Origin of the sequence: Brevundimonas sp. (genome assembly GCF_032017145.1) — a bacterium.
Lineage (GTDB): Bacteria > Pseudomonadota > Alphaproteobacteria > Caulobacterales > Caulobacteraceae > Brevundimonas.
This window is the reverse complement of record NZ_DALZQC010000014.1, coordinates 1-46,795: the sequence shown is the minus strand read 5'-3', so window position 1 is coordinate 46,795 and position 46,795 is coordinate 1. Positions and strand designations below refer to the sequence as shown.

Annotated in this window: 53 protein-coding genes and 1 pseudogene; 34 read left to right on the top strand and 20 right to left on the bottom strand. The window is 67.6% G+C overall.

Annotated elements, in window-relative coordinates; all coding sequences use genetic code 11:
- Both RTU05_RS04355 and lpxC read left to right on the top strand, forming a co-directional pair.
- Nucleotides 1–445, top strand: a pseudogene (locus RTU05_RS04355) (cell division protein FtsZ); the annotation flags it as partial.
- A 211-nt stretch (nt 446–656) separates the two neighbouring features.
- Nucleotides 657–1,556, top strand: coding sequence for a UDP-3-O-acyl-N-acetylglucosamine deacetylase (lpxC, locus tag RTU05_RS04350; protein ID WP_312596052.1), 900 nt, complete (start codon nt 657–659; stop codon nt 1,554–1,556).
- Here lpxC and pgeF read toward each other — a convergent pair.
- Genes pgeF through lgt form a run of 3 tightly spaced genes read right to left on the bottom strand, consistent with a single transcriptional unit; the run spans nt 1,553 to nt 4,294 of the window.
- Nucleotides 1,553–2,323 (bottom strand): peptidoglycan editing factor PgeF, encoded by a 771-nt coding sequence (pgeF, locus tag RTU05_RS04345; protein ID WP_312596050.1) that lies wholly within the window; start codon nt 2,321–2,323, stop codon nt 1,553–1,555. The two genes, lpxC and pgeF, sit on opposite strands and share 4 nt — an antisense overlap.
- A gap of 13 nt (nt 2,324–2,336) precedes the next feature.
- Nucleotides 2,337–3,422: an SAM-dependent methyltransferase gene (locus RTU05_RS04340; RefSeq protein ID WP_312596047.1), complete on the bottom strand. Its 1,086-nt coding sequence runs from the start codon at nt 3,420–3,422 to the stop codon at nt 2,337–2,339.
- On the bottom strand, nt 3,419–4,294 hold the full coding sequence (gene lgt, locus RTU05_RS04335; protein ID WP_312596045.1) for a prolipoprotein diacylglyceryl transferase: 876 nt from the start codon (nt 4,292–4,294) through the stop codon (nt 3,419–3,421). The genes RTU05_RS04340 and lgt overlap by 4 nt, the downstream gene beginning before the upstream one ends.
- Before the next feature lie 174 nt (nt 4,295–4,468).
- On the opposite strand from lgt, the gene RTU05_RS04330 reads away from it, so the two are divergent.
- The 3 genes from RTU05_RS04330 to RTU05_RS04320 all read left to right on the top strand — a co-directional run bounded on the left by RTU05_RS04330 (nt 4,469) and on the right by RTU05_RS04320 (nt 6,133).
- Nucleotides 4,469–4,756 (top strand): accessory factor UbiK family protein, encoded by a 288-nt coding sequence (locus RTU05_RS04330; RefSeq protein ID WP_312596043.1) that lies wholly within the window; start codon nt 4,469–4,471, stop codon nt 4,754–4,756.
- A 76-nt stretch (nt 4,757–4,832) separates the two neighbouring features.
- Nucleotides 4,833–5,336, top strand: a complete 504-nt coding sequence (locus RTU05_RS04325) for a YbjN domain-containing protein (RefSeq protein WP_087119719.1) — start codon at nt 4,833–4,835, stop codon at nt 5,334–5,336.
- Complete coding sequence (locus RTU05_RS04320; protein WP_312596041.1) at nt 5,336–6,133, top strand: pyrroline-5-carboxylate reductase dimerization domain-containing protein; 798 nt, start codon at nt 5,336–5,338, stop codon at nt 6,131–6,133. Before RTU05_RS04325 ends, RTU05_RS04320 begins: the two co-directional genes overlap by 1 nt.
- A gap of 9 nt (nt 6,134–6,142) precedes the next feature.
- Here RTU05_RS04320 and RTU05_RS04315 read toward each other — a convergent pair whose 3' ends face one another.
- The 3 genes from RTU05_RS04315 to RTU05_RS04305 form a co-directional block, all read right to left on the bottom strand.
- The gene (locus RTU05_RS04315) at nt 6,143–6,625 is read right to left on the bottom strand and encodes a hypothetical protein (RefSeq protein ID WP_312596039.1); all 483 of its coding nucleotides are present in this window, start codon (nt 6,623–6,625) and stop codon (nt 6,143–6,145) included.
- Nucleotides 6,626–6,710: 85 nt separating this feature from the next.
- Complete coding sequence (locus RTU05_RS04310) at nt 6,711–8,078, bottom strand: ATP-binding protein (protein ID WP_312596037.1); 1,368 nt, start codon at nt 8,076–8,078, stop codon at nt 6,711–6,713.
- Nucleotides 8,079–8,094: 16 nt separating this feature from the next.
- Entirely contained in the window at nt 8,095–8,832 is a 738-nt protein-coding gene (locus RTU05_RS04305) for a response regulator transcription factor (RefSeq protein ID WP_312596035.1), read from the bottom strand.
- An 82-nt stretch (nt 8,833–8,914) separates the two neighbouring features.
- On the opposite strand from RTU05_RS04305, the gene RTU05_RS04300 reads away from it, so the two are divergent.
- From RTU05_RS04300 to RTU05_RS04285, 4 genes are all read left to right on the top strand, one after another.
- The gene (locus tag RTU05_RS04300) at nt 8,915–9,793 is read left to right on the top strand and encodes a branched-chain amino acid aminotransferase (protein ID WP_312596033.1); all 879 of its coding nucleotides are present in this window, start codon (nt 8,915–8,917) and stop codon (nt 9,791–9,793) included.
- Nucleotides 9,794–9,927: 134 nt separating this feature from the next.
- Entirely contained in the window at nt 9,928–11,202 is a 1,275-nt protein-coding gene (locus RTU05_RS04295) for a nucleoside transporter C-terminal domain-containing protein (RefSeq protein ID WP_312596031.1), read from the top strand.
- Between the two features lie 38 nt (nt 11,203–11,240).
- Nucleotides 11,241–11,861, top strand: a complete 621-nt coding sequence (locus RTU05_RS04290; RefSeq protein WP_312596029.1) for a glutathione S-transferase — start codon at nt 11,241–11,243, stop codon at nt 11,859–11,861.
- A gap of 7 nt (nt 11,862–11,868) precedes the next feature.
- Nucleotides 11,869–12,507 carry a YoaK family protein gene (locus RTU05_RS04285; protein ID WP_312596027.1) on the top strand — a complete coding sequence of 213 codons (639 nt, stop codon included), beginning with the start codon at nt 11,869–11,871 and terminating at the stop codon, nt 12,505–12,507.
- Here RTU05_RS04285 and RTU05_RS04280 read toward each other — a convergent pair.
- The gene (locus tag RTU05_RS04280) at nt 12,491–12,925 is read right to left on the bottom strand and encodes a PaaI family thioesterase (protein ID WP_087119729.1); all 435 of its coding nucleotides are present in this window, start codon (nt 12,923–12,925) and stop codon (nt 12,491–12,493) included. The two genes, RTU05_RS04285 and RTU05_RS04280, sit on opposite strands and share 17 nt — an antisense overlap.
- A 47-nt stretch (nt 12,926–12,972) precedes the next feature.
- On the opposite strand from RTU05_RS04280, the gene RTU05_RS04275 reads away from it, so the two are divergent.
- The 15 genes from RTU05_RS04275 (at nt 12,973) to RTU05_RS04205 (ending at nt 26,930) form a co-directional block, all read left to right on the top strand.
- Complete coding sequence (locus RTU05_RS04275; RefSeq protein ID WP_312596025.1) at nt 12,973–13,278, top strand: DUF3253 domain-containing protein; 306 nt, start codon at nt 12,973–12,975, stop codon at nt 13,276–13,278.
- Nucleotides 13,268–13,894 (top strand): uracil-DNA glycosylase family protein, encoded by a 627-nt coding sequence (locus tag RTU05_RS04270; RefSeq protein WP_312596023.1) that lies wholly within the window; start codon nt 13,268–13,270, stop codon nt 13,892–13,894. The genes RTU05_RS04275 and RTU05_RS04270 overlap by 11 nt, the downstream gene beginning before the upstream one ends.
- 17 nt (nt 13,895–13,911) lie before the next feature.
- Nucleotides 13,912–14,949 (top strand): alpha/beta fold hydrolase, encoded by a 1,038-nt coding sequence (locus RTU05_RS04265; protein ID WP_312596021.1) that lies wholly within the window; start codon nt 13,912–13,914, stop codon nt 14,947–14,949.
- 77 nt (nt 14,950–15,026) lie between these two features.
- Complete coding sequence (gene fliF / locus RTU05_RS04260; protein WP_312596020.1) at nt 15,027–16,661, top strand: flagellar basal-body MS-ring/collar protein FliF; 1,635 nt, start codon at nt 15,027–15,029, stop codon at nt 16,659–16,661.
- A complete protein-coding gene (gene fliG, locus RTU05_RS04255) occupies nt 16,661–17,695 on the top strand; it encodes a flagellar motor switch protein FliG (RefSeq protein WP_248118746.1) in 1,035 nt (344 codons plus the stop codon). The genes fliF and fliG overlap by 1 nt, the downstream gene beginning before the upstream one ends.
- 1 nt (nt 17,696) lies before the next feature.
- The gene (locus RTU05_RS04250) at nt 17,697–18,359 is read left to right on the top strand and encodes a flagellar assembly protein FlbE (RefSeq protein WP_312596018.1); all 663 of its coding nucleotides are present in this window, start codon (nt 17,697–17,699) and stop codon (nt 18,357–18,359) included.
- The gene (gene fliN / locus RTU05_RS04245; RefSeq protein WP_248118748.1) at nt 18,359–18,691 is read left to right on the top strand and encodes a flagellar motor switch protein FliN; all 333 of its coding nucleotides are present in this window, start codon (nt 18,359–18,361) and stop codon (nt 18,689–18,691) included. Before RTU05_RS04250 ends, fliN begins: the two co-directional genes overlap by 1 nt.
- Before the next feature lie 40 nt (nt 18,692–18,731).
- On the top strand, nt 18,732–20,144 hold the full coding sequence (locus tag RTU05_RS04240) for a sigma-54 dependent transcriptional regulator (RefSeq protein WP_312596015.1): 1,413 nt from the start codon (nt 18,732–18,734) through the stop codon (nt 20,142–20,144).
- Between the two features lie 51 nt (nt 20,145–20,195).
- On the top strand, nt 20,196–21,044 hold the full coding sequence (bla, locus tag RTU05_RS04235) for a class A beta-lactamase (protein WP_312596013.1): 849 nt from the start codon (nt 20,196–20,198) through the stop codon (nt 21,042–21,044).
- Nucleotides 21,045–21,054: 10 nt separating this feature from the next.
- Entirely contained in the window at nt 21,055–23,154 is a 2,100-nt protein-coding gene (flhA, locus tag RTU05_RS04230; RefSeq protein WP_312596054.1) for a flagellar biosynthesis protein FlhA, read from the top strand.
- A gap of 149 nt (nt 23,155–23,303) precedes the next feature.
- Entirely contained in the window at nt 23,304–24,749 is a 1,446-nt protein-coding gene (locus RTU05_RS04225) for a CHASE3 domain-containing protein (protein WP_312596011.1), read from the top strand.
- A gap of 20 nt (nt 24,750–24,769) precedes the next feature.
- A complete protein-coding gene (locus RTU05_RS04220; protein ID WP_282438890.1) occupies nt 24,770–25,171 on the top strand; it encodes a response regulator in 402 nt (133 codons plus the stop codon).
- Complete coding sequence (locus RTU05_RS04215) at nt 25,168–26,208, top strand: histidine kinase dimerization/phosphoacceptor domain -containing protein (protein ID WP_312596009.1); 1,041 nt, start codon at nt 25,168–25,170, stop codon at nt 26,206–26,208. The genes RTU05_RS04220 and RTU05_RS04215 overlap by 4 nt, the downstream gene beginning before the upstream one ends.
- 14 nt (nt 26,209–26,222) lie before the next feature.
- Nucleotides 26,223–26,666 (top strand): NUDIX domain-containing protein, encoded by a 444-nt coding sequence (locus RTU05_RS04210; protein WP_312596008.1) that lies wholly within the window; start codon nt 26,223–26,225, stop codon nt 26,664–26,666.
- 84 nt (nt 26,667–26,750) lie between these two features.
- Nucleotides 26,751–26,930 (top strand): CsbD family protein, encoded by a 180-nt coding sequence (locus tag RTU05_RS04205; RefSeq protein ID WP_312596006.1) that lies wholly within the window; start codon nt 26,751–26,753, stop codon nt 26,928–26,930.
- Nucleotides 26,931–26,997: 67 nt separating this feature from the next.
- Here RTU05_RS04205 and RTU05_RS04200 read toward each other — a convergent pair whose 3' ends face one another.
- From RTU05_RS04200 to RTU05_RS04175, 6 genes are all read right to left on the bottom strand, one after another.
- Nucleotides 26,998–27,504: a hypothetical protein gene (locus RTU05_RS04200; protein WP_312596004.1), complete on the bottom strand. Its 507-nt coding sequence runs from the start codon at nt 27,502–27,504 to the stop codon at nt 26,998–27,000.
- Nucleotides 27,505–27,554: 50 nt separating this feature from the next.
- Nucleotides 27,555–28,733 (bottom strand): VWA domain-containing protein, encoded by a 1,179-nt coding sequence (locus tag RTU05_RS04195; RefSeq protein WP_312596002.1) that lies wholly within the window; start codon nt 28,731–28,733, stop codon nt 27,555–27,557.
- A gap of 61 nt (nt 28,734–28,794) precedes the next feature.
- Nucleotides 28,795–29,010 (bottom strand): HepT-like ribonuclease domain-containing protein, encoded by a 216-nt coding sequence (locus RTU05_RS04190; RefSeq protein ID WP_312596000.1) that lies wholly within the window; start codon nt 29,008–29,010, stop codon nt 28,795–28,797.
- Nucleotides 29,011–29,041: 31 nt separating this feature from the next.
- Complete coding sequence (locus tag RTU05_RS04185; protein WP_312595998.1) at nt 29,042–29,332, bottom strand: nucleotidyltransferase domain-containing protein; 291 nt, start codon at nt 29,330–29,332, stop codon at nt 29,042–29,044.
- 14 nt (nt 29,333–29,346) lie between these two features.
- Complete coding sequence (locus RTU05_RS04180) at nt 29,347–29,874, bottom strand: GNAT family N-acetyltransferase (RefSeq protein ID WP_312595996.1); 528 nt, start codon at nt 29,872–29,874, stop codon at nt 29,347–29,349.
- 23 nt (nt 29,875–29,897) lie between these two features.
- Nucleotides 29,898–30,932 (bottom strand): zinc-binding alcohol dehydrogenase family protein, encoded by a 1,035-nt coding sequence (locus RTU05_RS04175; protein ID WP_312595994.1) that lies wholly within the window; start codon nt 30,930–30,932, stop codon nt 29,898–29,900.
- Between the two features lie 243 nt (nt 30,933–31,175).
- On the opposite strand from RTU05_RS04175, the gene RTU05_RS04170 reads away from it, so the two are divergent.
- From RTU05_RS04170 to dxs, 5 genes are read left to right on the top strand one after another with little or no spacing between them, the layout of a single operon-like run.
- A complete protein-coding gene (locus tag RTU05_RS04170) occupies nt 31,176–31,835 on the top strand; it encodes a histidine phosphatase family protein (RefSeq protein ID WP_312595992.1) in 660 nt (219 codons plus the stop codon).
- A gap of 48 nt (nt 31,836–31,883) precedes the next feature.
- Nucleotides 31,884–32,135: an exodeoxyribonuclease VII small subunit gene (locus RTU05_RS04165; RefSeq protein WP_312595990.1), complete on the top strand. Its 252-nt coding sequence runs from the start codon at nt 31,884–31,886 to the stop codon at nt 32,133–32,135.
- Entirely contained in the window at nt 32,132–32,482 is a 351-nt protein-coding gene (locus tag RTU05_RS04160) for a tRNA-binding protein (protein ID WP_312595988.1), read from the top strand. The genes RTU05_RS04165 and RTU05_RS04160 overlap by 4 nt, the downstream gene beginning before the upstream one ends.
- 5 nt (nt 32,483–32,487) lie before the next feature.
- Nucleotides 32,488–33,393, top strand: a complete 906-nt coding sequence (locus RTU05_RS04155) for a farnesyl diphosphate synthase (protein ID WP_312595984.1) — start codon at nt 32,488–32,490, stop codon at nt 33,391–33,393.
- A gap of 57 nt (nt 33,394–33,450) precedes the next feature.
- The gene (gene dxs / locus RTU05_RS04150; RefSeq protein ID WP_312595982.1) at nt 33,451–35,361 is read left to right on the top strand and encodes a 1-deoxy-D-xylulose-5-phosphate synthase; all 1,911 of its coding nucleotides are present in this window, start codon (nt 33,451–33,453) and stop codon (nt 35,359–35,361) included.
- Nucleotides 35,362–35,368: 7 nt separating this feature from the next.
- Here the strand turns inward: dxs and RTU05_RS04145 are convergent, their stop codons facing one another.
- On the bottom strand, nt 35,369–36,103 hold the full coding sequence (locus tag RTU05_RS04145) for an NYN domain-containing protein (protein WP_312595980.1): 735 nt from the start codon (nt 36,101–36,103) through the stop codon (nt 35,369–35,371).
- 18 nt (nt 36,104–36,121) lie between these two features.
- Nucleotides 36,122–37,051: a transcriptional regulator GcvA gene (gcvA, locus tag RTU05_RS04140; RefSeq protein WP_312595979.1), complete on the bottom strand. Its 930-nt coding sequence runs from the start codon at nt 37,049–37,051 to the stop codon at nt 36,122–36,124.
- Between the two features lie 135 nt (nt 37,052–37,186).
- Between gcvA and cysG the strand changes: the two genes are divergently transcribed.
- From cysG to RTU05_RS04115, 5 genes are read left to right on the top strand one after another with little or no spacing between them, the layout of a single operon-like run.
- A complete protein-coding gene (cysG, locus tag RTU05_RS04135) occupies nt 37,187–38,569 on the top strand; it encodes a siroheme synthase CysG (RefSeq protein ID WP_312595977.1) in 1,383 nt (460 codons plus the stop codon).
- Nucleotides 38,566–38,841, top strand: a complete 276-nt coding sequence (locus RTU05_RS04130) for a DUF2849 domain-containing protein (protein ID WP_312595975.1) — start codon at nt 38,566–38,568, stop codon at nt 38,839–38,841. The genes cysG and RTU05_RS04130 overlap by 4 nt, the downstream gene beginning before the upstream one ends.
- Complete coding sequence (locus tag RTU05_RS04125) at nt 38,841–40,511, top strand: nitrite/sulfite reductase (RefSeq protein ID WP_312595973.1); 1,671 nt, start codon at nt 38,841–38,843, stop codon at nt 40,509–40,511. The genes RTU05_RS04130 and RTU05_RS04125 overlap by 1 nt, the downstream gene beginning before the upstream one ends.
- Nucleotides 40,495–41,574, top strand: coding sequence for a phosphoadenylyl-sulfate reductase (locus tag RTU05_RS04120; RefSeq protein ID WP_312595971.1), 1,080 nt, complete (start codon nt 40,495–40,497; stop codon nt 41,572–41,574). Before RTU05_RS04125 ends, RTU05_RS04120 begins: the two co-directional genes overlap by 17 nt.
- A gap of 36 nt (nt 41,575–41,610) precedes the next feature.
- A complete protein-coding gene (locus RTU05_RS04115) occupies nt 41,611–42,609 on the top strand; it encodes a cysteine synthase A (protein WP_312595969.1) in 999 nt (332 codons plus the stop codon).
- A gap of 162 nt (nt 42,610–42,771) precedes the next feature.
- On the opposite strand, the gene RTU05_RS04110 is transcribed toward RTU05_RS04115, so the two are convergent.
- The 5 genes from RTU05_RS04110 to RTU05_RS04090 form a co-directional block, all read right to left on the bottom strand.
- Entirely contained in the window at nt 42,772–44,556 is a 1,785-nt protein-coding gene (locus RTU05_RS04110) for a DUF885 family protein (RefSeq protein WP_312595967.1), read from the bottom strand.
- Between the two features lie 51 nt (nt 44,557–44,607).
- Nucleotides 44,608–45,117: a hypothetical protein gene (locus RTU05_RS04105; protein WP_312595965.1), complete on the bottom strand. Its 510-nt coding sequence runs from the start codon at nt 45,115–45,117 to the stop codon at nt 44,608–44,610.
- A 12-nt stretch (nt 45,118–45,129) separates the two neighbouring features.
- Nucleotides 45,130–45,558: a hypothetical protein gene (locus tag RTU05_RS04100; RefSeq protein WP_312595963.1), complete on the bottom strand. Its 429-nt coding sequence runs from the start codon at nt 45,556–45,558 to the stop codon at nt 45,130–45,132.
- A gap of 157 nt (nt 45,559–45,715) precedes the next feature.
- A complete protein-coding gene (gene flgH, locus RTU05_RS04095) occupies nt 45,716–46,435 on the bottom strand; it encodes a flagellar basal body L-ring protein FlgH (RefSeq protein WP_312595961.1) in 720 nt (239 codons plus the stop codon).
- 12 nt (nt 46,436–46,447) lie between these two features.
- A partial coding sequence (locus RTU05_RS04090; RefSeq protein WP_312595959.1) for a flagella basal body P-ring formation protein FlgA occupies nt 46,448–46,795 on the bottom strand: 348 nt, incomplete at its 5' end.

Here is a 46,795-nt window from a genome sequence, read left to right as displayed (position 1 = left end):
CGAGCCGGCGCCGGTCGTGCCGACCTTTCAGGCCCCGCCCGCCCGTGAGCCGGAGCCGCGCCCCGAGCCGGTGATCCGCGTCGCCGAGCCGCAACCGCGCACCCTGGACCCCATCGTCGATCCGTGGGTCGAGGAATACGAAACCCGCGCCCCCGCCGCGACCCGCGCGCCGCAGGGCGACCTGTATGGCGAGCGCGCCGCGTCTCAACCGCAGCAGCAGCCGCAGGCCGACGACGGCTATGACGACCGCGACCACCGCCGCAGCGGTTGGAGCCTGTTCGGCCGGGGCAAGCGCACCCAGCCCCAGACCGACATGGGCTATGCGCCCCAGCACGGTCATCAGACGCGCGGTTCGGCCCAGGCCGCGCATCAGCCGGAACCGGAGGCGGGACAGGCCGATGACGACCTGGAAATCCCATCCTTTCTCCGCCGGTTGGCGAACTAAGACACCGCGATCCTGAGCCCAGGATCGATCAGGACGCCCCGGGGCCGCAAGCCTCGGGGCGTTCGACGTTTCAGACAGGGCTATCGGTGTTTCAGAGCGAAACAATCCGAAACCGGACTTTGGTTTTGTCGTTGCGGCGCGGCCGCTACACGGAAGGCGGGGCGTAGTCCGCACGATGTGCGGGACGCATTGAAAGAAGCGAGTTTTCGGTTTGTCGGTCAGGAACGACCATCACGAACGCACCATCGTCGCGCCGGCCATCATCGCCGGCGTGGGGGTGCACACCGGCCGCCGGGTGCGGCTGGCGGTTCGCCCCGCGCCTTCGGGCACGGGAATCGTCTTCGTGCGCACGGACATCACCGACCGCGACAACCGCATTCCGGTCTCGGGCGAGGCCGTGGTGGATGCGCGCCTGAACACCATGATCGCCAATGGCGACGACGTGCGCCTGTCGACCATCGAGCATCTGATGGCGGCCTTCTCGGCCCTGGGCGTGTCCAACGCCGTGGTCGAGGTGGACGGGCCTGAACTGCCGATCCTGGACGGTTCGGCGCTGGAGTTCGTCAATCTGCTGGATCGCGCGGGCTTTCGCCCGCAGCCGCAGCCGCAGCGCTATATCGAAATCCTGGAAACGGTCCATGTGGTCGAGGGCGACAAGCACGCCGCCCTGATGCCCTGCGACCGTTTCGAGATGCGGTTCGAGATCGATTTCCTGTCCAAGGTCATCGGCAATCAGGTCATCGACTTCGTCGTGGACGAGGCGACCTTCAGGCGCGAGATCATGGCGTGCCGCACCTTCGGTTTCGCTCACGAGGTCGAGGCGTTGCGCAAGGCCGGCCTGGCGCGTGGCGGTTCGCTGGAGAACGCCGTGGTGATCGACGGCGACGACATCCTGAACCCCGGCGGCCTGCGGATGGAGCGCGAGTTCGTGCGACACAAGGCGCTGGACGCCATCGGCGATCTGTATGTGCTGGGCGCGCCGCTGCTGGGCCGTTACGAGGGCTACAAGGCCGGGCACGCCCTGAACAACAAGCTGGTTCGCGCGCTTCTGGCCGCGCCCCACGCCTGGCGCGAAGTGACGCGCGTGCCGGAACTGGCGCGGGCCGGCTAGGCCCCGATCACCGAAATCAACCGGCCGAAATCCGGCTGACGCTGCTGGAAGGCGCGACGGTTGGAGAAGAACCGTTCGGCGTCCGCAAAGGTGTCGTGGCCGGTCCAGACCGCCTGGCCGACGCCGGCCTGCTGCAGCCGCCAGAGGACGAAGCCGGGCAGGTCGAACTGGCGCTTGTCGTCTGTCTCGCCGGGCTGGAAGAAGCGGTCGCTGCCGGGATCGTGGTGGATGAACCGGTCCTCGAAATCGGAGCCGACTTCATAGCTGGCCTGGCCGATGCATGGGCCGACCACGGCCAGGATGCGGCGCGGTTCGGCGCCCAGGGCCTGCATGGCCGCGACGGCGGAATGAACCACCCCGCCCAGGGCGCCCTTCCAACCGGCGTGGACGGCGGCGACGATGCGGGTCTCGGGATCGGCCATAAGGATCGGCGCGCAGTCGGCGGTCAGGACCGAACAGAGCAGGCCCGGCTCGGCCGAGACGACGGCGTCGCCCTCTGGCCGGTCGCCGTTCCAGGGCCCTTCCGCCACGCGGACGACGGCGGAATGGATCTGATAGCAGCCGTTCAGATGGTCGGGCTCTGCGCCGAAATGGGCGGCGACGCGGCGGCGGTTTTCCGCCACGGCGGCGGAATCGTCCTTGGAGCCCACGCCGGCGTTCAGCCCTTTGTAGATGCCGGTCGAGACGCCGCCCGCGCGGGTGAAGAAGCCGTGGGCCACGCCGGCGGCGGTCAGCAGCGGATGGGTGATGGGGGCCAGGTCGGTCATGTCCGCCCTTCTATCAGACGTCCCAGCCGGGCACGGTCAGGGTGTGGGGCGCAAAGATGGCGGCGGCCTTGAACAGGACGCCCATCTGGTCGTCGGCGGTCAGGCGATGAAGCTGGCGCTCGATCACCGGCGCGGCGGCGGGACGGGCGGTCTTCAAGGCTTCTGCGCGAGCGTGGACGCCCAGGCGGCGCAGGAACTCGCCCTGAGGCAGGCAGCCGGTCACGTCGGCTCCGGTGTGGACGGCGGCCTCCAGCACGGCGGGAAAGTCGGCCCATTGCGTCAGGTCCGCCGCGCCGGGATCGGCCAGGGGATCGACCTTTTGATGACGATAGAGGGCCTGGAGCGTATCGCCCGCCTCGGGCCGGGCGCGGCCATAGTCGATCAGCAGGGCGGCGCCGGATGCGGCTTTCACCAGCAGGCCCAGGTCGCGGCCGAAAATCGCCTGCTGATCCGAAATCTCGACCACGCCGCCGGGCGGCACGTCGAAGGCGGGCTTGCTGAAGCCGCCGGTGATGGCGGTCAGGCCGAAAATCAGCTCGCCCCGGTCGTCCACGCCGATGCAACGCTCTGCCCAGCCGTCCTCGGTGCGTACGAACTGGCGGGCGGGCAGGCAGTCCAGCACCTCGTTGGCGATCAGGATGACGGGGGCGTCGGTGTCGATCCGCGTCAGATCCTTCACCCAGCGCGGCGACAGGTCGGCGCCGGCCAAGGCTTTGGCTTGCAGGTCGCGCAGAGGGGCGCTGGGTTCGATCAGGATCAGGTCGCAGGCTTCCAGAAAGCCGGGGGCCAGACGGGCGGCTCGCAGCGCGTCGCTCATCAGCGTGCCGTCGCCGGGACCGACCTCCACCAGGCGGAACCGCTCGGGCGCACCCAGCCGGTTCCAGGTCTCGACCGCCCACAATCCGATCAGTTCGCCGAACATCTGACTGACCAGAGGCGCGGTGATGAAGTCGCCGCCTTCCCCCAGGGCCGGGCGCGAAGCGTAGTAGCCGCCCTTGGGATCATGCAGGCAGCGGGTGACGTAGTCGGCGACCGTCATCGGCCCCGTCAGGGCGATCTCGCGCGCCAGGCGGACCTTCAGGGTTTCGGCCTGGCTCATGCCTCGGCGGCGGCCGGTGGACGCTTCCAGGCGCGCCAGATCAGCCAGCCGCCGACCAGGATCATCGGGATCGACAGCATCATCCCCATGGTCAGACCCAGCGGGAAGTTCGGCATGCCGATATCCGGCTCGCGCACATTCTCCAGCGCCGCACGGCAGACGCCATAGCCCACCAGGAACAGGCCGGTGATGTAGCCGGGCTTCTTCAGCAGATCGAATTTCCAGATGCCGATGGACAGGATGGAGAACAGGACCACGCCCTCCAGCCCCGCCTCGTATAGCTGGCTGGGATGACGCGGCGCGGTTCCGGCGGGGCAGAAGCCGTACATCTGTTCGATGCGCGCATTGCAGAAACGGATGGCCCAGGGGACGGTCGTCTCGCGGCCCCACAGCTCGCCGTTTATGAAGTTGGCCAGACGGCCGAACATCAGGCCGATCGGCACGACGGGCGCGACCAGATCACCCAGGCGCAGCATGTCGATCTTCTGGCTGCGGGCGTAGAGGACGATGGCCAGGCAGACGCCCAGGAAGCCGCCGTGGAAGCTCATGCCGCCGGTCCACAGCTGGAACAGCTCGAACCGTTCGCCCAGCGTCTGGCCGGTGAACAGCTGGCCGTACATGACCGGCTTGTAGAACAGGGCGTAGCCCAATCGTCCGCCCAGGATGATGCCCAGCACGATCCACAGCACCAGGTCGTCCAGCTGGTTGGAGGTGATCGGCGCCTTGCCGGGCGCCCACAGCCGCTGCGTCTTGGCCAGGCGCGCCGCATACCACCAACCCAGCACGATGCCGGCCACATAGGCCAGGGCGTACCAGCGGATCGGCAGCGGCCCGAGGTGGATCAGGACGGGATCGAATTCGGGAAAGGGCAAGGGGCGTTCCTGTGGAGGGCGGTCTCTGAAGGCGGTTTAGCAAGCGGCGCTGCGTCCGTCGCCTGTGAAGACGCATCACGACGCCTTGATGGCGGACCCGAAGCAGCAGAAAGAAAGGTTTCGTTCACCATAGTCGGTGAACCTTCGTTAACGACGTCGAGGTCGGAGGCCGCCATGCAGACCCGCAATCCCATCCTGGACGAGTTCGCCAAGCTGACGACCGGCGCCATGGGCCTAGCCCAGGCGGCGGGCGAAGAGGCCAAGACCGCTTGGCGCGCCCAGGCCGACCGGATCGCCGCCGAGATGGACCTGGTCCGGCGCGACGAGTTCGATGTGCTGAAGGACGAGATCGCCGCCCTGCGCGCCGAGATCGCGGCGCTGAAAGCCGCGAAGACGCCGGCGACGAAGCCTGTGGGGGGAACGTCCACAGATGGAACTCAACCCGGGGACGCAGCCGGTTGAGCCGAATCTGCGAACAGGCTTACCGTTCTGTTAACGCCCGCGATTCTCGCGGATGCAGCTCGAATCGAGACTTTTGATGGATATCGCCCGGCCAGAGGAAATGGACGTGCCGTTCGACCCGCTTGAGGTCGTCGAGCATGTCCTGACGGCCGAGAACCTGCCGTTCGACCGCACCGACGACGGCGACCTGGCCTTCGCCCTGGCCGGCGACTGGAAGGACTATGAGCTGTGGTTCGCCTGGCGGCCCGAGGGCGACTGCCTTCAGCTGTGCTGCGCCCTGGACCTGAAGGTGGCCAAGAGCCGCAAGACGGCGGCCTATGAACTGGTCGGCCTGATCAACCAGCGCACCTGGATGGGCCATTTCGAAGTCTGGGCCGAGGACGGCGAGATCGTCTTCCGTCATTCCCTGGCCCTGCCGATGGGCGAACGCCCGACCCTGGCCCAGGCGGCGTCCATGATCGACGCGGCCATCGAGGCGTCGGACCGCTATTATCCGGCGTTCGACTTCATGGTTCGCGGGAACAAGAAGCCGCAGGAGGCCATCGACGCCTGCCTGTTCGAGACCGTCGGCACCGCCTGATGACCGTTCCGGGGCCTGTCGTTCTGGTCGGGTGCGGCCGGTTGGGATCGGCCATTCTGGAAGGCTGGCTGTCGACCGAAACGGTCGCGGCCGAGGACCTGATCATTCTCAGCCCGTCGGAGAAGCCAGCCGCCGAGGCCGCGCGGGCCAGGGGGGCGCGGATCAATCCGCCGCTGGAAGCCCTGACCGAGGCGGCGGTGATCGTTCTGGCGGTGAAGCCGGCGATCTGGCGCGCGGTGGTCGCTCCGCTGGCGCCCTTCCTGAACGATCAGGCGGTGATCCTTTCGGTGATGGCGGGCGTCACGGCGCCCAGTCTGGCGGAAGGAATCGGCGGTTGGCCCATCGTGCGGGTCATGCCGACGACGGGCGTATCGCGCGGGCGCGGCGTGGCCTCGGTCTGGTCGGCCGACCCGCGCGCCCAGGACATCGGGGGGGGCTTGTTCGAACCGATGGCCGAGACCGTCGTCCTGGCCGACGAGGCCCTGATGGACGCGGCGACGGCGGTGGCCGGATCGGGCGCGGCCTATTTCTACGCCTTCACCGAGGCCCTGGCGCGGGCGGGGGAGGCGGCCGGGCTGGACGCAACGACCGCCGACGTCCTGGCGCGGGCCACCCTGCGCTCGGCGGCGGACTCGATGGGCGACGATGTGCTGGACGCCTTGATCGTCCGTATCGCCTCGCCCGGCGGTTCGACCCGTGCGGGCCTGGACGCCCTGGATCGGGACGGTCGGCTGCAGACGATGCTGGACGACACGGTTGCGGCGGCGGTCCGCCGCAACCGCGAGATGGGCGCCTAGATCAGGGCTCTAGAAGCGGCCGCGCTCGATCTGGTCGCCGAACCGCTCGAAGGCGCGGTCGGCGTCGCGCCAGACGCTGTAGCCCCAGACATCGCGCAGATCGGGCGTGAAGTAGGAATAGTCGACCGGCCGGGTCTGACCGTCCGCCAGGACGATTTCGCCCTTGATCGTAGCCCCGCCGATGGAGACGCTGCGGATCGGGTCGAGGCCCGGGGTGCGGCGAACCTGTTCGATGGTCGGGCGGTTAGGCTTCAGATCGACCAGCACCAGATTGGCCGTCGCGCCGGGATAGCGCTGAGCCAGGGCCTTGCCGACCTCGGTTTGCAGACCGGCGATCTGCTGGCTGACGTCGCGGTCGCCCAGCTTTTCGACCTCACGCCGGAGTTCGGGGCCGACCGTGACGTTGACGGTCGGGGCGGGGGCTTGCGCCTGGGCGATGGCGGCGGCTGCGAGGGTGGCCGCCAGCGGCGCGAAGAAGGCGAGTTTACGCATCACTATGATCTCCTGGCCCTGTCGCACCTAAGATGACCCCGAACCCCCGGTTTCGCTAGGGGCGGCGCACAGGATTCGGCGCGACCTACAGGTTTTCGACGATGGACACCGCGCCGGGCACACGCACGGTCGCCTTCAAGCCCCCCAGGTCGCTGCGGTCCAGGGTGACGTCGCCGCCGTGGGCGCGCGCCACGTCGCGGGCGATGGCCAGGCCCAGGCCGACGCCCTTGCGGTTTTGATTGCGCGACTCGTCCAGTCGCGAGAAGGGGCGGAACGCCTCGTCGTACATGGCTTCGGGGATGCCGGGGCCGTCGTCCTCGACCACAACCTCCAGCCCGCCCGAGGTCAAGGCGCGCCCCGACAGCCGCACGTGTTCGCCATGCGAGGCGGCGTTGCCGGCCAGGTTCACCACCGCCCGCTTGAACGCCAGGGGGCGCAGCGAGGCGGTCATGCCTTCGGGCACGGACACCTCGACCACGGCGCCGGCCCGTCGCGCGTCCTCGGCCGCGGCCTTCAGCAGATCGGAGATGGAGACGGCTTTGGGCGGCTCGCCCGCCTCGCCGCGCGCGAAGTCGAGATATTCGTCGATCATATGCTCCATCTCGTCCAGGTCGCCGCGCATGGCGGCCTGACGCTTGAACGGGGGGGCCAGCGCCAGTTCGAGACGCAGACGGGTCAGGGGCGTTCTCAGGTCGTGGCTGACGGAGGCGAGCAGGGCTGTGCGCTGATCGATGTGGCGCTGGATGCGGTCGCGCATGGCCATGAAGGCGACGGCGGCGGCGCGGACCTCTCGCGCGCCGTGCGGCTTGAAGCGGGGCACGGTCTCGCCGCGCCCGAAGGCCTCGGCCGCATCGGCCAGCCGCTCGATGGCCCGGACCTGATTACGGATGAACAGGATGGCCACCCCCATCAGCAGAACCGTCGCGATGGTCAGCCACAGCACGAAGATATGGGCCTGGGTCGCCACCGCCCGCTCACGCGGCGCGATGATGCGAAGCACGCCCTGCGGCTCCTGCACCTGAATATCGACATAGGCGGGGTAACGGGTGGTGTCGAACCAGTAGGGGCGGTCCAGCCGCGCATCCAGCGCCCGGTCCAGCACCCGGTCCACCACGCCGATGGCGCCGCGCCGCGTCTCGGTCGGCAGGGTGCGGCCTTCCTGCAGCACGATGGACAGGGACATGGAGCGTTCGGCCCGGTCAGCCAACTTGTCCAGATTGGCCTGGGTGGGGTCGTCCTCATAGCTCTGGACCGCCCAGGCGATATCGCCGGCCAGACCCTCGGACAGGCGCGCGGTCACGGTCTGCCAGTGGGCGTCGAAGAAGATCCACGTCACCGCCATCTGCATGACCAGCACCGGCAGGACGATGATCAGCAGCGACCGGCCCCACAGCGAGGTCGGCAGGCGCCGCTTCAGGAAACGCGGCCACAGATAGGCAGGCAGAAGCCGCATGGCGTGGCGTCGCGCTTCAGTCGGGGGCCAGCATATAGCCGACGCCGCGCACGGTCTGCAGATAGCGCGGGTTCTTGGGGTCGACCTCCAACTTGCGGCGCAGGCGCGTGACCTGCACGTCCACGGCCCGGCCGGTGATGTCGGCGGTGTCGGGCGACAGGCTCATCCGCTCGACCGGGGCGTGGGCGTGAAGGGCCAGGGTCTTGAGCAGTTGCGCCTCGGCCTCGGTCAGGCGCTGCGGCGCGCCGTCGCGCGTCAGTTCCAGCCGCTCCATGTCGAAGACGGCGGCGCCCAGTTTGATCTCCTTGGGGCCGATGGGCTTGCCGCCCGTGCGACGCAGGATGGCGTCGATGCGAAGCACAAGTTCGCGCGGCTCGAACGGCTTGGACATATAGTCGTCGGCCCCGCGCGACAGACCCTCGATCCGGTCTTCCGCGTCGCCCTTGGCGGTCAGCAGCAGGACCGGCGTCTTGGACAGTTCGGCCTTGTTGCGGACCCATGACGTCAGGTCCAGGCCGCTTTCGCCCGGCATCATGACGTCCAGCACGACCAGGTCGAACTCGATCAACTCCATCATCCGCTTGGCGGCGGCGGCGTGGGCGGCGCCGGTGACGCGATAGCCCTCGCGCGCCAGGAACTCCTTCAGAAGTTCGCGGATGCGGTCGTCGTCGTCGACGATCAGCAGATGGCGGCCGACGCCGGGACCGGCGATGGGGCCTGAACGGCCATAAGGGCGCGATTCCGTCAGGCTCATGCGACGTTTCCCCCGCCCTGGGCGTTGACCTGAACGATTCGTGAGGCTCTAAGACCGTCAGTTTCGCGGGAGACGTATTTCAATGGCCTTCGTTCCTTTCGACGATCGTGACGGCTGGATTTGGGTGAATGGCGATTTCGTTCCCTGGAGGGAAGCGAAAACGCACGTTCTGACCCACGCTCTGCACTATGGCTCGTCGGTATTCGAGGGTGAGCGTATGTATGGCGGCGAAATCTTCAAGCTCACCCAGCATTCGGAGCGCCTGAAGCGGTCCGCCAACCTGCTCGATTTCGAGATACCCTACAGCGTCGCCGAAATCGACGCCCTGTGTAACGAAACCTGCGCCAAGAACGGTCTGACCGACTGCTACGTGCGTCCGGTCGCCTATCTGGGGCCGGAGCAGACCAGCGTCTCGGCCCTGAACAACAAGGTCCATCTGGCCATCGCCGTATGGGACTGGCCCAGCTATTTCGACCCCGAGGTCAAGGCGCGCGGGCTGAAGCTGGAATGGTCCAAATGGCGTCGCCCCGACCCGGCGACGGCCCCGACGACGGCCAAGGCGGCGGGTCTGTACATGATCTGCACCATGTCCAAAAACTCGGCAGAGCGGCGTGGGTTCGCCGACGCCCTGATGCTGGACTGGCGCGGCTATGTCGCCGAGGCGACCGGCGCCAACGTGTTCTTCGTCAAGGACGGCGTCATCCACACGCCCAAGGTCGATCACATCCTGGACGGCATCACCCGCCAGACCGTCATCGAGATCGCCCGCTCCAAGGGCATCGAGGTGGTGGTGCGCGACATCCTGCCGGAAGAACTGTCCGACTTCTCGGAATGCTTCCTGACCGGCACGGCCGTCGAGGTCACGCCGGTCGCCGAGGTGGGCGACTATCGCTTCACCCCCGGCGCCCTGTCGCTGGACCTGATGGACCACTACGGCAAGCTGGTGCGCGGCCAGCTGTAAAACGGACGCGCGATGGCATGATGCGGGCGGTCCCTTAAGGGGCCGCCCTTTTTCGTTTCGCTTGCCAGCCGCGTCACTTTGTCCTTGAAGCGGAGAAAGACCGGCGGGTGCGCCGGATACGGGGATCGTCTTTCATGTTCAGCCTTCTGAACCTCCAGAGCCTGCTGGGTCTGGTCGTCATCGTCGCGGTCTGCTGGGCGATCTCGGAGAACCGGCGCGCCTTTCCCTGGCGGCTGACGCTCGGGGCCATCGCGGTGCAGGCCGGGCTGGTGCTGGCGCTGTTCGCCATTCCCGGTTCGCAGGGCGTGCTGGCGGCGGTGACCGGGGCGGTGGACGGCCTGGCGGTCGCGACGACCGAAGGCACCAAGTTCGTGTTCGGCTATTTGGCGGGGGGCGACCAACCCTATGCGGTGCAGAACCAGGGCGCCCTGTTCACCTTCGCCTTCCAGGTCCTGCCGCTGATCCTGGTGATCTCGGCCCTGTCGGCGCTGTTGTGGCACTGGAAGATCCTGAAGTGGATCACTCTGGGCTTCGGCTTCCTGTTCCAGAAGACGATGGGATTAGGCGGCGCCTCCGCCCTGGCCGTCGCGGCCAACATCTTCCTGGGCATGATCGAAAGCCCGATCGTCATCCGCGCCTATCTGGACAAGCTGACCCGGTCGGAAATCTTCCTGATGATGGTGGTGGGCCTGGCCACCGTCGCCGGTTCGACCATGGTGGCCTATGCGACCATCCTGTCGCCGGTCCTGACCAATGCGGCGGGCCATGTTCTGGTCGCCTCCATCGTCTCGGCTCCGGCCGGTGTGCTGCTGGCGCGGATCATCATTCCCGAGAAAGAGGGCATGGGCGGCGCGGTCGCCGACTACGATTCCGCGCTGAAGTACGACAGCGCCATCGACGCCATCGTGAAGGGCACGTCGGACGGCCTGATGGTGGTGCTGAACATCTCGGCGGTGCTGATCGTGTTCGTGGCCCTGGTCGCCCTGGTCAATGTCATGCTGGGCGGCTTCGTGGTGTTCGATGCGCCGCTGACGGTCGAGCGGATGCTGGGCTGGATCTTCGCCCCTGTCGCCTGGCTGATCGGGGTGGAATGGAAGGACGCCGACGTCGCCGGCTGGCTGCTGGGCGTCAAACTGACCCTGACCGAGTTCGTCGCCTTCATCGACCTGGGCAAGGTGCCGGCGGGCGAGATGACGGAGCGGACGCGGATGCTGATGACTTACGCCCTGTGCGGTTTCGCCAACATCGGTTCGGTCGGCATCACGGTGACCGGCCTGTCGGTTCTGATGCCCGAGCGGCGCGAAGAGGTTCTGGGCATGATCTGGAAGGGGCTGTTCGCCGGCTTCCTGGCCACCTTGATGACCGCCGCCATCGTGGGCGCCTTGCCCGCCGCGGTGTTCGGAAGCTAGCCTTTCGCTCCATCGTCTTCGACCAAGAGGGTCGCGCCATGAAGTTGTACACCTCCAATCGCGCGCCCAACCCGCGCCGGGTCCGTTGGGTGATGGCCGAGAAGGGCGTCGCCGACGTCGAGATGGTCGAGATCGACATCATGGCGGGCGAGCACAAGAAGCCCGCCTTCCGCGATCGCGTCGGCGTGCCCCACCTGCCGGCGCTGGAGCTGGACGACGGGACGATCCTGTCGGAATCCATCGCCATCTGCCGCTATCTGGAGGCGCTGCACCCCGAGCCGAACCTGTTCGGGCGAGATCCGTTGGACCAGGCCGAGGTCGAGATGTGGACGCGGCGGTGCGAATTCTATCTGGCCACGCCGATCATGCTGAACGTGCGCCACACCCACCCGGCCCTGGCGGCCCTCGAGGCGACGCAAACGCCTCAGATCGCCGAATACAACCGTCTGTCCGCCGAGCGGTTCATGAAGACGCTGGACGCCCATCTGGCGACGCGCACCTTCCTGGCGCTGGACCGGTTCACCATCGCCGACATCGTGGGCGTGGTGGGTCTGGATTTCGCGCGACTGGTCAAATACAGCCCCCCGGCCGAGTTCGAGCATCTGGCGCGCTGGCTGGAGACCTGCCGCGCGCGCCCGGCGGCCAAGGCCGGGGTCTGAGGCGACCATGCGCGCCCTGGCCCCGTCGCATCAGGCGTTGGCCATGTCGCTGGCGGTGCTGGCCGGCTACGTCGACAGTCTGGGCTTCCTGCAACTGGGCGGGGTGTTCGTCTCCTTCATGAGCGGCAACTCCACCCGTCTGGCGGCCAGCCTGGCCGAGGGGCGTTGGGCGGCGGCGGGTGGGCTGGCGGGCGTTCTGATCCTGTTCGTCATGGGATCGTTCTGCGGCGCCCTGATCGCGCGCGGGCAGGAGGAGCGATCACGCAGCCGCGTTCTGGCGTTCGAGGGCGCGCTGCTGACACTGGCGGCTCTGGCGGCCGGCCTGGGATACAAACCTGTCGCCATAGGGCTGATGGTCATGGCCATGGCCGCCGAGAACTCGGTCTTTCTGCGAAACGGCGAGGCGGCCGTCAGCCTGACCTATATGACCGGAACCCTGGTCAAGCTGGGCCAGAGCCTGGCCGCCGCCGTGACGGGCGGCCAGCGGTGGGCGTTCGCGCCCTATCTGGTCCTGTGGGCCGGGCTGACCGGCGGGGCGGTCGTCGGCGCCCTGACGTTCGGGCGGCTGGGGCTGGCGGCGCTGTGGCCGGCGGCGGCCTTCGCCTTCGCCCTGGCCGTCGCGACCCGGTTCAGCCGCGCGGCGTGAATTTTCGGATCACGCCGGAGAAGGTCATCAGCAGCCGCTCGCCCGTGTTGATCTGGCCCCGCACGAAGATCAGGCTCTTGCCCGCCTTGGTCACCTGGCCCGTCGCCTCGATCAGTTCGCCGACATAGCCGCCGTCGATGAAGGTCGAATCCAGCTGCACCGTCACGCCCGAGGCGCCTTCCATCTCCTGATAGGCGATCTGGAACATGGCGATGTCGGCGAAGGTCATCAGACAGCCGCCGTGCATCCGCCCGCCGGCGTTCATGTGCTTCTGCTCGGCGCGGAAGGCGCAGCGCATGTGTCCGTCGGGGTCGGGTCGGCCATAGAAGGGGCCGACCACGGTGTCGAAGGTGTCGTGCAGATCATAGGTCTGCCACCCGGCGAACTCGCCTTCGGTGATGGTGATTTTCTTCGGCATGCAGACTCGGCCTTACTTCTGGGCGTGCGGTGCAGCATATAGGCGCAATGAGCGATCCGATCGAAACCGCAATCCTGAATAAAATCGCCTCCCTCGAGCCGGGCAAGAGCATCGAGCCCGCCGAAGTGGCCAAGACGCTACAGCCCGAACAGTGGCAGCGGATGCTGCCCAAGGTGCGCGCCGCGGCGCTTGGCCTGATGCGTGAGGGCAAGCTGACCATCACCAAGAAGGGCAAGGCCGTCGATCCCGACGACTTCAAGGGGGTCACGCGCCTGCGTCAGGCCACGCCGGAAGAGGCCGCCCTGGCGCTGAGCCGCCGTCCGCCGGTCGTCGACCAGGACGATGACGACTGATCTCGACGAGGTCCTGGCCGACATCCGCGCCTGTCGCGCCTGCGCCGGCGTGCTGCCGCACACGCCGCGTCCGGTGGTGCGGGTGTTTCCCGAGACGCGGCTGCTGATCTGCGGCCAGGCGCCGGGGCGGCGGGTGCATGAAAGCGGCCTGCCGTTCACAGATCCGTCCGGCGACCGGCTGCGCGACTGGATGGGCGTGGATTACGAGACCTTCTACGCCGACCGCCGCATCGGCGTGGCGGCCCAGGCCTTCTGCTATCCCGGAACCGCGCCGAAAGGCGGCGACTATCCGCCGCCGAGGCGGTGCGCGGACCTGTGGCGGGCGCAGCTGATGGACGCCTTGCCGCGCATGGAGCTGACCCTGCTGGTCGGAGGCTATGCCCAGGCCTGGGCGCTGGGCGAGCGGGCCGGGCGCAACATGACCGAGACGGTGCGGGCGTGGCGCGACTATGCGCCGGACCTCTTGGTTCTGCCGCATCCGTCGTGGCGCAATACGGCCTGGCTGAGGAAGAATCCGTGGTTCGAGGATGAGGTCGTGCCCTATCTGCGGGAACGGGTGCGCGGCATTCTGACTTTCGCTGATCCAGCGAACACCGGGGAGCCGGGGCTTTCATGAAGCGAAGGGTATGGCGAATGGCGTCGAGGGTTTCCGGGCTGATCCCGCTGGCGGCCGCCCTGGCGTTGTCGGCTTGCGCCACGCCCCACATCCAGCCGCCGCTGACGCCGCCGCCGGGGTTCGTCGGGCCGCACGTCGAGGACAAGGCCCTGGTCATGTCCGACGGCGCCAGCCTGCCGCTTCTGCAATGGGGACCCAAGGATCGGAACCCCTGGGCGGTGATCGTGGCGCTGCACGGCATGAACGATCATGGGGCCAGCTTCCGCCTGGCCGGGCCGTGGTGGGCCGAGCAGGGGATCGAGACCTGGGCCTTCGACCAGCGCGGCTTCGGCGGCGCGCCGGGACGCGGCGTCTGGGCCGGTCAGCAGCGTATGACCGACGACGTGCGCGAGGCCGTGGCCATGGCGCGCGCCCGCTATCCCGACGCCGTCATCGCCGTGGTGGGCGAAAGCATGGGCGGCTCGGTCGCGGCGGCCGCCTTCGCCTCCGACAATCCGCCGGATGCGGACCGGGTGGTTCTGCTGTCGCCCGGCGTCTGGGGCTGGTCGTCGCAGGGGCCGTTCAACAGCGCGGCGATCACCCTGGCGGCGCGGGCGCTGGGCGATGTGGCGCTGGAGCCGCCGTCCTTCATCACCCGGGGCATTCACGCCTCGTCCAACACGCTGGAGCTGGTGCGGAACGGGCGCGATCCCCGCAGCATACTGGCGACGCGGTTCGACACCATCTACGGCCTGGTCGATCTGATGGAGACTTCGGCGCAGAACCTGGGCCGCATTCGCGGCGACGCCCTATTGATGTACGGCGCCAACGACGAGGTGGTGAAGCGCGATCAGATGCGCGCGGCCCTGCGGCGCGCCCAGGCGGAGGGCGGGACGCTGCAGACCGCCTGGTATCCGCACAGCTGGCATCTGCTGGACCGCGATCTGGATGCGGAGATCGTCTACCGTGACGTGGCCGCCTGGCTGCGCGACCCCAGGGCGCCGCTTCCATCCGGCGCACCTGAGGTTCTGCCCCAGTTGGAGGCCCAGCCCGGCCGCCTCGGCCGCCACTCTTAACGCGACGTTTACCATCCAGGCGGCATTTTCTGCCTAGCGGGGCGTAGGCATCTCCCGCGAGTTTGGGGCGGGATCGCGTGGGCGGCTTTACGGCGGCGTTGCAGAAGTTCGGGATCGGCCGTCTGGCGGCGGTCCTCGGCGTCGCCGCCGGCGTGGCCGCCGTGCTGGTCGCCGTCATGCTGCGTATGGGCCAGGCGCCCGACGCGCTGCTGTATTCCAACCTGGACCTGCGCGAGGCCGGCGAGATCACCGCCGCCCTGGACCAGGCCAACATCAAATATTCGTCCAAGGGCGACGGCTCGACCATCATGGTCAACCGCGACGAGGTCGGCACGGCCCGGATGCTGGTCGCCGGCAAGGGATTGGTGACGTCGGGCTCGGTCGGTTACGAGCTGTTCGACAACCAGTCGGTCCTGGGCCAGACCGAGTTCCAGCAGCAGTTGAACGAACAGCGCGCCCTGCAGGGCGAGCTGTCGCGCACCATCATGTCGATGCGCGGCATCACCGCCGCCCGCGTCCACATCACCTTGCCGCGCCGCGAAATGTTCACCTCCGCCGCCGGAGAGCCGACCGCCGCCGTCCTGGTGGGCGTGGGGGGGCGTGATCTGAGCGGCGATCAGGTGCGGGCGATCCGCAATCTGGTGGCCTCTTCCGTGCCGAACCTGAAGCCCGACCGCGTGACCGTCGCCGATCAGAACAACCGCACCTTGGCGGCGGGCGGCGAGGACGGCTTCACCTCCGCCTCGGCCGAGGAGGCCAAGGGCAATACCGAGGCCCAGCTTCAGTCCCGCATCAAGGACATCGTGGAAGGCGTCGTCGGCGTCGGCGCCGCCCGCGTTCAGGTCACGGCCGACATCGACCACAGCCGCTCCACCACCCAGGAGCAGAAGTTCGATCCCGACGGTCAGGTGGTGCGTTCGACCACCACTAACGGCTCCCAGTCCAGCGACACGACGGGCCAGCCGGACGGCGGGGTGACGGCGACCAACAACATCCCCGGCGGCGCGGCGCCTGCTGCGACCCCGGCCGGTTCGACCAACGCCCAGAACGCCGAGACCACCAACTACGAAATCTCCAACACCACCACGACCACGACCAAGGAGCCGGGCGAGGTCAGGAAACTGGCCGTCGCCGTCGCCGTGGACGGCAAGTGGACGCCCGCCAAGGACGGCAAGGGCGAGGCGACCTACGCCCCCCGCTCGGCCGAGGAGATCAACCAGATCAAGTCCCTGGTCGCCGCCGCCGCCGGCATCGACGAGAGCCGGGGCGACAAGATCGAGGTGATCAACGTCCGCTTCAACCACGACACCGGCATCCCCGGCGGCCTAGAAGGCGCCTCCTCGATGTTCGACTTCTCCAAGGACGACATCATGCGGGGCGTCGAGCTGCTGGTCCTGCTGATCACCGGCGTGCTGCTGATCTTCTTCGTCCTGCGGCCGCTGCTGAAGACGGCGGCGGGCGGAACGAACCTGCCGGCGGCGGCGTCCCCGGCCGGTTTGCCGGTGACGGCGGTGACGACGACGGTGATCGGCCCGGACGGTCAGCCGCAGCTGGTCCAGCTGCCTTCGCCCAGCGAGATGGAGCAGAAGATCGACATCGCCCGCATCGAGGGCCAGGTGAAGGCGTCCTCGGTCAAGAAGGTCGCCGACTTCGTTCAGTCGCATCCTGACGATGCGGCCGGCATCCTGCGGTCCTGGGTGGCCGAAGGCTGATGGCGAAGCTGGTCAACAAGAAGGCGTCCATCGAAGACGCCAACAAGCTGTCGGGCCCTGAAAAGGCGGCCGTCATCCTGCTGGCCCTGGGCGAGGAGCACACCGCCCTGTGGGAGCGGCTGGACGACGACGAGGTCAAGGAAATCTCCCAGGCCATGGCGACCCTGGGCAATGTCACGGCCGAGGCGGTCGAGGCGCTGTTGATCGAGTTCGTGTCGGGCCTGTCCGGCTCCGGCTCGGTGATGGGCAGCTATGAACAGACCCAGCGACTGCTCAGCGCCTTCCTGCCCAAGGAGCGCGTCGACGGGCTGATGGAGGAGATCCGCGGTCCGGCGGGTCGCACCATGTGGGACAAGCTGGGCAATGTGAACGAGGCGGTGCTCGCCAACTATCTGAAGAACGAATACCCCCAGACCGTGGCGGTCATCCTGTCAAAGGTCCGCACCGATCACGCCGCCCGCGTCCTGACCAGCCTACCCGAAGATTTCGCCCTGGAATGCGTGCAGCGGATGCTTCGCATGGAGCCGGTGCAGCGCGAAATCCTAGACAAGATCGAGGCCACCCTGCGCACCGAGTTCATGTCCAACCTGGCGCGCACCTCCAAGCGCGACAGCCATGAGATGATGGCCGACATCTTCAACAGCTTCGACCGCCAGACCGAGGCCCGCTTCATCGGCGCGCTGGAGGAGCGCAACCGCGAATCCGCCGAACGCATCCGCGCCCTGATGTTCGTGTTCGAGGACCTGTCCAAGCTGGACCCCGGCGGGGTGCAGACCCTGTTGCGCAGCGTGGACAAGGATTCGCTGGGTCTGGCGCTGAAAGGCGCTTCGGAAGGGCTGCGCGAGATGTTCTTCTCCAACATGTCCGAGCGCGCCTCCAAGATCATGCGCGAGGACATGGAATCCATGGGGCCCGTGCGTTTGAAGGACGTGGACACCGCCCAGATGGCCATGGTCCAGGTCGCCAAGGATCTGGCCGCCAAGGGCGACATCATGCTGGCCGGTCAGGGCGCCGACGACGAGTTGATCTACTGACATGACCGCCTCCGCCCAAGATCGCCGCCCCTTCGTCTTCGACACCGAGTTCGACGCGGACGGCTCCGTCGTGCGTCCCAGCGCCTGGACGCCGACCAAGCGCGCCTATCTGCCCGCCGAGGTGGACGCCCTGGTGGCGCAGGCGCGGCTGGAGGCCCGCCAGCAGGCGTTGAACGAGATCGAGAACATCCGCGCCCTGGCCCTGACCAACATCGCCCAGGCGGCCGCCTCGGCCATGCCGACCCTGCGGGCCGCGGCCCAGGCGCATCGCGAACAGTCGGCCGACCTGGCTCTTGCCGCCGCCCGCGCCATCGCCGGCGCCGCGCTGGATCGGTTTCCCCAGGCGCCGTTGAAGGCTGCGCTGGAGATGCTGGCGCAGGAGATCGACGCCTCGCCCCGTCTGGTGGTCCGCGCCTCGGGCCTGGACGAGACGGCGCGCGGACTGATCGAACAGGCCTGCGCCGACAGCGGCTTCACCGGGGCGGTCGCCTTCCGCGACGAGCCGGGCCTGCACGCCGCCGCCTTCCAGCTGGAATGGGCGGACGGTCGCGCCGACCATGATCCGCAGATGTCCGCCCAACGCGTCGCCGAGGCCCTGGCCGCCGCCCTGGCGGCCGAGGCCGGACACGCCGAAACCCTTTCCGTCGATAGGAGCATGTTCTGATGGCGTCCGACGACCTGGCCCTTGAGGAATTCTCCGCCCTGTCCGATCTGCCGCCGGTGGAGGACGCGGGCGAGAAGACCGCCGCCGATCTGGCCACCGTCTTCGACGTGCCGGTCAATATTTCGGCCGTGTTGGGCAAGTCGCACATGTCGGTGGCCCAGTTGCTGAAGCTGAACAAGGGGTCGGTGCTGGAGCTGGACCGCAAGGTCGGCGAGGCCATCGACATCTTCGTCAACAACCGCCTGATCGCGCGCGGCGAGGTCGTCGTCGTCGACGACCGGCTGGGCGTGACCATGACGGAAATCATCAAGAGCGAGGACAGCGGCGCCTGATCGGCGACGCGCTCGAAACAGGAATTAGAGGAGAAGAACGATGCGTCTTCTGGTGGTAGGCAGACTGAGCGGCCAGCTGGCTTCGGCGGTCAAGATGGCCATGGCGCACGGCGCCAAGGTCAATCACGTCGAACGCGCCGATCAGGCGACCGAGCAGCTTCGGCGCGGGCAGGGCGCGGATCTGCTGATGGTCGACTATCAGCTCGACATCGCCGCCCTGATCGCCGCCAACGAGGCCGAGCGGATCACCATTCCGGTGGTGGCCTTCGGCGTCGATGCCGATGCGCGTGAGGCCGCCGCCGCCATCAAGGCCGGGGCCAAGGAGTTCATCCCGCTTCCGCCCGACGCCGAACTGATCGCCGCCGTCCTGTCGGCGGTGGCGGACGACGAAAAGCCGATGATCTCGGCCGATCCGTCGATGAAGGCGGTGCTGCAACTGGCCGATCAGGTCGCCCGGTCGGAAGCCTCGATCCTGGTCACCGGCGAAAGCGGCGTCGGCAAGGAGGTGATGGCCCGTTACCTGCACGAAAACTCGCGCCGCAAGGAACGCCCGTTCATCAGCGTCAACTGCGCCGCCATTCCCGACAATCTGCTGGAATCCGAACTGTTCGGCCATGAGAAGGGCGCCTTCACCGGCGCCGTCGCGCGCCGGATCGGCAAGTTCGAGGAGGCCGACGGCGGCACCCTGCTGCTGGACGAAATCTCGGAGATGGACGCCCGGCTGCAGGCCAAGCTTCTGCGCGCGATCCAGGAGCGGGTCATCGACCGCGTGGGCGGCTCCAAACCCGTGCCGGTCAACATCCGCATCATCGCCACCTCGAACCGCGACCTGTCCAAGGCCGTGGCGGAGGGCGTGTTCCGCGAAGACCTGCTGTATCGGCTGAACGTCGTGAACCTGCGACTGCCGTCCCTGCGCGAACGGCCCGGCGACATCGGCGTGCTGGCCGATCACTTCATCAAGAAATACGCCGACGCCAACGGCGTGCCGGTGCGCCCCATGTCGGCCGCCGCGCGCCAGGCCATCGTCGCCCATCGCTGGCCCGGCAACGTTCGCGAGCTGGAAAACGCCATGCACCGGGCGGTGCTGCTGGCGGTCGGGCCCGAGATCGACGTGGACGCCATCCGCCTGCCGGACGGTCAGCCCTTGGGCGGGATGGGCGCCGCCATGATGGCGGGACAGGCCTATGAGGCGCCGCTTGGCGGGGTCGCCGCACGCGCCGCCCAGGCCGCCGACGCCGTGACCCGCAGCTTCGTCGGACAGACGGTGGCGGCGATGGAGAAGACCCTGATCCTGGACACCCTGACCCACTGTCTGGGCAACCGCACCCATGCGGCCAACATCCTGGGCATCTCCATCCGCACTCTGCGCAACAAGCTGAACGAATACGCCGACGAGGGCGCGGCCATCCCGGCGCCCCAGAGCGGGGTGTCCGCCTCGGGCTATGCGGCCTGACGGATGGGCCGGGGCTTTGATCGCAGGACGTTGATCGGCGGCGCGGGCGCGATGACGCTCGTCGGCTGCTATCCGAAGCGCGAGGAGCCGAAAGCCGAGGACGACCGGCCCGAGTTCCTGCTGGCCGATCTGGAAGCGCGTCACGGCGGTCGGCTGGGCGTGGCGGCGCTCGACGTCGGCAGCCAGCGCCGCGTGTCCTGGCGCGGGCAGGAGCGGTTCCCCTTCTGCTCGACCTTCAAGGCGTTCCTGGCCGCCGCCGTTCTGGAGCGGGTGCAGCGCGACGAAGAGCGATTGGATCGCGCCGTGCCGGTCGTTCGCGCCGACATGATCCCCCATGCGCCGGTGACCGAAAAGGCCATCGGCCGCACCCTGACCATTCGTGAACTGATGCAGGCCGCCGTGGAGGTCAGCGACAATCCGGCCGCCAATATCCTGATCCGTGAAATGGGCGGAATCGCCGTATGGCGTTCGTGGTGGCCGACGTTCGGCGACACCACCACCCTGATCTCGCGCCTGGAGCCGGACCTGAACACCGCCCTGCCCAATGATCCGCGCGACACCTGCCTGCCGGACCAGAGCATCGCCAATATTCGCGAGCTGGCCTTCGGCAACCGGCTGACGCCGCCGCACGACCAGATGATCCAGGGCTGGATGACGGCCTCGCCGACCGGCCCGAACCGCATCAAGGCCGGCGCGCCGCAGGGCTGGACCGTCGCGCACAAGACCGGCACGGGCGCGAATGGAACCGCCAACGACGTCGGCGTGGCCTTCCCCCTGTCTGGCGCGCCGGTGATCCTGGCGACCTATTTCACCGGCGCGACGCAGGCGAGCGACGATCAGCGCGATGCCGTGATCGCAGAGGCGACCCGTCGCGTCTTCAGGGCGTTGGGCCGTGACTGATACGCCCGTGATGATGAAGGACGGCATGGCGCGCCCCACCGGGCGTGACGTCCTGGGCTGGGTCAACCGCGGCGAGGTGCTGATGGCGGTCGGCGTGATCGGCGTGATCATGCTGCTGATCCTGCCGGTCCCGAAGATGCTGCTGGACCTGTTGCTGGCGATCTCGCTGGTCTCGTCCGTGCTGATCCTGATGACGGCCGTGATGATGAAACGGCCGCTGGACTTCGCCATCTTCCCGACGGTGCTGCTGGTTTCGACCCTGTTCCGCCTGGGGCTGAACCTGGCCTCGACGCGACTGATCCTGACCCACGGCCAGGAGGGCCACGACGCGGCCGGCCAGGTCATCAACGCCTTCGGTCAGCTGATGATGGGCGGCAACTTCATCATCGGGGTGATCATCTTCGCCATCATCCTGGTGGTGAACTTCGTGGTCATCACCAAGGGATCGACGCGGATCGCCGAAGTGTCCGCCCGCTTCACCCTGGACTCCATGCCGGGCAAGCAGATGGCCATCGACGCCGATCTGTCGTCGGGCCTGATCACCGAGGACCAGGCCAAGACCCGCCGCAAGGAACTGGAGCAGGAATCGACCTTCTTCGGCGCCATGGACGGCGCCTCAAAGTTCGTGCGCGGCGATGCGGTCGCCGGTCTGATCATCACATTCATCAATGTGATCGGCGGCATCCTGATCGGCACGCTGCAGCACAAGATGGCCCTGCCGGACGCGGCCAACACCTATGTCCAGCTGACCATCGGCGACGGCCTGGTGACGCAGGTGCCGGCCATCATCATCTCCATCGCCGCCGGCTTCCTGGTGTCCAAGGCGGGCGTCGAGGGCACGGCCGACAAGGCCTTGGTCACGCAACTGGCCACCAATCCGGTGTCGCTGGGCGTGGTGTCGGGGGCGGCCGGCCTGATCGGCCTGATCCCCGGAATGCCGCTGATCCCCTTCGCCGCCCTGGCCATCGGTTCGGGCTTCATGGCATGGCGGCTGGGTCGTAATCGGTTGAGGCCCCAGCCGACCGAGGCCGAACGCGCCGCCGCCGAGGCCGCCGCCAAGCCCAAGGAAGATGTCGAGGAGCCCATCGCCAACATCCTGACCATCGACGAGGTCAAGATCGAGCTGGGCTATTCGCTGCTTAGCCTGATCAACGATCTGGAAGGCCGGCGGCTGACCGATCAGATCCGCGCCCTGCGCCGGTCGCTGGCCCAGGAATACGGCTTCGTCATCCCGCAGGTCCGCATCCTGGACAATATGCGCCTGCCGACCCAGGGCTACGCCATCCGCATCAAGGAGATGGAAAGCGGGGCGGGCGAGGTGCGGCTGGGCCATCTGATGGCGATGGACCCGTCGGGGCGTCAGGTGGAGCTGCCGGGCGAACATATGCGCGAACCCGCCTTCGGCCTGCCCGCCACCTGGATCGAGGAAGGGCTGCGCGAAGAGGCGACGTTCCGAGGCTATACGCTGGTCGATCCGTCGACCGTGCTGACCACCCACCTGACCGAAATCCTCAAGGAGAATATGGCGGACCTGCTGTCCTACGCCGAGGTGCAGAAGCTGCTGAAGGACCTGGGCGCCGAAGAGAAGAAGCTGGTCGAGGAACTGGTCCCCAGCGTCGTCACCGTCACCACGCTGCAGCGGGTGCTTCAGGCCCTGCTGCGCGAGAAGGTGTCGATCCGCGACCTGCCCGCCATTCTGGAAGGTCTGGCCGAGGCCGCGCCGCACAGTTCGTCCGTCACCACCCTGGTCGAACACGTCCGCGCGCGCCTGGGCCGCCAACTATGCTGGCAGAACAAGGACGGCGACGGCGCTCTGCCCATCGTCACCTTGTCGCCCGAATGGGAGGCCGCCTTTGCCGAAAGTCTGATCGGCAATGGCGAGGACAAGCAGCTGGCCATGGCGCCGTCGCGCCTGCAGGACTTCATCCGGGCGGTGCGCGACACCTTCGAGCGCATCGCCATGACGGGCGAGAACCCGGTCCTGCTGACCGGCCCGATGACCCGCCCCTATGTCCGCTCCATCATCGAGCGCTTCCGGGGCCAGACGGTGGTCATGAGCCAGAACGAGATCCACCCCAAGGCGCGGTTGCGTACGTTGGGGCAGGTGTGATCCGACGTCTTCGGCGGCGCCTCCAGATTGGCGTTTGACGCGAGCGCCTGCGGGTCTAAAGCTGCGCTATGATCCCCACTTCGCGACGCAGCCTTTTACGATTCAGAGACTTCGCGCGCACGCCGTCTCTGGCGCGCTCGATCTCGGCGATGCTTGTCCTGGCGTTCGCCCTGCTGATCGTGGTCAATGTGACCACCTTCGTGATGATCCAGCGCACGGCGGCGGTGAACGACACGATTGAGCATGCCCAGCAGATGCGCCGGGCCTCGCGCACCACCCTGATCGCCATGCTGAATGCGGAGACGGCGCAGCGCGGCTTCCTGCTGACCGGCCGCAGCGACTTCCTGGAGCCCTATCGCAAAGCGCAGGCCGAGATCGCCCCCGCTGTCGCCTTTCTGGACGAGGGCGCTGCGCGAGATCCCACCCTGAAGGCGCCGATCGACCGCATTCATCGGCTGGCCGATCAGAAATGGGCTGAAATGGAACATACGCTGACGCTGGCGCAGCAGGGCCGCATCGGTCAGTCGATCCAGTCGGTCCGTTCCGGCGAAGGCAAACGCTATATGGATGAACTGCGGGCGGCTGTGGACGACTTCGACGCCATCAAGTCCCGACGCATCGCCGACCGCACCCTGAAGTCGGAGCGATACGGCACCCTGACCGTGGTGATGAATGCGATCACGGGGCTTCTGGTGGTGGTGCTGGCGCTTCTGTCGGCCTGGATGGTCCGCCGCTACGTCGGAGAGATACAGACCGCCCGCGCCACCCTGGACGCCGCCAACGCCAGTCTGGAGGACAAGGTCAAGGAGCGGACCGGCGACCTGATGCGCGCCAACGAGGAAATCCAGCGGTTCGCCTATATCGTCAGCCACGATCTTCGCGCGCCCCTGGTCAATGTCATGGGTTACACTTCGGAGCTGGAGCAGGCCGGCAAGGTGGTCGATAAGGCCATCGCCCATGCCGAGAAGACCCGCGCGGTCGACGCCGATGTGGTCATGGCCGTGCGCGAGGACATGCCCGAGGCCATCGGCTTCATCCGCGCCTCGACGGAAAAGATGGACCGGCTGATCAACGCCATCCTGAAGCTGTCGCGCGAGGGCCGCCGCAATCTGCTGCCTGAGACATTGGACATGACGGCCATGGCCGAGAACATCGCCAAGAGCGTCCACCACCAGACCGAGGCTTCCGGCGCCCGCATCGAGGTCCAGCCCTTGCCGGCGATCGAGAGCGACCGGATTTCGATGGAGCAGATCGTCGGCAATCTGATCGACAATGCGGTCAAATATCTGGACCATGCCCGGCCCGGCGAGATCGTCGTCTCGGGAGAGGATACGCCCGGCGGCTGGGTCGTCTATCGCATCGCCGACAATGGTCGGGGCATAGCGCCGCGCGACCACGAGCGGATTTTCGAACTGTTCCGCCGCTCCGGCAAACAGGACCGGTCGGGCGAGGGGTTGGGCCTGGCGTTCGTCCGCAACAGCGTTCGCCGGTTGGGCGGGACCATCGACGTGGAATCCGAGCTGGGTAAAGGCTCGACTTTCCTGCTGAAATTCCCCAAACGACTGATTGTAGCCGAACCTGGAGTCGCGTTGTGACGCATCCCGTCAAAATCATCATGGTCGAAGACGACCACGGTCACGCCAAGCTGATCGAAAAGAACATCCGTCGCGCGAACATCAACAACGAAATCAAGCATTTCGATGAAGGTGGCGCGGCGCTGGAATATCTGTTCAGCGACGAAATCCTGGAGAACGGGCCGCTTCTGATCCTGCTGGACCTCAACCTGCCGGACATGTCGGGAACCGACATACTGGAAAAGGTGAAAGGCAATGAGAGGTTGCGGCGCGCGCCTGTGGTGGTTTTGACCACCACCGACGACAAGGTCGAGATTCAGCGGTGCTACGACCTGGGCTGCAATGTCTACATTACCAAGCCCGTCGATTATGAATCCTTCGCCGGCGCGATCCGCCAACTGGGCCTGTTCCTGTCGGTGATCCAGGCCCCGGAGATCGAGTGATCGCGGCCGACCAGCCCATTCGTCTGCTCTACATCGACGACGACCGGGGCCTGTCCCGATTGGTCGAAAAGGAGTTGGCGCGTCACGGCTATGCCGTCACCTGCGCGCCCGACGGCGACGCCGGGCTGGAACTGTTGCAGCAGCATGAGTACGATGTCTGCGCGCTGGACCACTATATGCCGTCGCGGGACGGGCTGGACGTGTTGCCGGACATCCTGGCGCTGACGGCGCCGCCGCCGGTCGTCTATGTCACCGGCGCCCAGGATGGGCGGATCGCGGTGGCCGCCCTTCGCGCCGGCGCCGCCGACTATGTCATCAAGGACGTGTCGGAGGACTTCACCTCCCTGCTGCGCGTGGCGCTGGAGGACTCCCTTTTGCGGCGGCGCCTGCAACGCGAGAACGATCTGGCGCAGGAAGAAATCCGGCTGGCCCGCGATCGGGCGGAGGCGATGCTGCGCGAGGTGAACCACCGCGTCGGCAATTCGCTGCAGCTGGTGTCCAGCTTCATGTCGCTGCAGATGCGTCATGTGTCGGACCAGGGCGCCAAGGACGCGCTGCGGGAATCCCAGGCCCGGATCGAGGCGGTGGCCCATGTTCACCGCCGCCTCTACACCTCCGGCGACATGAGCCAGGTGGCCATGCACGAGTATCTGGAAGGGCTGATGGACGAACTGTCAAAGTCCATCGGGCCGGACGACGGCTCGCCGCACCTGAAGCTGGAGGCCGCGCCCCTGTCCGTCACGACCGACCAGGCCGTGTCCATCGGCGTGATCGTGACCGAACTGGTGACCAATGCGGTCAAATACGCCTATGCGCCGGGGCAGGGTGGCGAAATCCGCATCCGCATGGACCGCGAAGGCGATAGCCGCGTCGTCCTGACCGTCGAGGACGATGGGCCGGGGATGGGCGATGGCGCGCCCAAGGGCACGGGTCTGGGGGCCAAGATCATCTCGGCCATGGCGTCGGGCCTGCGTTCCGCGGTCGAGTTCGACGGCGCCCACAAGGGCGTGCGCGCCAGGCTGGCCTTCGACCTTTAGGGGTTGGCGTAATCATGCTGCAGTTCGGCGTTCGAAAACCCGCAACCGACTATCGCCATCGCGCCGTCGCCTTCGGCGTGGTGGAGCGTGATGGCCTGATCGCCTGCGTGCGCGTGGAGCGAGCGACCGGACCCTACTTCGACCTGCCGGGCGGCGGGGTGGACGTGGAGGAGACAGAGGTCGAGGCCCTGCGGCGCGAGTTCGTCGAGGAGACGGGACTGACGATCACGCCCCTGAACCGCATCGCCGAGGCCAGCCAGTATTTCATACGGTCGACCGACGAGCCGCTGAACAATGTCGGCGGCTTCTGGACGGCGCGCGTCGTGGCGGAAGATCCGGCCGCCAAATGCGAGGATGACCACACTCTGGTCTGGCTGGACCCGACCTTCGCCCTGTCGCGGCTGCGCCACGATTCGCACGCCTGGGCGGTGGCCGTCTGGCTGCGGCGCGCAAGCTGAGCCTTACGGAACAAGGCCGTTGAGATTCCGTTTTCCGATCAACGCGTCACGCCATACCGGCGGCGCAGGATCAGGAGACAGACCATGGCCGATCATGACCGTATCGAAGGCGCCGCCAAGAACATCGGTGGCAAGGTTAAGGAAGCCGCTGGCAAGGTGACCGGCGACACCAAGATGCAAGCCGAAGGCAAGGCCGATCAGGTCGAAGGCAAGGTCCAGAACGCCGTCGGCGGCGTCAAGGACAGCCTGCGCGACAAGGACTGATCCGAAACCTACTCTTCACTGAATGCGCGAAACGCCGTCCGCGAAAGCGGGCGGCGTTTCCCTTTGATCAGTTGGTCTTGTCGCCCCAAAGCGTAAGTGAGAGGCCCTTCTTGTCCGCTCCATCCACGGGTCGGCACTCAGAGGTGAAACCGCCCTGCGTCGGGCGTGGGCGACAGTCCATTTCCTGAAGGCCGGAGGGCGCATTGGTCGTCCGCGACTGGGGTCCGCACTGGACGGCATAGGCGGAGCCGCCGGCGGAGGCCTGCATCATCTGGCAATCGCCGGCCATGCCGCTGGGCCGTAGCGCCTCGGGCAGGTTCGGTCCCATGGCCAAGGCCAACTGGGCGCGCACCTCGGCCTGACAGGTCTGCATCGGCGTTTCGCCGCGGACCAGGGGGCTGCACCGCGCTCGCTCGAATCCGAAGGGATCGGCCAGGCCCCAGGCCGGCACGGAATGCGATGCGGCGGGCTCAGGGGACGCAGGTGCGGTCGCGGGCGCGGTGGGGGGCGCATACCACACCACCGTCGGCGCGGTCTGTTGCAGAAGCAGTAAGGTGAAGGCGGCGGCGATCATCGGTCGAACCCCTCGTGCAGCGCCTGGGCCGTTCGCCGTGTGCGCCAGCGTTACCTTGTCAGGGCGCGCATCGCCTTGTCCAGTCCGTCCAGCGTCAGCGGATACATCCGCTGGTCCATGATCTCGTTCAGCAGGCCGACGGAAGCGGTGTAGCCCCAGTAACGCTCGGTCACAGGGTTCAGCCAGACCGATTTTTCCCACTGCTGGCAGGCGCGCTTCATCCAGACGGCGCCGGCCTCCTCGTTCCAGTGCTCGACCGAGCCGCCGGGCATGGTGATCTCATAGGGGCTCATCGTCGCATCCCCGACGAAGATCGCGCGCCAGTCGCCCGGATATTTGTTCAGGACGTCCCAGGTCGGGATCCGTTCGGTATGGCGGCGGCGGTTGTCCTTCCAGACCCCTTCGTAAAGGCAGTTGTGGAAGTAGAAGAACTCCAGGTTCTTGAACTCGGTCTTGGCCGCCGAGAACAGCTCCTCGACCATCTTGATATGGCCGTCCATCGAGCCGCCGACGTCCAGGAACAGCAGCACCTTAATCGTGTTGCGCCGCTCGGGCCGCATCTGGATGTCCAGCCAGCCCTGACGCGCCGTGCCGTCGATGGTGCCGTCGATGTCCAGTTCGTCCGCCGCCCCTTGCCGCGCGAAACGGCGCAGACGGCGCAGGGCCACCTTGATGTTTCGGGTGCCCAGTTCGACGGTATCGTCCAGGTTCTTGAATTCGCGCTTTTCCCAGACCTTGACCGCCCGGCCGTGCTTGCCCGGACCGCCGATCCGCACCCCTTCGGGATTGTAGCCGCCATGTCCGAAGGGGCTGGTCCCGCCCGTTCCGATCCATTTCGAGCCGCCGGAATGGCGTTCCTTCTGCTCCTCCAGCCGCTGTTTCAGCGTCTCCATCAGTTTGTCGAAACCGCCCATGGCCTCGATCTGGGCCTTCTCCTCGTCGGTCAGGTATTTTTCGTTCAGCAGCCGCAGCCAGTCTTCCGGGATGTCGGTGGTCAGGTCCTCGCCTGCGCCGACCGTCTCGACGCCTTTGAACACCGTGCCGAACACCAGATCGAAGCGGTCGTAGTGTTTCTCGTCCTTGACCAGAACGGCGCGCGAAAGATGATAGAAGCTCTCCACCTCGCGCCCGGCCAAGTCCCGATCCATGGCTTCCATCAGATGAAGCCATTCCTTCATCGACACCGGAACCTTGGCGTCACGCAGGGCGGAGAAGAAGGGCAGGAGCATCAGAAGATTTCGGTGGGTGGCGGCAGCGAAGGCAAAGCGAACTTCAACTGCGGAATCTCTGTCAGCGCCAGATGCCAAAGCGCAAATGCCGCAGATTGACGATCTTGCGCCATTCAATCTGCGGAAGCGTCGCCCGGAATGGCTCCGACAATCTGTTGGCCGTTTCGCCCAGCACGAGAAAATGCAGGGCAAGGGCGTGAGGACGGGCGATGTCCGAGAGAAAGGCGCCACGGTCCTGATCGGCGACCAGGCTTTCGATCTCGGCGATGCGCGCCATCATCTCATGCAGATGGGCGGCGTCTCGGGGATCAGACCACAAGGGCGTCCCTTTCGGCCGTATGGCGAATGTAGGGGTTGGTCAAAGAACGATCCAGGATCAGTTCGACCTTGACGCCAAGCCGGCGGCTCAACGCGTCCTCCATCGCCAATTCGCCCCACGCGGCGACAGGACCGGCTTCATCCACCAGCAGATCGACGTCGCTGTCCGGTCCTGCCTCGTCGCGGGCGTAGCTGCCGAACAGCCGCACGTTGACGATGCCCTGCTCTTCGAGCCAGGGTTTCAGGTCGCGCAGTTTTTTCAGCAGTTCGGCGCGGGTCATGTCGGCAACATAGTCTATCCCCGCCGCAAGATGAACTCGCGGTCGCGCCAGGCGCCGACAGGATAATCGTATTCGCCGACCTTTTCGAAGCCGCGGGCGGCGTAGAGGCGCTGGGCCTTGGCGTTGCCGCTCCAGACGCCGATCCACAGCGGGCGGGCGGTGTTCGTCTGCATCCAGTCCAGCGCCAGGGTCAGCAGCGCCGTGCCGAGGCCCAGCCCTTGCGCCGATTTGGCGACATAGAGGCGGCGCAGCTCCAGATCGCCGCTTCTGGCCTCGGGATGGGGCAGGCCGTTGGGGCCGGCGTTGGCGAAGGCCAGAAGTTCGCCGTCGCGCTCGGCCACCCACCAGACGCAGCCGGGTTCGGCCAGCTTCTTCAGCGTCGGCTCCAGGTCGAAACTGGCGTCGAGAAAGGCGTTCAGATCGGCCGTCGGATAGGGGATGCCGAACCCGGTGACGAAGGTGTCCACGAAGGTCCGGCGACCCAGGGCGCCCAGCGCGGCGGCGTCTTCGGGGCGGGCGGGGCGGATCACGGGCGCGGTCATGGTCAGCCCTTAGAGGGCAAGGGTCAGAAACCGTCCAGCGCGATCTTGCCGATGGTCGCGCCGCTTTCCAGCCGACGATGACCGTCCAGCAGGGTTTCCACCGACAAGGGCCCGAGGTTCTCGGTCAAGGTGGTGCGGATTGCGCCCGCGTCGACCAGGCGCGAAACCTCGGCTAGGATTTCATGCTGCCGGATCATGTCCGGCGTCTGCTGGACCGGCCGGGTGAACATGAACTCCCAGACGAAGCCGGCGGCCTTGGGCTTCAGCAATTCGACCGGGAGGCCCTTGAAGTCGTCGATGGCGCCGATCACCCCTTGCGCCGCGACCGCGCGGGTCAGGGCCTCGAAATGGGACTGGGTGTGGGTCAGGGCGGCGATGTAGCGGGGCGCCTGCTCGCCGGCGGCGGTCAGGGCCTGGTCTATCGGGCCGGAGTGGTCGATCACGGCATGGGCGCCCAGGTCCACGCACCATTGGCGGGTGTCGGGGCGCGAGGCGGTGGCCACGACGCGCAGCCGGGTCGTCGCCCGTGCGATCTGGATCAGGGCCGAGCCCACGCCGCCTGCGCCGCCGACGATCAGCAGGGTCTCGTCCTCGTCGGCCCCGGCCTTCATCCGGTCGAACAGCAACTCCCAGGCCGTGATGACGGTCAGTGGCAGGGCGGCCGCTTCGGGAAAGGTCAGGGACGTGGGCTTGGGCCCCACGATCCGTTCGTCCACCCCCTGGCGTTCGGCGTTGGAGCCGGGGCGATCGATCTGACCGGCGTAGAAGACGGTATCTCCGACTTTGAACAGGCTGGCATCGTCGCCCACGCCGATCACCACGCCTGCTGCGTCATAGCCCAGGATGCTGGTCTGGCCGGCCTCCGGCTGGCGGCTGTTTCGGACCTTGGTGTCCACCGGGTTCAGGCTGACGGCCTTGACCTGAACCAGCAGGTCGCGGGGGCGCAAGGTCGGTTCGGGAGCGTCGAAGGCGACCAGGGCGGCGAGGTCGGTCGCGGGGCGGGGGCCGGTCGTGCCGATGGCCTTCATGATGCGCTCCTGGGCATGGTTCGTCGTCATCCAGATCGGTTTGCAGAAGGCCGGGCGCAAGGCGCGTCCGAGAAATCAAGGCGCGCAGGACCGACCTGTCGATGTCGCCGTTCCGGAGGTCCCGCGACCCAGGTGTTCAGGCAAGGTTGTGTCCGCGCGCGAGGGGAGCTACGACCTTGAAGCATCAGGCCGTTCTGCGGTCGCACACGTCACCGTGCTTGGGGAGGACTGAGGACGTTCAAAGCCTTGATGCCAAAGGCCCGTCCGCTCGTCATGTCTGTCCCCGCCCTGTCCCTCGATTCGACCGAACCGCCCGTGGCTCCGACCGCCTCGCCCGCCGTGGGCGCCCTGGTCGCGACCCGTCCCGGCGCAATCATTCTGACCCGCCACGGCGAGCCGGCCCTGTCGCGCAAATGCCTGATCACGGCGCGCCAGTATGGCGAGTGGTGGGCGAAGTATGAGATCGGCGGCCTGCTAGCCGGCCAGACGCCGCCCGCCGAACTGGTCGCAGCGGCCCAGGGCGCCGGCGCCATCTACGCCTCCACCCGCCAGCGCGCCCAGGAGACCGCCGCCGCCGTCTCGGCAGGGCGTGAGGTGCTGTCGGACGTCATGTTCATCGAGGCGCCGCTACCGCCGCCGCCGGTGCCGGAATGGATCAAGCTGTCGCCCAAATGGTGGGGCGTGGTGTCGCGGTTCTGGTGGCACGCCTTCGATCACCACGACGGCCAGGAGACCCGCGCCCAGGCCGAGGCGCGCGCCGATCAGGCGGCGCAAAAGCTGATCGCCCGCGCCGAAGGCGGCCAGGACGTGCTGGTCTTCGCCCATGGCTATTTCAACCATATGGTCGGGCGTGCGCTGAAAAGCGACGGCTGGAAGCTGGTCCAGAACCAGGGCTTCAAATACTGGTCCCAGCGTCGCTACGAGAAGCGATAGCCGCTTCTGCCGTTGAAGCGTGGGGCGACCCCCTCTAGGGTCCGCGCCATGACCGACGCCGCCCCCGCCATCCCCGCCGACCTCAGTTTCGAAGACGCCCTGCAGCGGCTGGAGACCATCGTGTCCCGCCTGGAATCCGGCCAGGCCCCGCTGGAGGAATCGATCGCCCTTTACGAAGAGGGCGCGCGGCTGAAGGCGCACTGCGAGGCGCGTCTGAAGGCGGCCCAGCTTCGCGTCGAGAAGATCGTGGTCGGTCCCGACGGTCAGGCGCGGGGCGCCGAGCCGGCCTCGTTCGAATGAGCGGCGTCGCCGACACCATCGGTTTCGACGACTTTCTGAAAGTCGACATCCGCGTGGGCCGGATCGTGAAGGCCGAGTCCTTCCCGGAGGCGCGCAAACCGGCGTTTAAACTGAAGATCGACTTCGGGCTCGAGATCGGCGTCAAGACATCCTCGGCCCAGATCACACACCACTACACCCTGGAACAGCTGGCCGGCCGGATGGTCGCGGCCGTCGTCAACTTCCCGCCGCGCCAGATCGGGCCTGTGAAGTCCGAAGTCCTGACCCTGGGCTTTCCCGATGCGCAGGGCGAGGTCGTGCTGGTCGGGGTGGATCGTGAACTTCCTCTAGGCGGACGTCTGTTTTGACCCATGTGATCGCTGCGAATTCGCCCGAGCAGGCCGTTATTGATCGTGTGGCGGAGGTCGCCGATCTAGTCACGGTCGCGCTGGACGAACTGCTGCCACGCGCGGAAGGGCCGGAATCGCGCCTGACCGAGGCGATGCGCTACGCCGCCCTGGGGCCGGGCAAGCGGCTGCGGCCCTTCTTCGCGCTGGAGGCGGCGCGGCTGTTCGATATTGACGAACGGTCAGTGCTGCGGGCCGCCTGCGCCCTGGAATGCGTCCACGCCTACAGCCTGGTCCACGACGACCTGCCCTGCATGGACGACGACGACATGCGGCGCGGCCGCCCGACGGTCCATATCGCCTATGACGAGGCGACGGCGGTGCTGGCGGGGGATGCGTTGCAGACGGCGGCGTTCGATATCCTGCTGCATGAGGACACGCATGAGGATGCGGCCGTGCGGTGCGAACTGGCGGCGCGGCTGTCTCTGGCCTCGGGCGCGCGCGGCATGGCGGGCGGACAGATGATCGACCTTCTGGGCGTGCGCGACGATCTGGGCGGGGTGGCGCGGATGCAGCGGCTGAAGACCGGCGCCCTGTTCGCCTATGCGTTCGAGATTCCGCTGATCATCGCCGGCGCCTCGGCCCAGCATCAGCACGCCCTGATCAGCTTCTCGCACGATGTGGGGCTGGCGTATCAGATCGTCGACGACCTGCTGGATGTCGAAGGTTCGCCCGAGGAGATGGGCAAGGCGGCCGGCGGCAAGGACGCGGCCCTGGGCAAGACCAACTTCGTCACCCTGCTGGGCGTCGAGGCGGCGCGACAACGGGTCGCGCATCTGGCCGATCAGGCGCGCGCCCATCTGGAGCCTTTCGGCCACGAGGCCGAAATCCTCAAGGCCAGCGTGGACTTTGTGTTAAAGCGCCGGGCCTGATAGAAAAGCTGACCCGTGAACGCGGGTTACGACAAGAAGACCATCAAGGTTCCGCCCATGCCCGACACCCCCCTGCTCGACACCGTCAAGGTTCCCGCCGATATGCGGGGCTTCGACATCGCCCAGCTGAAACAGCTGGCCGATGAGGTGCGGGCCGAGACCATCGACGCGGTGTCCGTCACCGGCGGGCATCTGGGCGCGGGGCTGGGGGTGGTCGAACTGACCACGGCGCTGCACCATGTGTTCGAGACGCCCAGGGACATCCTGATCTGGGACGTGGGTCACCAGTGCTATCCGCACAAGATCCTGACCGGACGTCGCGACCGCATCCGCACCCTGCGCCAGGGCGGCGGCCTGTCGGGCTTCACCAAGCGCAGCGAGAGCGAATACGACCCGTTCGGTGCCGCCCACGCCTCGACCTCCATCAGCGCCGCCCTGGGCTTCGCCGCCGCGCGCGACCAGAAGGGCGAAAAGAACCGCGTCGTGGCCGTCATCGGCGACGGCTCCATGTCCGCCGGCATGGCCTATGAGGCGATGAACAACGCCGCCGAGGCGACCAGCGGCCAGCTGATGGTCATTCTGAACGACAACGACATGTCGATCGCGCCGCCGGTCGGCGGGATGAGCGCCTATCTGGCCGGTCTGGTGTCGGGCGGCGCCTATCAGAACGTCCGCCGCCTGGGCAAGACGGTGGCCCAGCACCTGCCGCGGCCCTTCCGCAAGGCGGCCAAGAAGGCCGAGGAATACGCGCGCGGCATGGTGACCGGCGGCACCTTCTTCGAGGAGCTGGGCTTCTATTACGTCGGCCCCATCGACGGTCACGACATGGACAATCTGGTGCCGATCCTGAAGAAGGCGGCCGCCATCGAGGACCGGCCGGTTCTGGTCCATGTCGTGACGCAGAAGGGCAAGGGATACGCCCCCGCCGAATCCAGCGCCGACAAGCTGCACGCCGTGGTCAAGTTCGACGTGGTGTCGGGCAAACAGGCCAAGGCCATCTCAAACGCGCCCAGCTACACCAAGGTGTTCGGGACCGAGCTGATCAAACACGCCAAGGTCGATCCGACCGTGGTGGCGATCACCGCCGCCATGCCGTCGGGCACAGGTCTGGACCTGTTCGGTCAGGCCTTCCCCGAGCGGACCTATGACGTCGGCATCGCCGAACAGCACGCCGTGACCTTCGCCGCCGGTCTGGCGGCGGACGGGATGAAGCCGGTCTGCGCCATCTATTCCACCTTCCTGCAACGCGGTTACGACCAGGTGGTCCACGACGTGGCGATCCAGTCGCTGCCGGTGCGGTTCGCCATGGACCGGGCTGGTCTGGTGGGCGCGGACGGATCGACCCACGCCGGATCGTTCGACATAGGCTTCATGGGGGCGCTGCCCGGCATGGTGCTGATGGCGGCGGCGGACGAGGCCGAACTGGCGGCGATGATTTCGACGTCCCTGGCCATCGACGACCGCCCCAGCGCCTTCCGCTATCCGCGCGGCGACGGCGTGGGCGTGGAAATCCCGGAACTGGCCGCCCCGCTGGAGATCGGCAAGGGCCGGATCGTGCGCGAGGGGACCTCGGTCGCCATCCTGTCGCTGGGCACCCGTCTGCAGGAATCGCTGAAGGCGGCGGACCTGTTGGCGGCCAGGGGCGTGTCGGCCACCGTCGCCGACGCCCGCTTCGCCAAGCCGCTGGACGCCGACCTGATCCTGCGCCTGGCGCGCGAGCATGAATGCCTGATCACGGTGGAAGAAGGCGCCATGGGCGGCTTCGGCGCCTTTGTGCTGCAGCTGCTGGCCGAGAAGAGCGCTCTGGATCGCGGCCTGAAGGTTCGCACCCTGAACCTGCCGGACATCTTCCAGGATCAGGATTCGCCGGTGGCCATGTACGCCAAGGCCGGTCTGAACGCCGAACATATCGCGGCGGCGTCCCTGACCGCCCTGGGTATCGAAACGCCGCGCGCCGTCAGGGCCTGAGAAGGTCTCAGGCGCGGTCGCGGATTCTCATGCCGCCCGGCCCCTTGCTGTCGACCTCGAACCGGCCCGTCGCGCGGATCAGGTCGGACAGTTTGGCGTAGCCATAGGTGCGCTGATCGAAGTCGGGATAGGCGTTGCGCAGCCGATTGCCGATGGCCCCCGCGCTGACCCAACCGTCGCCGTCCTCGTCCATGTCTGCGATGATCGAGGCGATCAGCCGCGTCGCTTCGCTTGGCTTGCGCTTGACCGCAGCGGGTTCGGCGGCCGCCTTCTTGCCGGTGTCGCCGTCCGGCTCGGCCTGGGTGGTCAGGTTCTCGGTGTAGATGAAGCGGGTGCAGGCCTGACGGAAGCTTTCCGGCGTCTTCTGTTCGCCGAATCCATAGACGTCCACGCCCTCCTCGCGGATGCGCGCCGCCAGACGGGTGAAGTCCGAATCCGACGACACCAGGCAGAAGCCGTCGAACCTGCCCGAGTGCAGCAGGTCCATGGCGTCGATCACCAGGGCGATGTCGCCGGAGTTCTTGCCCTTGGTGTTGGCGAAGTTCTGCTGCGGCTGGATGGCCCAGCGGGCCAGCACCTTGGTCCAGCCGGCGATCTGCGGACTGGAGAAATCGCCATACACGCGACGCGCCGAGGCCTCGCCCAGAGTGGCGATCTCGGTGAACAGCGCCTCTGCGATGCGGGACGAGGCGTTTTCCGCGTCGATCAGCACGGCCAGGCGCGCGGGCTTTCCATTGGCCATGACAGCCTCCTTGGCGGGTTAGAGTTGGCCCATCGTATTGTCGTGATCGACCGCCTGCTTCTTCAGCCAGCCGACGAAGGCGGTCGCGCTGGACGAGGGCGGGCGGTCGCGGGGTTGAACGACATAATAGGCGAAACCCACGGCTTCCGAGCCATCGGGGAAGGGGGCGATCAGGCGACCGGACGCCAGGTCCGCCTGGGCCAGGGTGCGTTTCGCCAGGGCCACGCCGCGACCGGCGATGGCCGCCTCGATCAACAGGCCCGACTGGTTGAAGCGCGAGCCCCGGCGCGGATCGGGATGGCGCACGCCGCGCGCCTTCAGCCACATGGCCCAGTCCGGGCGGCTGGGGTCGCCGTCGTTGGACATGTCGTGCAGCAAGGTGTGGCGGATCAGGTCGGCGGGCCTTCGGATCGGATGTTCCCCGTCCATAAGCGACGGCGCGCAGACGGGCAGGACCGTCTCGGTCATCAGTCGGTCAACGGTCAGGCCGGGATAGTCGCCGGGACCATAGCGGACGGCCAAGTCGATCTTGCCCTCCGACAGGTCCGCCGTCTCCATGTCGGCGGAAATCCACAGCTCGATCTCGGGATGGGCGGTGTGGAAGTCGTCCATGCGCGGCATCAGCCATTTGGAGGCGAAACCCGGCGCCACGCTGATCGACACCTGTTTCCTGCGCGGCGGCTCGCGCAACAGGGCCGAGGCGTCCATCAGCCGTTCGAAGCCTTCGCGCAGCAGCGGCACGGAGGATCGGCCCAAGTCGGTCAGTTGAAGACCGCGCGCCTCGCGCACGAACAGGGGGCCGCCCACGATGTCCTCCAGCAGCCGGATCTGCTGACTGACGGCGCCCGGCGTCACCGACAGTTCGTCGGCGGCGCGCGAGAAGTTCAGGTGACGCGCGGCGGCCTCGAAGGCGCGCAGGGCGTTGAGCGGGAGCAGGGATCGGGCCATCGCCGTTAGAAATCCTATCAGCGAGACAAAGGCAATCTGGTTTGCGGGCGCCCGCGATGACGTCGAAGGTTCCAAGCCTGAGTTTGCGCCAGAATCCGGCGCTTTTCCTTCCCGATCGCTCCAGAAAGCCAGACGATGCGTGTCTTTCTCGCCTCCATTCCGCTGGAGGCCGCCAAAATCGTGATCATCGGCGGCGGGGAGCCGGCGTTGGCCAAGTTGCGGCTGTTCCTCAACGGCCCGGCCGAGGTCCGGTGGTTCGCGCCCGATGGCGCGCCCCAGGCCATCGAGACGCCGCAGGGGGCGCCGACGCCGGTTCTGCGCGCGCCGGAAGCCCATGAACTGGCGGGCGCGCGCCTGGTGTTCATCGCCCTGGGTGATCTGGATGAGGTTCGACGACTGGCGGCCCTGGCGCGGGCTGCGGGGGCGCAGGTCAATGTGGTGGACCAGCCTGCTCTCAGCGATTTCCAGACCCCGGCCCTGATCGACCGGGACGAGGTGGTGGTCGGCGTGGCGACGGGCGGCTCGGCGCCGATCCTGGCCCGCGATATCCGCACGGCCATCGAAAATGTGCTGCCTGCGGGTCTGGCCAATGTGGCGCGGATGGCGCGCGAGCTGCGCGACACGGTCAAGGCCAGCGTGCCGGACTTCATGGCGCGGCGGCGGTTCTGGGAAAAGGCGTTCCGGGGACCGGCGGCCGATCTGGCGGCGGCCGGACGCACGGCCGAGGCGCGGCGCGAGATGCTGCGTCTGCTGAACGTCGCCGCGCCGGAACAGGGCGTGGTCCATATCGTCGGCGCGGGACCGGGCGACCCGGAGCTTCTGACGCTGAAGGCGCTGCGGGTGCTGCAGGACGCCGACGTCATCGTCCACGACCGGCTGGTCCCGGAGGCGGTGCTGGAGCGGGCGCGGCGCGACGCCAAACGCCTGTATGTCGGCAAGGCGCGCGGCGACCATTCCGTGCCGCAGGACCAGATCGAGGCCCTGATGATCGCCGAGGCGAAGGCCGGGCATCGCGTCGTGCGGCTGAAGGGCGGCGATCCCTTCGTCTTCGGGCGCGGCGGCGAGGAGCTGGAGGCCATGCGGGCGGCGGGCGTGCCGGTCTTCGTCGTGCCGGGCGTGACGGCGGCCCTGGCCTGCGCGGCCTCTGCGGGCATTCCCCTGACGCACCGCGATCACGCCCAGGCGGTGACCTTCGTGACGGCGCAGGCCAAGCCGGGCGGCGTCGACGCCGACTGGTCGCGCCTGGCCGCGCCGAACCACACCCTGGCCATCTATATGGGAACGGATCGCGCCGAGGAGACGGCGGCCAAGCTGATGGCCGCAGGGCGCGCAGGCTCGACGCCGGTGGCCGTGGTCGAAAACGGCAGCCGCCCGGACGAGCGTGTTCTGACGGGACGGCTGAACGGGCTGGGCGCGCTGGTGCGGGGCGCCGAGCTGACGGGACCGGCCCTGTTGTTCGTCGGCGAGACGGCGGCCTTTTCGGCGACGCAGGCGGATATTTCGGAGGCGGCGGCATGAAGATCGTGACCGCGAACCGCCTGTCGGACGGCCGCGTCATCTATGCGGGCGTGGACAATCAGCCTGTCGATCATATCGATCAGGCGTCGGTGCTGGATGACGCCGCGGCGGAGATCGTGCTGGCCGAGGCAGCCGGACGGCCCGATGTCTTTGTAAACCCCTATCTGTTCGAGGTCAGCGACCGCACGCCCTCGGGCCGCGACCGTTTGAAGGAGCGTATCCGCTCGGCCGGACCGACCGTGGGTCACAGCGTCGCGGGAGGCGTGGGCTGATGTATCGCTATGACGAGTTCGACCATGCGCTGGTGCGCGAACGGGTCGAGGAGTTCTCCGATCAGGTGGCGCGACGCGCGTCCGGCGCTTTGACCGAGGACGAGTTCAAGCCGCTGCGGCTGATGAACGGCGTCTATCTGCAGCTTCACGCCTATATGCTGCGGGTCGCTATTCCCTACGGCGTGATGAGCAGTCGCCAGATGCGACGGCTGGCCCACATCGCGCGCACCTATGACAAGGGCTACGGCCACTTCACCACGCGGTGCAACATCCAGTACAACTGGCCGGCCCTGACCGACCTGCCGGCGATCCTGAGCGATCTGGCCGAGGTGGAGATGCACGCCATCCAGACCAGCGGCAACTGCATCCGCAACACCACGACCGACGTGTTCGCGGGCGCCGCCGACGACGAGATCGAGGACCCGCGTCCCTGGTGCGAGATCATCCGTCAGTGGTCGACCATCCACCCCGAGTTTTCCTTCCTGCCGCGCAAGTTCAAGATCGCGGTGATCGGCGCCGAAAAGGACCGGGCGGCGATCCGCACCCACGATGTCGGCCTGCAGATCGTGCGCGGCCCGGACGGCGGCACGGCCTTCCGCGTCTTCGTCGGCGGCGGGCAGGGGCGTCTGCCGCATATCGCGCAGGAAGTCGCGGCGGCGGTGCCCGCGGCCGACCTGCTGGCCTATCTGACCGCCATCCTGCGGGCGTGGAACCTGCTGGGGCGGCGCGACAACATCCACAAGGCGCGGATCAAGATCCTGGTCGCCTCCCTGGGCGTCGACGCCTTCCGCGAGGAGGTCGAGAGGCACTACGCCACCCTGCGCCGCGAAGACCTGCGCGTGCCGGACGATGAGCTTGATCGCATTCGGGCCTATTTCGCCCCGCCGCCCTTTGCCGATCTGCCCAAGGTCAGCGCTCCTTTCGACCGCGCCCTGCTGGCCGATCCCGACTTCGCCCGGTTCGCGCGCAACAATGTGCGTCGCCATCGCCAGTCGGGCTACGCCTCGGTGGTGGTGTCGCTGAAGCCGGTCGGCGGGGTGCCGGGCGACATCACGGCGGATCAGATGGAGGCCGTGGCGGATCTGGCCGAGCGCTATTCGTTCGACGAACTGCGCGCCGCCTATGAGCAGAACCTGGTCCTGCCGCATGTGAAGCTGGACGACGTGCCGACGGTGTGGCGGGCCCTGCATGAGGCGGGTCTGGCGACGGCCAATGCGGACCTGGCGACCGACGTCATCGCCTGCCCCGGACTGGACTATTGCAGCCTGGCCAACGCCCGCTCGATCCCGGTAGCCCAGGCCCTGTCCAAGCGGTTGGCCGACCTGGACTATCAAGAGACGCTGGGACCGGTTCGCATCAATATGAGCGGCTGCATCAACGCCTGCGGTCACCACCACGTCGGCCACATCGGCGTGCTGGGCGTCGATCGTAAGGGCGAGGAATACTATCAGATCACCGTCGGCGGCTCGCCCGACGAACAGGCGGCGCTGGGCGACATCGTGGGCAAGAGCCTGCCGTCCGACGAGGTGGCGCCCGCCATTCAGCGGACGCTGGACCGCTATCTGAAAATCCGCACGGAAGGCGAACGGTTCATCGACACGGTTCGCCGCGTCGGTCCCGACCCCTTCCGCGACGCCATCTATGAGACGCTCGATGCTGCAAACGCTTGAAGGGATTCAGAACGGCCTGCGTCTGTCGGTCACGACGCCGCTGGAAGAGGTCGAGGCGGCGGCCGCGACCGAGGACGTGCTGGTGCTGGAGTTCGACGCCTTTCGCGACGGGCGCGGCTTTTCACTGGCGGCGGTGCTGCGCGAGCGGGGATACGTCGGGCGGCTGATCGCGGCGGGCAAGGTGCTGCCGGATCAGGCGCGGCACCTGCGGCGCTCTGGCTTCGATGCGGTGGAGCTGTCGCCGGGAGCCGACTCGGGCGCCTGGGGCCGGATGGATCAGGCGTTCAGCGGCGCCTATCAGCCCGCCGTCGATCCTGCGCCGACCATCTGGCGGCGCCGCCACGCGGCCTCGAACGACCGCGACCTGGAGGCGCTGGCGGAACGGCTGAACCACGAGACCGAGGGCAAGTCGGCGCCTGAAATCGTCAAGGCGGCGCTGGACCCTGCGCTGGGACTGCGGGTCGGAGCCATCTCGTCGTTCGGAGCGGAATCGGCGGCCCTGCTCGACATTATCGCCAGCGAGAACAAGGCCGTGCCGGTGGTCTTTCTGGAGACCGGCCAGCATTTCCTGCAGACCCTGTCCTATCGCACCCAACTGACCAAGGCGCTGGGTCTGACCGATGTGCGGCTGGTCACGCCCGATGCGAACGAGAAGGCGACGCTGGATGCGCGCGACGACCTGTGGCGCACCGACGCCGACGCCTGCTGCGACCTCAGGAAGGTGCGGCCGATGGCGCGGGCGACGGCGGGGTTCAACGCCATCATCACGGGCCGCAAACGCTATCAGGCCGCGACGCGGGCGCGGCTGAAGCCGTTCGAGGTGCTGGATGGGGTGCTGCGGATCAATCCGCTGGCGAACTGGAACGCCGACGACGTCGAGGCCTGGCTGGATGAGAACGACCTGCCGCGCCATCCATTGGTCGAGCAGGGCTATGCCTCCATCGGCTGCTGGCCCTGCACGCGGGCGGTCCAGACCGGAGAGGACGCCCGCGCCGGGCGCTGGTCGGGTATGGACAAGGTCGAGTGCGGCATCCACCTAGGCAAACGTCAGGCTGCGGCCTGATCCGACCTGTTCTCGACCTCGCCTGAAAGCTTCAACGTGTCCGTCACGCCTACCGTCATCGACCTGATCGGCCATACGCCGCTGGTGCGCCTGAACCGCCTGTCCGACCAGACGGGGTGCGAAATTCTGGGCAAGGCCGAGTTCATGAACCCCGGCGGTTCGATCAAGGACCGCGCCGCCCTGTCCATCGTCCAGGCGGCGCGCGCGTCGGGCGCCCTGCGGCCCGGCGGAACGATAGTGGAGGGCACGGCGGGAAACACCGGCATCGGCCTGGCCCTGGTCGGGGCGGCTCTGGGCCATCCGGTCGTCATCGTCATTCCCCGCACCCAGTCGGAAGAGAAAAAGTCGGCCATCCGTTCGCTGGGCGCGCGACTGGTCGAGGTGGACGCCGCGCCGTTTTCCAGCCCCAACCATTTCGTCCACTATTCCGGGCGTCTGGCGGCCGAGTTGAACGACAGCGAAGAGGCCGGGGCCATCTGGGCCAATCAGTTCGACAACACGGCCAATCGCGACGCCCACTATCAGACGACGGGGCCGGAAATCTGGGACCAGACGGAGGGGCGCGTTGACGCCTTTGTTTCAGCGGTGGGGTCTGGCGGCACCATCGCGGGCGTCTCGGCCTATCTGCGCGAGAAGAAGCCCGATGTGACCATCGCCCTGGCCGATCCGGCGGGCGCGGCCATGTTCAACTGGTTCAACAAGGGCGAGATGACCGGCGAAGGCTCGTCGATCACCGAAGGCATCGGCGTGGCGCGGATCACCGGCAATCTGGAAGGGTTCCGACCCGATCACGCCTATCGGATCGAGGACGCCGAGTTCCTGCCGATCCTGTTCGATCTGGTGAAGCACGAAGGCCTGTCGCTGGGGGGATCGGCTGGGGTGAACATCGCCGGCGCCGTGCGGCTGGCGCGCGAGATCGGGCCGGGCAAGACCATCGTCACCTGCCTGTGCGACCCCGGATCGCGCTATGCGTCCAAACTGTTCAATCCGGCCTTCCTGCGGTCCAAGGGATTGCCCGAGCCGGACTGGGCGTGAACCCATCGTATCCTCCCCACTTGTGGGGAGGGGGACCGCAAAGCGGTGGCGGGGCTCTTGAGGTCCCACAGGCGCCTGTGATGCGGCCAGAGCCCCTCCGTCACGGCGCTGAAAAAGCGCCGCGCCACCTCCCCGCGAAGCGGGGAGGAGACGATGGTTCCGCTATTTCGCCTTCTGCTCCGCGATCCACATATCCATGCGGTGGTCCAGAAGGGCGAGCGGCAGGGGGCCTTCGACCAGCAGGGCGTCGTGGAAGGTGCGGATGTTGAACTTCGGCCCCAGTTCCCGCTCGGCCCGTTCGCGGATCTCGCGCAGGCGAATCTCGCCGATCTTGTAGGCCGTGGCCTGACCCGGCCAGCCGATGTAGCGTTGCAGTTCGGTCTCGATATTGTGGGGCGCCAGGGCCGAGTTGTCGCGGAAACAGGCGCGGGCCTGTTCCTCGGTCCAGCCCATCCAGTGCAGGCCGGTGTCGGCCACCAGCCGACAGGCGCGCCACATCTCGTAGGACAGACGGCCGAACCGCTCATAGGGGGTGCGGTAAAAGCCCATCTCCTCACCCAGATATTCGGAATACAGGCCCCAGCCCTCGGTGAAGGCGGTGACATTGGCCTGACGCCTGAAATAGGGCTGGCCGCCGCCTTCCTGTTGCAGCGCGATCTGGAGGTGGTGGCCCGGAACGGCTTCGTGCAGCGTCAGGGCGGGCAGTTCGTACAGCGGGCGCTGGTCCAGCTTGGACGTATTGACGATGTAGTGGCCGGGAATGCCGTTCTGCATAGAGCCGGAGTTGTAGCGGCCGGTGGTGTAGTTTTTCTCGATCTGGGCCGGGACCGGCTGCACGTCATAGGGCAGGCGAGGCAGGGTGGCGAACAGGGCCGGGAGGCCGCCGTCAGCCCGCTTCGCCATTTCCGACGCTTTCTCAAGCAACTGTTCACGGCTGGTCGCATAGAACTGCGGATCGGTACGCAGGAAGTTGAGGAAGCCGGCGAAGTCGCCGGTCCAGCCGGCCGCTCTCATCTCGACCTCCATGCGGGCGCGGATGCGGGCCACCTCGTCCAGACCGATCTGGTGGATCTGTTCCGGCGTCAGGTCGGTGGTGGTATGGCCGCGCACCAGATAGGCGTAGAGCGCCTTGCCGCCAGGGCGATTGCCGATGCCGGGCTCGACCGGCGCCTTTGGCAGATTGTCGGTCTGGAGGAAGGTCAGCCAAGCTTGGCGCGCCGGCACGATGACGGCGGCCACGACGGCGGCGCCTTCGGCCTTCAGCCGCTCCTTTTCGGCCTGGGGCACGGTCGCGGGCAGGGTGTCGAAGGGTTTCAGCAGCGGTTCGGCGTCGGGCGCGATGGCCACGTCGTTGCGGGCCAGGGCGACGGCGCTTTGCGTGACCGAACGGGCCTGAACCATGCCGGTGTCCAGGCCGCGCCGCGCATTGTCGGTGGTCTGGGTGTAGATGTCGCCGAAACCGCGTATGCGCTGGATATAGCGCTCGGCCTCCGCGACCGAGTTCAGCCGCGTGCCGCCGCCGACGTAAAGCGCCCAGGTTCCCGGCCCGCCCTCGCTGTCGAAGGCCAGCCGTCCGGTGTCGTAATCCAGCCCCTCTATGCTGCGTTTCAGGCTGTAGAGCAGGAAGGCGTGGTTGATGGCGCCCGCGTGGGAAAGACTTGCCGGGTCGATGGCGTCAAGCCGCCGAACGAACCCTTCCAGCGGCGCGCGCTGGGCCAGTTCGAAGGTGCGGCTCAGGTCCGGGACGCGGCCCATGGCCTCCACATCGCCTTCGCCGCCGGCCGAGAAGGGATCGACCGACTTCAGATAGGTCTCGTAATCGGCGACCACGGCGTTCAGCGCTGCGTCGGCAGGGGCGGCAACGGCGGTCGGCGGCGTCTGAGCCATGGCCAGGGTCGGCGCCCCCGCCGCGATCAGGGCCGCCAAGGCCAGCTGAGACATCTTCATTTTGCGCCCCTCCAGTGCAGGGCGCAGTGCAAGCCGAGCGGCGTCGCGGCGTCAACCGCAGACGGTGAAGAACTGTTCGATCCCGGCCTTGGCCGGCGGATGGGCGACATACAGTTCCCGCGCATCGTCCGCCCAGGCGGCTATCCAGCCCAGGCGACGGAACCGCAGGAACACCGGGTCCTTGGTCCTGGCGCGGGCGGTCAACAGTTCGCCTTCGTGGACCACGGCCGGCTCCGAGGTGGCGGCGTAGCGTTCGGTGTCGCCGCCGGATTCCAGATGGATTTCAAGCGCGGGCTTCTCGCTGGCCGCCGTGATCTCCAGCGCGCCGGAGCCGGCCTGGCAGAGCAGATGCAGTTTCACCTCGTCGCTGTTGGCCACGCCATAGGCCAGGCTGACCTCGCGGCCGTCGCGGTTCATGAACCAGTCCAGACCGGCCGTGGCGACGGGCTCGCCCTGGGCGGCGTCCATGCTCGGCGAAGGGGCGGGGGCGGGGGCGTGGGTGGCGCAGGCGGCCAGGGCCGAGACGGCGATCAGGGCGGGGATCAGGCGGGAGACACGCATGGGCGACCTCTCTTATCCGGCGCAGCGGTCGGCGAAGCGGCGCAGCTTGGCCAGATGGGGGCGTTCGACGGTCACGGTTCGGACGTCCGAGCCTACGGCGATGGTCATCCGGCCGTCGGCGACGAAGGCGGTGAAGGCGGGGTGTTCGACGGGGATGCCCGTCTCCAGCTTGCCGCCGCGTCCGACCTTCGCCTCGCTGGCGGCGGTGTTGCCGCCGGCCGTGATGCGGGCGAACCCCGCCGTCGCCGGTTCGCCATAGATCGAGATCGTCACCGCGCCCGACCCGGCCTGGCATTGCAGAGTCGAGCGCAGTTCGGCCGTGTCGGGAATATCGTTGGCCATCACCAGCGGACCTTCGCCTTCATACAGACTCCAGGTCCAGCCGCTCGCAGGCGCGGCCTGGACCGCCAGGGCCATAAGGGCCGAAGCGATAAGGATCATGCGTCAGCCCCCGCCGACGACGCGCACCGTCGCGTCGCGCGCACTGTCGCCATGACCGCGTGAAACCGCAAGAGACCAGACAGCCGCAATCCTCCAGACAGGCGCTCAGCCGAAAGGAACGCGGTTATCCGCAGACGGTTCAACCCACCCTGTCAGGTCAGAACGGGCTGAACCGCTCGACCAGAGCCTGGCCCACGGGCGGGGCCTGGATGCGGCTGACGTCGCCCCGTCCGCCATAGGAGATGCGGGCTTCGGCGATCTGGGTGTGATTGATGGCGTTGGCGGACGAAATGTCCTCGGGCCGCACGATGCCGGCGACGGTCAGTTCGCGGACTTCGCGGTTTGTGCGCACTTCCTGCCGACCCTGAATGACCAGATTGCCGTTGGCCAGAACGTCGGTGACGACGGCGGCGATGGTCAGCGACACCTTCTCGGCCCGGTTGACGGTGCCGGTTCCGGTGGACTTGGACGCGCCGTCCATGCCGACCATGTTCGACGGATCGAATCCACCGGGGAAGGCGCGGCCCAGGCTGCTTTCCAGGCCGAACAGGTGCGAGACGCCGCCGGAGATGTTGTTCGAACGCGAACGCTGGGTCGAGTTCTGGGTCTGGGCGCGGTCGTCGATGTCGATCTTGACCGTAAGGATGTCGCCGACGTGGCGGGCGCGCTGGTCGCCGAAGAAGGTGCGGGCGCCGGTCCGCCACAGGCTGTTGGCGCTGGCGGCGGTGTCGGGCGCCGGCAGATAGGCCTGCTGCACCGGCACCAGGGCGGCGGGATAGCCGATGGGCGCCAGTTCGGGGCCGCGCACCGTCTCGGCGACGGTGGAGCAGGCGGCCAGAGGGGCGACGGCGGCGAGGGTCAGAAGGATCTTGCGCATGACGAGGTTTCCCTAGCGGGCGGCGAATTGTTGAGGGGCGGCGCGCGCCGCGTCGGCGGCCGGGCCGGCGACGGCCTGGCCGGGACCGGAAGCCACGGCGTCGATGACGCGGTTGGAGGTGGTGTTCATGATGGCCACGGGCTCGCCCAGACCGGCGCTGCGCATGGCCTTGCCCATGACGGCCAGGTTCACGCCGCCGACCTGATAGGTGACGCGCACCATGTCGTTGCGGGCGATGACCTGCTGGGCGGCGGCGGGCCGATAGGCGGCGCGGGCGACGGGCTGGACGGCGGCGGGAGCCGAAGCGGCGTCCGCCATGCCCTGGACCGGCGCCTCGGCGCGGCGCACGGCGACGCGGCG

Coding starts and splice junctions, on each gene's coding strand:
- cysG (WP_312595977.1), top strand. CDS start 37,187: ATGCGTGTCTTTCTCGCCTCCATTCCGCTGGAGGCCGCCAAAATCGTG.
- RTU05_RS04100 (WP_312595963.1), bottom strand. CDS start 45,558: ATGATCCTTATCGCTTCGGCCCTTATGGCCCTGGCGGTCCAGGCCGCG.
- RTU05_RS04330 (WP_312596043.1), top strand. CDS start 4,469: ATGCAGACCCGCAATCCCATCCTGGACGAGTTCGCCAAGCTGACGACC.
- dxs (WP_312595982.1), top strand. CDS start 33,451: ATGCCCGACACCCCCCTGCTCGACACCGTCAAGGTTCCCGCCGATATG.
- RTU05_RS04325 (WP_087119719.1), top strand. CDS start 4,833: ATGGATATCGCCCGGCCAGAGGAAATGGACGTGCCGTTCGACCCGCTT.
- RTU05_RS04170 (WP_312595992.1), top strand. CDS start 31,176: ATGTCTGTCCCCGCCCTGTCCCTCGATTCGACCGAACCGCCCGTGGCT.
- RTU05_RS04195 (WP_312596002.1), bottom strand. CDS start 28,733: ATGCTCCTGCCCTTCTTCTCCGCCCTGCGTGACGCCAAGGTTCCGGTG.
- RTU05_RS04120 (WP_312595971.1), top strand. CDS start 40,495: ATGCTGCAAACGCTTGAAGGGATTCAGAACGGCCTGCGTCTGTCGGTC.
- RTU05_RS04280 (WP_087119729.1), bottom strand. CDS start 12,925: ATGCCGAAGAAAATCACCATCACCGAAGGCGAGTTCGCCGGGTGGCAG.
- RTU05_RS04295 (WP_312596031.1), top strand. CDS start 9,928: ATGTTCAGCCTTCTGAACCTCCAGAGCCTGCTGGGTCTGGTCGTCATC.
- RTU05_RS04310 (WP_312596037.1), bottom strand. CDS start 8,078: ATGCGGCTTCTGCCTGCCTATCTGTGGCCGCGTTTCCTGAAGCGGCGC.
- pgeF (WP_312596050.1), bottom strand. CDS start 2,323: ATGACCGACCTGGCCCCCATCACCCATCCGCTGCTGACCGCCGCCGGC.
- RTU05_RS04185 (WP_312595998.1), bottom strand. CDS start 29,332: ATGACCCGCGCCGAACTGCTGAAAAAACTGCGCGACCTGAAACCCTGG.
- RTU05_RS04305 (WP_312596035.1), bottom strand. CDS start 8,832: ATGAGCCTGACGGAATCGCGCCCTTATGGCCGTTCAGGCCCCATCGCC.
- fliN (WP_248118748.1), top strand. CDS start 18,359: ATGGCGTCCGACGACCTGGCCCTTGAGGAATTCTCCGCCCTGTCCGAT.
- RTU05_RS04275 (WP_312596025.1), top strand. CDS start 12,973: ATGAGCGATCCGATCGAAACCGCAATCCTGAATAAAATCGCCTCCCTC.
- RTU05_RS04340 (WP_312596047.1), bottom strand. CDS start 3,422: ATGAGCCAGGCCGAAACCCTGAAGGTCCGCCTGGCGCGCGAGATCGCC.
- RTU05_RS04290 (WP_312596029.1), top strand. CDS start 11,241: ATGAAGTTGTACACCTCCAATCGCGCGCCCAACCCGCGCCGGGTCCGT.
- flgH (WP_312595961.1), bottom strand. CDS start 46,435: ATGCGCAAGATCCTTCTGACCCTCGCCGCCGTCGCCCCTCTGGCCGCC.
- RTU05_RS04270 (WP_312596023.1), top strand. CDS start 13,268: ATGACGACTGATCTCGACGAGGTCCTGGCCGACATCCGCGCCTGTCGC.
- RTU05_RS04175 (WP_312595994.1), bottom strand. CDS start 30,932: ATGACGACGAACCATGCCCAGGAGCGCATCATGAAGGCCATCGGCACG.
- RTU05_RS04145 (WP_312595980.1), bottom strand. CDS start 36,103: ATGGCCAATGGAAAGCCCGCGCGCCTGGCCGTGCTGATCGACGCGGAA.
- RTU05_RS04200 (WP_312596004.1), bottom strand. CDS start 27,504: ATGATCGCCGCCGCCTTCACCTTACTGCTTCTGCAACAGACCGCGCCG.
- RTU05_RS04285 (WP_312596027.1), top strand. CDS start 11,869: ATGCGCGCCCTGGCCCCGTCGCATCAGGCGTTGGCCATGTCGCTGGCG.
- RTU05_RS04240 (WP_312596015.1), top strand. CDS start 18,732: ATGCGTCTTCTGGTGGTAGGCAGACTGAGCGGCCAGCTGGCTTCGGCG.
- RTU05_RS04220 (WP_282438890.1), top strand. CDS start 24,770: ATGGTCGAAGACGACCACGGTCACGCCAAGCTGATCGAAAAGAACATC.
- RTU05_RS04165 (WP_312595990.1), top strand. CDS start 31,884: ATGACCGACGCCGCCCCCGCCATCCCCGCCGACCTCAGTTTCGAAGAC.
- RTU05_RS04125 (WP_312595973.1), top strand. CDS start 38,841: ATGTATCGCTATGACGAGTTCGACCATGCGCTGGTGCGCGAACGGGTC.
- RTU05_RS04105 (WP_312595965.1), bottom strand. CDS start 45,117: ATGCGTGTCTCCCGCCTGATCCCCGCCCTGATCGCCGTCTCGGCCCTG.
- fliG (WP_248118746.1), top strand. CDS start 16,661: ATGGCGAAGCTGGTCAACAAGAAGGCGTCCATCGAAGACGCCAACAAG.
- RTU05_RS04315 (WP_312596039.1), bottom strand. CDS start 6,625: ATGCGTAAACTCGCCTTCTTCGCGCCGCTGGCGGCCACCCTCGCAGCC.
- RTU05_RS04225 (WP_312596011.1), top strand. CDS start 23,304: ATGCTTGTCCTGGCGTTCGCCCTGCTGATCGTGGTCAATGTGACCACC.
- RTU05_RS04265 (WP_312596021.1), top strand. CDS start 13,912: ATGGCGTCGAGGGTTTCCGGGCTGATCCCGCTGGCGGCCGCCCTGGCG.
- RTU05_RS04130 (WP_312595975.1), top strand. CDS start 38,566: ATGAAGATCGTGACCGCGAACCGCCTGTCGGACGGCCGCGTCATCTAT.
- bla (WP_312596013.1), top strand. CDS start 20,196: ATGACGCTCGTCGGCTGCTATCCGAAGCGCGAGGAGCCGAAAGCCGAG.
- RTU05_RS04160 (WP_312595988.1), top strand. CDS start 32,132: ATGAGCGGCGTCGCCGACACCATCGGTTTCGACGACTTTCTGAAAGTC.
- gcvA (WP_312595979.1), bottom strand. CDS start 37,051: ATGGCCCGATCCCTGCTCCCGCTCAACGCCCTGCGCGCCTTCGAGGCC.
- RTU05_RS04180 (WP_312595996.1), bottom strand. CDS start 29,874: ATGACCGCGCCCGTGATCCGCCCCGCCCGCCCCGAAGACGCCGCCGCG.
- RTU05_RS04300 (WP_312596033.1), top strand. CDS start 8,915: ATGGCCTTCGTTCCTTTCGACGATCGTGACGGCTGGATTTGGGTGAAT.
- RTU05_RS04205 (WP_312596006.1), top strand. CDS start 26,751: ATGGCCGATCATGACCGTATCGAAGGCGCCGCCAAGAACATCGGTGGC.
- RTU05_RS04250 (WP_312596018.1), top strand. CDS start 17,697: ATGACCGCCTCCGCCCAAGATCGCCGCCCCTTCGTCTTCGACACCGAG.
- RTU05_RS04210 (WP_312596008.1), top strand. CDS start 26,223: ATGCTGCAGTTCGGCGTTCGAAAACCCGCAACCGACTATCGCCATCGC.
- RTU05_RS04190 (WP_312596000.1), bottom strand. CDS start 29,010: ATGGCGCGCATCGCCGAGATCGAAAGCCTGGTCGCCGATCAGGACCGT.
- RTU05_RS04110 (WP_312595967.1), bottom strand. CDS start 44,556: ATGAAGATGTCTCAGCTGGCCTTGGCGGCCCTGATCGCGGCGGGGGCG.
- RTU05_RS04320 (WP_312596041.1), top strand. CDS start 5,336: ATGACCGTTCCGGGGCCTGTCGTTCTGGTCGGGTGCGGCCGGTTGGGA.
- flhA (WP_312596054.1), top strand. CDS start 21,055: ATGATGAAGGACGGCATGGCGCGCCCCACCGGGCGTGACGTCCTGGGC.